The sequence below is a fragment of the Mesorhizobium sp. M1182 genome (assembly GCF_040318335.1).
In the GTDB taxonomy this organism is placed as follows: domain Bacteria; phylum Pseudomonadota; class Alphaproteobacteria; order Rhizobiales; family Rhizobiaceae; genus Mesorhizobium.
In genome coordinates, this window is the sequence record NZ_JAMYMD010000029.1 from 1 (window position 1) to 57,362 (window position 57,362).

Annotated in this window: 51 protein-coding genes and 4 pseudogenes (1 of these 55 running past the window's edge); 32 read left to right on the forward strand and 23 right to left on the reverse strand. The window is 59.7% G+C overall.

The window, feature by feature from the left end; all coding sequences use genetic code 11:
- The 13 genes from NKH33_RS25560 to NKH33_RS25620 form a co-directional block, all read left to right on the forward strand.
- The coding region (locus NKH33_RS25560) for an AGE family epimerase/isomerase (protein ID WP_352922054.1) at window positions 1-458 on the forward strand (458 nt) is incomplete at its 5' end.
- An 86-nt stretch (window positions 459-544) separates the two neighbouring features.
- Window positions 545-1,045 carry a hypothetical protein gene (locus NKH33_RS25565; RefSeq protein ID WP_352502845.1) on the forward strand — a complete coding sequence of 167 codons (501 nt, stop codon included), beginning with the start codon at window positions 545-547 and terminating at the stop codon, window positions 1,043-1,045.
- 313 nt (window positions 1,046-1,358) lie between these two features.
- A complete protein-coding gene (locus tag NKH33_RS25570; RefSeq protein ID WP_352502844.1) occupies window positions 1,359-1,835 on the forward strand; it encodes a hypothetical protein in 477 nt (158 codons plus the stop codon).
- Between the two features lie 536 nt (window positions 1,836-2,371).
- The gene (locus NKH33_RS25575) at window positions 2,372-3,181 is read left to right on the forward strand and encodes a tyrosine-protein phosphatase (RefSeq protein WP_352502843.1); all 810 of its coding nucleotides are present in this window, start codon (window positions 2,372-2,374) and stop codon (window positions 3,179-3,181) included.
- Window positions 3,181-3,963: a polysaccharide biosynthesis/export family protein gene (locus NKH33_RS25580; RefSeq protein WP_352922056.1), complete on the forward strand. Its 783-nt coding sequence runs from the start codon at window positions 3,181-3,183 to the stop codon at window positions 3,961-3,963. Before NKH33_RS25575 ends, NKH33_RS25580 begins: the two co-directional genes overlap by 1 nt.
- A gap of 46 nt (window positions 3,964-4,009) precedes the next feature.
- Window positions 4,010-6,394 carry a GumC family protein gene (locus tag NKH33_RS25585; RefSeq protein ID WP_352922058.1) on the forward strand — a complete coding sequence of 795 codons (2,385 nt, stop codon included), beginning with the start codon at window positions 4,010-4,012 and terminating at the stop codon, window positions 6,392-6,394.
- Between the two features lie 28 nt (window positions 6,395-6,422).
- Complete coding sequence (locus NKH33_RS25590; RefSeq protein ID WP_352922060.1) at window positions 6,423-7,541, forward strand: tetratricopeptide repeat protein; 1,119 nt, start codon at window positions 6,423-6,425, stop codon at window positions 7,539-7,541.
- Window positions 7,538-8,854 (forward strand): O-antigen ligase family protein, encoded by a 1,317-nt coding sequence (locus NKH33_RS25595; protein ID WP_352922062.1) that lies wholly within the window; start codon window positions 7,538-7,540, stop codon window positions 8,852-8,854. The genes NKH33_RS25590 and NKH33_RS25595 overlap by 4 nt, the downstream gene beginning before the upstream one ends.
- Window positions 8,855-9,192: 338 nt before the next feature.
- Window positions 9,193-10,098, forward strand: a complete 906-nt coding sequence (gene cysD, locus NKH33_RS25600; RefSeq protein WP_352922064.1) for a sulfate adenylyltransferase subunit CysD — start codon at window positions 9,193-9,195, stop codon at window positions 10,096-10,098.
- A 2-nt stretch (window positions 10,099-10,100) separates the two neighbouring features.
- A complete protein-coding gene (gene cysN, locus NKH33_RS25605; RefSeq protein WP_352922066.1) occupies window positions 10,101-12,038 on the forward strand; it encodes a sulfate adenylyltransferase subunit CysN in 1,938 nt (645 codons plus the stop codon).
- A gap of 10 nt (window positions 12,039-12,048) precedes the next feature.
- Entirely contained in the window at window positions 12,049-12,837 is a 789-nt protein-coding gene (gene cysQ / locus NKH33_RS25610) for a 3'(2'),5'-bisphosphate nucleotidase CysQ (RefSeq protein ID WP_352922116.1), read from the forward strand.
- 234 nt (window positions 12,838-13,071) lie between these two features.
- Window positions 13,072-13,317, forward strand: a complete 246-nt coding sequence (locus NKH33_RS25615) for a type II toxin-antitoxin system VapB family antitoxin (protein WP_352922068.1) — start codon at window positions 13,072-13,074, stop codon at window positions 13,315-13,317.
- Window positions 13,317-13,466 carry a hypothetical protein gene (locus NKH33_RS25620; RefSeq protein ID WP_352821751.1) on the forward strand — a complete coding sequence of 50 codons (150 nt, stop codon included), beginning with the start codon at window positions 13,317-13,319 and terminating at the stop codon, window positions 13,464-13,466. Before NKH33_RS25615 ends, NKH33_RS25620 begins: the two co-directional genes overlap by 1 nt.
- Here NKH33_RS25620 and NKH33_RS25625 read toward each other — a convergent pair.
- Complete coding sequence (locus NKH33_RS25625; protein ID WP_352749070.1) at window positions 13,463-15,049, reverse strand: adenylate/guanylate cyclase domain-containing protein; 1,587 nt, start codon at window positions 15,047-15,049, stop codon at window positions 13,463-13,465. The genes NKH33_RS25620 and NKH33_RS25625 overlap by 4 nt on opposite strands.
- Window positions 15,050-15,716: 667 nt before the next feature.
- On the opposite strand from NKH33_RS25625, the gene NKH33_RS25630 reads away from it, so the two are divergent.
- Entirely contained in the window at window positions 15,717-15,950 is a 234-nt protein-coding gene (locus tag NKH33_RS25630) for a DUF6429 family protein (RefSeq protein ID WP_352542802.1), read from the forward strand.
- Window positions 15,951-16,103: 153 nt separating this feature from the next.
- Here the strand turns inward: NKH33_RS25630 and NKH33_RS25635 are convergent, their stop codons facing one another.
- Complete coding sequence (locus tag NKH33_RS25635) at window positions 16,104-16,454, reverse strand: hypothetical protein (protein WP_352922070.1); 351 nt, start codon at window positions 16,452-16,454, stop codon at window positions 16,104-16,106.
- 124 nt (window positions 16,455-16,578) lie between these two features.
- Here NKH33_RS25635 and NKH33_RS25640 point away from each other — a divergent pair, with 124 nt between their 5' ends.
- Window positions 16,579-16,959 (forward strand): helix-turn-helix domain-containing protein, encoded by a 381-nt coding sequence (locus NKH33_RS25640; protein ID WP_352922072.1) that lies wholly within the window; start codon window positions 16,579-16,581, stop codon window positions 16,957-16,959.
- Between the two features lie 650 nt (window positions 16,960-17,609).
- On the opposite strand, the gene NKH33_RS25645 is transcribed toward NKH33_RS25640, so the two are convergent.
- From NKH33_RS25645 to NKH33_RS25660, 4 genes are read right to left on the reverse strand one after another with little or no spacing between them, the layout of a single operon-like run.
- Window positions 17,610-18,437: an ABC transporter permease gene (locus NKH33_RS25645; RefSeq protein ID WP_352922074.1), complete on the reverse strand. Its 828-nt coding sequence runs from the start codon at window positions 18,435-18,437 to the stop codon at window positions 17,610-17,612.
- Window positions 18,438-18,439: 2 nt separating this feature from the next.
- Window positions 18,440-19,720 carry an ABC transporter permease gene (locus tag NKH33_RS25650; protein WP_352922076.1) on the reverse strand — a complete coding sequence of 427 codons (1,281 nt, stop codon included), beginning with the start codon at window positions 19,718-19,720 and terminating at the stop codon, window positions 18,440-18,442.
- A gap of 5 nt (window positions 19,721-19,725) precedes the next feature.
- A complete protein-coding gene (locus NKH33_RS25655) occupies window positions 19,726-20,775 on the reverse strand; it encodes an ABC transporter substrate-binding protein (protein WP_352922078.1) in 1,050 nt (349 codons plus the stop codon).
- Between the two features lie 5 nt (window positions 20,776-20,780).
- Window positions 20,781-21,947 carry an ABC transporter ATP-binding protein gene (locus NKH33_RS25660; RefSeq protein ID WP_502904362.1) on the reverse strand — a complete coding sequence of 389 codons (1,167 nt, stop codon included), beginning with the start codon at window positions 21,945-21,947 and terminating at the stop codon, window positions 20,781-20,783.
- Window positions 21,948-22,261: 314 nt separating this feature from the next.
- Between NKH33_RS25660 and NKH33_RS25665 the strand changes: the two genes are divergently transcribed.
- The 4 genes from NKH33_RS25665 to NKH33_RS25680 all read left to right on the forward strand — a co-directional run bounded on the left by NKH33_RS25665 (window position 22,262) and on the right by NKH33_RS25680 (window position 26,700).
- Entirely contained in the window at window positions 22,262-23,650 is a 1,389-nt protein-coding gene (locus tag NKH33_RS25665) for an aminotransferase-like domain-containing protein (protein WP_352542796.1), read from the forward strand.
- Window positions 23,651-23,660: 10 nt separating this feature from the next.
- Window positions 23,661-24,911, forward strand: a complete 1,251-nt coding sequence (locus NKH33_RS25670; protein ID WP_352922081.1) for an NAD(P)/FAD-dependent oxidoreductase — start codon at window positions 23,661-23,663, stop codon at window positions 24,909-24,911.
- Between the two features lie 1,190 nt (window positions 24,912-26,101).
- Entirely contained in the window at window positions 26,102-26,518 is a 417-nt protein-coding gene (locus NKH33_RS25675) for a sulfotransferase family protein (RefSeq protein WP_352922083.1), read from the forward strand.
- Window positions 26,515-26,700, forward strand: a complete 186-nt coding sequence (locus tag NKH33_RS25680; protein ID WP_352922118.1) for a sulfotransferase — start codon at window positions 26,515-26,517, stop codon at window positions 26,698-26,700. The genes NKH33_RS25675 and NKH33_RS25680 overlap by 4 nt, the downstream gene beginning before the upstream one ends.
- A 310-nt stretch (window positions 26,701-27,010) precedes the next feature.
- Here NKH33_RS25680 and NKH33_RS25685 read toward each other — a convergent pair.
- Window positions 27,011-27,263: pseudogene (locus tag NKH33_RS25685) on the reverse strand (alpha/beta fold hydrolase); the annotation flags it as partial.
- Between the two features lie 323 nt (window positions 27,264-27,586).
- Here NKH33_RS25685 and NKH33_RS25690 point away from each other — a divergent pair.
- From NKH33_RS25690 to NKH33_RS25720, 7 genes are all read left to right on the forward strand, one after another.
- A complete protein-coding gene (locus NKH33_RS25690; RefSeq protein WP_352542809.1) occupies window positions 27,587-28,501 on the forward strand; it encodes an alpha/beta fold hydrolase in 915 nt (304 codons plus the stop codon).
- A 735-nt stretch (window positions 28,502-29,236) separates the two neighbouring features.
- Window positions 29,237-29,449 (forward strand): DUF982 domain-containing protein, encoded by a 213-nt coding sequence (locus tag NKH33_RS25695; protein WP_352922033.1) that lies wholly within the window; start codon window positions 29,237-29,239, stop codon window positions 29,447-29,449.
- A gap of 1,010 nt (window positions 29,450-30,459) precedes the next feature.
- A complete protein-coding gene (locus NKH33_RS25700) occupies window positions 30,460-30,657 on the forward strand; it encodes a hypothetical protein (RefSeq protein ID WP_352922085.1) in 198 nt (65 codons plus the stop codon).
- 310 nt (window positions 30,658-30,967) lie between these two features.
- Window positions 30,968-31,162 carry a hypothetical protein gene (locus NKH33_RS25705; RefSeq protein WP_352922087.1) on the forward strand — a complete coding sequence of 65 codons (195 nt, stop codon included), beginning with the start codon at window positions 30,968-30,970 and terminating at the stop codon, window positions 31,160-31,162.
- A 159-nt stretch (window positions 31,163-31,321) separates the two neighbouring features.
- Window positions 31,322-31,549 carry a hypothetical protein gene (locus tag NKH33_RS25710; protein ID WP_352473844.1) on the forward strand — a complete coding sequence of 76 codons (228 nt, stop codon included), beginning with the start codon at window positions 31,322-31,324 and terminating at the stop codon, window positions 31,547-31,549.
- A gap of 161 nt (window positions 31,550-31,710) precedes the next feature.
- Window positions 31,711-31,968, forward strand: a complete 258-nt coding sequence (locus NKH33_RS25715; RefSeq protein WP_352542948.1) for a hypothetical protein — start codon at window positions 31,711-31,713, stop codon at window positions 31,966-31,968.
- Between the two features lie 327 nt (window positions 31,969-32,295).
- Entirely contained in the window at window positions 32,296-32,412 is a 117-nt protein-coding gene (locus tag NKH33_RS25720) for a DUF982 domain-containing protein (RefSeq protein ID WP_352922120.1), read from the forward strand.
- Window positions 32,413-33,321: 909 nt separating this feature from the next.
- On the opposite strand, the gene NKH33_RS25725 is transcribed toward NKH33_RS25720, so the two are convergent.
- The 15 genes and pseudogenes from NKH33_RS25725 to NKH33_RS25800 form a co-directional block, all read right to left on the reverse strand.
- Entirely contained in the window at window positions 33,322-33,810 is a 489-nt protein-coding gene (locus NKH33_RS25725; protein ID WP_352637760.1) for a hypothetical protein, read from the reverse strand.
- A gap of 68 nt (window positions 33,811-33,878) precedes the next feature.
- A pseudogene (locus NKH33_RS25730) lies at window positions 33,879-34,096 on the reverse strand (cupin domain-containing protein); the annotation flags it as partial.
- A 129-nt stretch (window positions 34,097-34,225) separates the two neighbouring features.
- Window positions 34,226-34,774, reverse strand: a complete 549-nt coding sequence (locus tag NKH33_RS25735) for a class I SAM-dependent methyltransferase (RefSeq protein WP_352819735.1) — start codon at window positions 34,772-34,774, stop codon at window positions 34,226-34,228.
- A gap of 124 nt (window positions 34,775-34,898) precedes the next feature.
- Window positions 34,899-35,720 carry a PA3715 family protein gene (locus tag NKH33_RS25740; protein WP_352922089.1) on the reverse strand — a complete coding sequence of 274 codons (822 nt, stop codon included), beginning with the start codon at window positions 35,718-35,720 and terminating at the stop codon, window positions 34,899-34,901.
- 506 nt (window positions 35,721-36,226) lie between these two features.
- Window positions 36,227-36,583: a GYD domain-containing protein gene (locus NKH33_RS25745; protein WP_352473837.1), complete on the reverse strand. Its 357-nt coding sequence runs from the start codon at window positions 36,581-36,583 to the stop codon at window positions 36,227-36,229.
- 75 nt (window positions 36,584-36,658) lie between these two features.
- Complete coding sequence (locus NKH33_RS25750; RefSeq protein WP_352922091.1) at window positions 36,659-38,959, reverse strand: AGE family epimerase/isomerase; 2,301 nt, start codon at window positions 38,957-38,959, stop codon at window positions 36,659-36,661.
- Between the two features lie 1,100 nt (window positions 38,960-40,059).
- Complete coding sequence (gene gmd / locus NKH33_RS25760; protein WP_352502827.1) at window positions 40,060-41,130, reverse strand: GDP-mannose 4,6-dehydratase; 1,071 nt, start codon at window positions 41,128-41,130, stop codon at window positions 40,060-40,062.
- 460 nt (window positions 41,131-41,590) lie between these two features.
- A complete protein-coding gene (locus tag NKH33_RS25765) occupies window positions 41,591-42,289 on the reverse strand; it encodes an FkbM family methyltransferase (RefSeq protein ID WP_352922093.1) in 699 nt (232 codons plus the stop codon).
- Window positions 42,290-43,009: 720 nt separating this feature from the next.
- Window positions 43,010-43,786 carry a phosphatase PAP2 family protein gene (locus NKH33_RS25770; protein ID WP_352542512.1) on the reverse strand — a complete coding sequence of 259 codons (777 nt, stop codon included), beginning with the start codon at window positions 43,784-43,786 and terminating at the stop codon, window positions 43,010-43,012.
- 45 nt (window positions 43,787-43,831) lie between these two features.
- Window positions 43,832-45,169, reverse strand: coding sequence for an NAD(P)H-dependent oxidoreductase (locus NKH33_RS25775; RefSeq protein WP_352542511.1), 1,338 nt, complete (start codon window positions 45,167-45,169; stop codon window positions 43,832-43,834).
- Between the two features lie 46 nt (window positions 45,170-45,215).
- Complete coding sequence (rfbC, locus tag NKH33_RS25780) at window positions 45,216-45,749, reverse strand: dTDP-4-dehydrorhamnose 3,5-epimerase (RefSeq protein WP_352542510.1); 534 nt, start codon at window positions 45,747-45,749, stop codon at window positions 45,216-45,218.
- 106 nt (window positions 45,750-45,855) lie between these two features.
- A complete protein-coding gene (locus NKH33_RS25785; RefSeq protein ID WP_352685469.1) occupies window positions 45,856-46,938 on the reverse strand; it encodes a GHMP family kinase ATP-binding protein in 1,083 nt (360 codons plus the stop codon).
- Between the two features lie 34 nt (window positions 46,939-46,972).
- Window positions 46,973-48,028, reverse strand: coding sequence for an NAD-dependent epimerase/dehydratase family protein (locus NKH33_RS25790; RefSeq protein WP_352922096.1), 1,056 nt, complete (start codon window positions 48,026-48,028; stop codon window positions 46,973-46,975).
- Window positions 48,021-49,289 carry an HAD-IIIA family hydrolase gene (locus NKH33_RS25795; protein ID WP_352922097.1) on the reverse strand — a complete coding sequence of 423 codons (1,269 nt, stop codon included), beginning with the start codon at window positions 49,287-49,289 and terminating at the stop codon, window positions 48,021-48,023. The genes NKH33_RS25790 and NKH33_RS25795 overlap by 8 nt, the downstream gene beginning before the upstream one ends.
- Window positions 49,286-49,939: an SIS domain-containing protein gene (locus tag NKH33_RS25800; protein ID WP_352542506.1), complete on the reverse strand. Its 654-nt coding sequence runs from the start codon at window positions 49,937-49,939 to the stop codon at window positions 49,286-49,288. The genes NKH33_RS25795 and NKH33_RS25800 overlap by 4 nt, the downstream gene beginning before the upstream one ends.
- 138 nt (window positions 49,940-50,077) lie before the next feature.
- Here NKH33_RS25800 and NKH33_RS25805 point away from each other — a divergent pair.
- Window positions 50,078-50,197, forward strand: a pseudogene (locus NKH33_RS25805) (bifunctional Delta(1)-pyrroline-2-carboxylate/Delta(1)-piperideine-2-carboxylate reductase); the annotation flags it as partial.
- A gap of 201 nt (window positions 50,198-50,398) precedes the next feature.
- Here NKH33_RS25805 and NKH33_RS25810 read toward each other — a convergent pair.
- Window positions 50,399-50,524: pseudogene (locus tag NKH33_RS25810) on the reverse strand (helix-turn-helix domain-containing protein); the annotation flags it as partial.
- Between the two features lie 271 nt (window positions 50,525-50,795).
- On the opposite strand from NKH33_RS25810, the gene NKH33_RS25815 reads away from it, so the two are divergent.
- The 5 genes from NKH33_RS25815 to NKH33_RS25835 form a co-directional block, all read left to right on the forward strand.
- Window positions 50,796-51,584, forward strand: a complete 789-nt coding sequence (locus NKH33_RS25815; protein WP_352473821.1) for a WecB/TagA/CpsF family glycosyltransferase — start codon at window positions 50,796-50,798, stop codon at window positions 51,582-51,584.
- A gap of 162 nt (window positions 51,585-51,746) precedes the next feature.
- Window positions 51,747-53,066: an oligosaccharide flippase family protein gene (locus NKH33_RS25820; protein WP_352922099.1), complete on the forward strand. Its 1,320-nt coding sequence runs from the start codon at window positions 51,747-51,749 to the stop codon at window positions 53,064-53,066.
- Window positions 53,067-53,076: 10 nt separating this feature from the next.
- The gene (locus tag NKH33_RS25825; RefSeq protein ID WP_352922101.1) at window positions 53,077-54,801 is read left to right on the forward strand and encodes a Wzz/FepE/Etk N-terminal domain-containing protein; all 1,725 of its coding nucleotides are present in this window, start codon (window positions 53,077-53,079) and stop codon (window positions 54,799-54,801) included.
- The gene (locus NKH33_RS25830) at window positions 54,798-56,138 is read left to right on the forward strand and encodes a hypothetical protein (RefSeq protein ID WP_352922103.1); all 1,341 of its coding nucleotides are present in this window, start codon (window positions 54,798-54,800) and stop codon (window positions 56,136-56,138) included. The genes NKH33_RS25825 and NKH33_RS25830 overlap by 4 nt, the downstream gene beginning before the upstream one ends.
- Window positions 56,139-56,414: 276 nt before the next feature.
- On the forward strand, window positions 56,415-57,362 hold the 5' portion of the coding sequence (locus NKH33_RS25835; RefSeq protein WP_352922105.1) for a polysaccharide biosynthesis/export family protein. The gene runs 351 nt beyond the window's last position; the window shows 948 of its 1,299 coding nt (coding positions 1-948); it begins with the start codon at window positions 56,415-56,417; its stop codon lies off the right edge, out of view.

A 57,362-nucleotide genomic window follows, 5' to 3' on the forward strand; every position in this document is an offset into this window, starting at 1 on the left:
CCGAACCCGGCCATCATTTCGAATGGGCCTCGCTGCTGGTCGACTTCGCCGGCCGCAGCGGCCAGAGCGGCTTGACCGGCCTTGCGCGGAAGCTCTACGCGTCGGCGATCGCCAATGGCCTGAACCGCGCCACGGGCCTCGCCTACGGCGCCGTCTCGCGGCAAGGCCTGCCGCTCGACCGCGTCTCGCGCAGCTGGCCGCAGGCCGAAGCGATCAAGGCGGCGATCGCGCTGGACGGTTCGGGCGGTCCCGACCTGAAGCCGGAGATCGAGGCGCGTGTCGGCCGGCTGTTCCGCTGGCACATCAATCCGGCACCGCTCGGCCTGTGGATCGACCGCATCGACGAGCGTGGCCGCTCCTTGGCGAGCGAGGTGCCGGCCAGCATCTTCTATCATCTCGTCTGCGCGCTGACGCAGTATCTGGACGGCACGGTCGGTAACGCACGGCAGAATGGTTGACGGAACAGTGAATCTCTTCGATTGGATAGTCTTAGTGTCATGCGACGATGGAGTCGCGCCGACGTCCCGCCGGAGCTGACGGGCGCGTGATCAGCCACAGCGGAGTGAAGATATTGTCGCTCAAGAAAGTAGGTTTGGTTGCGCTTGCCGCCTTGGCGTTCGCAGTTGGCTTCTTTGTCCTCATCGTGGAAAAAGGGACGAATATTCGTTCGCAACCGCCAAAACCGCAGGCGGTACTTGAGCCGTTTGATGGCAAGCTTGTGGTACAGGCAATCGACGATCTCAGGGTCGGCAACCACAAGATTCTGCTGTGCGGCGGGGCATTTACGAAACCCCAGTCGATGCGCGCCACGGTAACCGAGGTCGCGCGCCGGGAGTATCAAGGGCTCGCCTTGACTTGCAAGCCCGTCGGCACAGGAACGCCTTGCGACGGCAATATCGCGGCAAGATACGGCAACGCCATCGTCGTGCAGTGCATCACCTCCGACGGCTCGGACCTGGCTGCGAAGCTCGTCGAGGCCGGCATCCTGTGCGGACAGCCCGCACAGGCGGGCTCGACCTACAAGTCTTGCGTGCCAGGCTCGTAGTGCTTGTCTCGAACGCAAGAAGGCTGGGCGGGCGATGTCAGGTCATTGTCGATTGCAAGTTTTGTGTAACGCGTCGGAGCGACTATAGCGTCAGCGGAATGGCAGATCGGCCCGCCGGTAGCCTGCTATTGGCCGCTGTAAAGATGACTCATTACGATATTCTAATGGTGTGTTCTATCAACCACACCGAAACCAAAAATTATCTCGCATGTGCGAAATGGGTTGGAATTAGCGCAGAAAGCTGTTACGCGCTTTTGAGTACCTTAGCGGTTGGGTGGGCCTCAGGTAACGTGGGACAGAAGGATTGATGCGGATGAACCTAGTGTTGAAAAGTGCGTTGGCCGGAGTTGTTGTGTTGGCCGGCTTCGCCCCGGTGTCGTCTTTCGCGCAGGATGGGTCGTGCACCTGTGCAACCGCCTATAACGGAGTAAATCCGATTGGATCGATCGGGAACGTCAATGGCAACGTAATGGTCTCCCAGGTGGCTGGCTATGGCCCGGCGCAGGCGGGCGGTGCGCTCGATTTCGGCAGCCGCGTCGTGGTTGGTGCCAAGGGATCGGCTTCGGTTAATGTCGGTGGCTGCAATTTGAGCGTGCCGGCCAATTCGACCCTCGATATCTCCCGTGTTGAGAACAAGATTTGCCTTAATGTTCTGGGTTCTGAGCACACCGCCCAAACGGGCAATGCCAATACCAATAACAATACGCCGCTCTTCATCTTTGGCGGCATGGCTCTTGGGGCCGGTATTCTGGCAGCGACGGCGGACAAGGACCACGGGGTCAGCGACTGAGTTTGGCCACAAGCAGGGCTACGGCGGCAGAGGCGCGTGGCGGCTTCTGCTACGTACCTGTTGTCAGAACAGAATTGTCTTGAGCGCATATTGCTGTATTGGTCAGATCGCTGAAGCCGACGTGACATGCGGATGTCTGAGGCCGGCGGATATCTTGGGGCGAAGGCTGGAGCGCTGGTCCGTCCCAGTGACCGAATCGCAATCTTTCGCTTTGCTGCGTGTCGGTGTGAATAGCGATCTCGACATTCCGACGACCATGAAAGTCGATCGCTTGGAAGGCGGCCATGGAAGGCGGTATGCGGGTAGCGCTGGACACTCCGGGTCTCGCACCAATTCGGTTGGGTAGCGTCGCTGTCGGTGGTGCGGCGCTGGTCATCGGTCTGCATGATGACGATTCTGTCAGTCACTAGCCGCGACCTAGCATTCATCGTATTGCATGAAGCTGACAAACGCGTCACCCGCTACCCTGCGGGTGACGCGTTTGTGGTTTTTTGCGATGACGTCGCCATGTTGCTTCGTTGCGGTCACAAACGTCGATGATCGATCTGCATTCCCATATCTTGCCTGGCCTCGACGATGGCTCACCCAGTCTTGCCGAATCGTTGGAAATGGCTCGACTGGCGGCAGCCGACGGAACGACCCACATGGCATGCACGCCGCACGTGACGCCGGGCGTATACGACAACGGAACATCCAACATCGTCCGGGCGGTTCAAGAGTTGCACCAGGCACTGCGCCGCGCCGCTATACCACTTGCTCTTTACGTCGGCGCCGATGTTCATATAGCGCCTGATCTTCCCGACCGATTGGCGGCCGGCACTATACCGACTTTAAACAGGTCCCGCTATTTTCTGTTCGAGCCGCCGCATCATGTTTTACCTCCACGAATGGAAGATCTTGCTACACGCCTCATAAACGCCGGTTTCATTCCGATTCTTACGCATCCTGAGCGTTTGACCTGGATCAAAACGAATTACGACGTTATCGAGAGGCTGAATGCCGTGGGCTGCCTCATCCAGCTTACCGCAGACTCGATTGTTGGTGCTTTTGGGCGCACGGCGCTTTATTATTCGGAAAAGCTGATTGACGAGGGCAGGGTGGACATTATTGCATCGGACACGCACAGCGCTACGCGCCGGCGTCCTGGACTTTCGCAGGCGGTTGCTGCTGCTGCCAAGCGATGTGGGGAAGACGAGGCCCGCAATATGGTGTTGAAACGTCCGAGCGAAATATTGGCGAACCGGCCCATCGAGCCAGTCGGAAAAGCACGCCCGAAAAAAACAAACGGCGGTCCCGCCGGCCGCTTTGGAGGATTTGGCCGGTTGTTCAAAGGCGGGACAGCGTGATGGGCATTTTTCATTTTGCACGAAACCATGTGGGTGCGATATTCGTCTTGCTCGCTTCACTCGCAACGTCGGCATGCACGAGCACTTCGGCGACGACGCCATCCTCGTCGGTTGATGCGCTTCAATTGACATCGTCGTCCACGCCACTTTCAGGCGGCGGCGCTCTGCGGGTGGTGAAGGAACTGCCTTCGCCGCAAAACACACAGAACGGCAACGAGCAGCCTCTGTCTCCGAACGATGTGCTCGAGGTCAATGTGTTTCAGGTCGATAACTTAAACAGAACGGTTCAAGTCGACTCCGGTGGCCAGATTTCGCTTCCGCTTATCGGCACCATTACCGCGGCAGGGAAGACCGTCCGTCAGTTGGAGCAGGAGATCGAGACCACCTATGGTGCCAAATACCTGCAGTCACCTGACGTGACGATTTTCGTAAAGGAATCGATTGGACAGCGCATAACCGTCGACGGCGAAGTCAACAAGGCCGGTATTTATCCGGTGTCGAGCAATTCTTCTCTCATTGATGCGATCGCCCTTGCTGGAGGGTTCAATACCGTTGGGGATGCAAAAAAGGTCTTTGTGTATCGCACTGTCGGCCCCACCACATTGGTCGCCAATTACAACGTCGAGGACATTCGTGGTGGCAAGAGAGGCAATCCACGGATCTATGGTGGCGACAAGATTGTTGTCTTCGCCTCGAAATCAAAAATTGCGATGAACAATCTCAAGGACGCCCTCGGTGTCGCGTCAAGTGCAGCCCGGCTTGCCGTGGTTCCCGGCTTGTGATTCACGGCCGGTCAGAATGTAGACGAATTTAGGATAATTTCCGACCATGCTCGATCGCAACAGGCAGCATCAAATAGCAGGTCCAGGACACGGCCAGGCCCTGTCCGCCGACCTGTATTATGACGGTGCGCAAAATTATAGCCCTTACGGCCGCGACTATTCGGAGCAGGAACAGGGCTTCAATCCGCTAAAGCTGTTTTTTTACGTTGTCCAATACCGCTGGCTTATCGTCATGATGGTGGCAGCTGGCCTTGTCGGCGGCGTCATCGTTACGATGATGCAGACGCCAAAATATCAGGCAACGACGCAACTCGAAGTGCTTGTTCCTTCGGCCAAGGTCTTCCAGGACATCGAAGTGGTTTCCGAAAACAGTGACTTGCGGGCCTTTCAAACGGCTCGGGAAAAGCTAAAAAGCCGCGCGTTGGCGCAGCGCGTTGTGTTCCAGCTTGGACTTAGTGAAAAGCCGGATTTCCTGTTTCCAACGCCGAGCTTTTCGCTCGGCAACATTTTCTATCGTGCTTTCGGCATTTCCAAATCGCCGTCCACCGAGGAGAAGACGCCAGAGCAGCGTGAGGCAATTGCTATCGGGCGCATTCTAAATGATCTCACCGTCAATCTGGTCCCCAATACGAGCCTATTATCCATCACCTTTGTCGATCAGAAGCCGAAGTATGCGAGTGATGTAGCCAATCAAGTTGCACAAAGCTTTATTGATCAACGCCTTGATCAAACCAGCGAAACCTCGGACTTGGCAAGGCAATTCATCCAGGAACAGGTTTTGCAGGTAAAGCAAAAGCTTCAGAAATCCGAAGAGGAGCTGGTCGCCTACGCCAAGGATGCCGGCATCACGATAACCGGCGACGACAAATCGCTGATAGGGTCGAATATCGAGGCGTTGAATACCGCCCTTGCAACAGCGATCCAGGATCGTCTCGATGCCGGACGTGTCGTGGACCAGATCGACAAAGGCCGCGGCTCGAGCCTCGCGCCGGTTCTGGAAAGCGAAGGCCTGCAGAAGCTGAGCGATAAGCTCGCGGACTTGACGAGCCAGTACCAGCAGAAGCTGGGCATCCTCAAGCCCGGCTTTCCGGAAATGCAGCAGCTTCAATCGCAGATTAAGGAGCTGCAGCGACTCTATAGTAATGGCGTCCTGGCCATTACGGATTCTCTACGGTTGAAATATCAGGAGGCGCAGAACAAGGAGGCCGATCTCAAGTCCAAACTTGCTGAGATGGAAAAGCAGCAGGTTATCTTCAACGACAAGAACATCAAATACACGATCCTCAAGCGTGAAGTAGATTCAAACCGGTCGCAATACGACAACCTTATAGCCAAGCTGAATGAGGTCGGTGTCAGCTCCGAACTTAAGACGCAAAGCGCCGCAATCGTAGATTTTGCCACCCAGCCGGATCGCCCACATTCGCCGCGCTTAGACATCAACATCGGGATCGCGCTGGTTCTTTTCCTGGCTATGAGCGCGTCAGTCATTTATGTCATCGAGCTGTTGAACAACACCTTTACCAACCCTGAACAGGTTGAAAAGGAACTGGGACTGGCAATGCTGGGAATCTTGCCGCTCATCGATGACCGGGAACTCGTAAGCGCTATCGCCGATCAGAAGTCCGGCTTGTCGGAGGCCTATCGCTCGCTGCGAACGTCCTTGCAATTCTCCGGTGCGGAAGGCGCGCCGAGATCGTTGGTTATCACGAGTTCGGAGCCCTCGGAAGGGAAGTCGACCACCTCGTTCAAACTCGGGCAGGACTTCGCCGCACTTGGTGCGAGAGTTCTCATCGTCGATGGGGATCTGCGGAAACCGAATCTTCACCGCCTGTTTGGTCTGGACAATACAATCGGACTGAGCAATCTGCTGACAAACACGGTCCGCAGGGAGGATCTAGCGAGCATCTTCAGGTCGACGAAATATCCCAACGTCACCGTTCTGACCTCTGGTACGATCCCGCCAAACCCCGCGGATCTGCTTTCATCGCCGAAAATGGCTCTGATCGTGACCAATCTCGGCAAGCGATTCGACCTTGTTATCATCGACGCGCCGCCGATCGTGGGTCTTTCGGATGCTCCTATTCTCAGCCGGCTCGCTGAGGGCACGTTGATGGTGATCTCTACAAATCAGGTGACGCGCAAATCTGCCAAGGCGGCGTTGAAGCGCATGCGAGCCGCCGGTGCCAATGTGGTTGGAGCCGCGATGTCAAAGTTTGCTGTGAACAAGTTCGACTACAACTACGCCTATAAATATATGAACTACCAGTACTACAACTACGGCACGGACACGGGTACTCCGAAGATTGAGGGCAAAGTCGATGATGGAGCAGGCCAGCCCGCTTATGCTAAATCTCCGGCGTTCAGTCGTTTGGTTCGTCGCGTCCGCTCTAGTGTTGGTGGCTTCCTCGATCGGGCTAAGTCGGCTTCTTGAAACTGAGACACCAGCCGTATCTCTTGCGTTGGATCCGCTCAACGTTGAGGCATTGATAGCTGAAATCACCAGCGACCTGAACGATACGAGTAAGGCTCCCGATCTTGATGCTTTGCTGGCTAGGGGCAAACGGGCGCTTGCCTTCGATCTGGCTGATGCGCGTCTCTATAGCCTGATCGGCGAGATTAAATACCGGCAAGGCGAAAAAGGCGAAGCGTATAAGCTCTTCGATCAGGCCCGAAACCTGTCCAAGACAGAGATCCATGCGCTGCAGAGATCCATTGGCCGCAACATCGAAGCAGGTGATTTGGCGAAGGCCGTCGGCGAGATCGACATATTACTCCGGCGATGGCCGGACCAATTTTCAGCAATCTCCGAGGGCCTGCCGACAATCCTCTCAAATCCCGATGGGTACCAGGCTGTGTTGGCGGCGATCAGAGCGGAGGCGCCCTGGAGAGCTATTCTGATCTACGCTCTTAGCAAAACTCCCCGGGGGATTGATTACGCAAATCGGCTGCTGCTCGACCTGACCGGATCAAGCGCACCGCCGAATTCGAGCGAACTGAGTGCCGTGATCAGCGGCTACTTTCGTCAGAAGGAATATGGACCGGCCTATCGGCTGTTTCTGTTCAGCTTGTCCGATCAAGAGCGGAAATTAGGCGGATACATTTTCAACAGCAAGTTCGAGCCAGTCTCCCGCGGCAAACCTTTCGATTGGCAGATTCCCGGGCAATCCGGCTTGGAAGTCACGTTTATAACATCTCAGGATGCAGTAGAGGGTGAGGGTGGGGCGACGGTCCGGTTCTTGAATACCCCGGTCAAGAGTGCAGCTCTTCAGCAGTTAGTTTCGCTGCCTTCAGGCTCATACAAGATTTCGTTGATTGCCTCGGCACGGAACCTGAAGCTTCCCAAGGGATTGTTCTGGTCCATCAAATGTGTTGACTCGGCGGGAGAAATTGCGCGATTCAACATTCCGGAAGGCACTTACAATCGTCAGACTCTCAGCCAGGATTTTTCAGTAGGACCGGCTGCCTGCCCTATACAATTGCTGACGCTTCAAACCGCCGCCATTGCCGAGAGCTGGCGCTTTCGATATGTCGGCACTTTGGTAATGCACAACTTGAGCATTGAGAGAGTTCCGTCTTGAGCGACCGGCCGTCGGAATGGGATAAATATCTCCTCGGCACGGTCTTGTTTGTATCGCTGCTGATCGGCGGTGGTACTGCGAGTGGACTTTACACAGACACTCTGATCGAGGTTGCGGCAATTATCTCCGCCGCGGCCGTCTTTTCGCAAACTCCTGGCCAGACAATCCCCCGGCTTGTTCTGTGGCTGCTGGTCTTCGCCGTGGCGTTGGCAGTTTTGCAAATCGTCCCACTGCCGGCGGCCATATTCAACGGGTTACGGCCGGAACTGCTTCTCGGAGATCCTTGGGTCGGAGAAAGCCGATTTCGCTTCATCAGCGTTGGGGTCGGCCGCACGGTCGAAAGCCTGCTTTATCTTTTGGGCGCCGCAGCATTTTTTTTGGCCGCATTGCGTTTGCGTGCCGAACAGGCCAGCGCGCTTCTTCCATTTTTCTTCATGGGAGTGATCTGCAACGGTTTTGCGGGAGCGATTCAATATTCACTCTCTGACGATGTCGCTATTGTCGGGCTGTTGCCTTTTACGATCAATGCCGGGCTTTTCGCCAACGTGAATCATTTTTCGGCGCTGCTTTTCGTGTCTATCCCCTTCGTCGTCTATTACGGTCTGTTCCGCGGACATCTCTTGTCCGGATCGTTCGGCTTGATCGCGCTTTTGCTGCTTCTTTTGGCCGCCGGTTCCCGCGCCGGTGTTCTGATTGGGTTGGCGATCACCGTATTGTCCGTGATCTTTCTCTCAGCCCGCTCGAGGGTGAGCGGGTTCAGCGTTCTTCTGATTTTTATTGGGCTTTCGATCTACACGATGAGCGCCTGGACCAAGCTGGATGCACAGGCGCTCGACCCGGCTTTCGGGCGAGGGGAATTTGCGCGAACCACAATCGACGGTATCAAGGACAATTGGGCAACAGGTATTGGGTACGGGAATTTCCAGAAAGCCTATCAGATATACGAAAGAGAGAGCATGATTTTCAGGGAGTATGTGAATCATGCCCACAATGAATACCTTGAAATTGCTTTCGAAGGCGGAATTCCTGCTATCCTACTTATGGTAGGCTATTTCCTATTGCTTTTTGCTGCACTGGCCAGGGTTCGCCGTGACCCGCTTCAGAAGGCGGCATTTCTCTCGGTATCTTTTCTTCTCATTCATTCGCTGGTTGACTATCCGCTGCGAACCGAGGCGCTGGCGATCACCTTTGCCTATATGAACGCCATCATCTTTCACAGAGGATTTGCAGAACGCTTGAGCCGCAAGAGCGAGATGATCGAGATCGACCACAACGGTGACAAGCTCCTTGTTCCCATCGGAAATTCGTCGTAAGGCCTCGTCGCTCCGTTGGCCGTCATCTGAACGAGGCGGACGGCTTTCAGGCGAGCGCTCCTGGCGCTCGGGTCCCGAGGCTCAGGCACCATTTTCCTGCCCCTACCAAGTGCAATCGCTCGCTGAGCAGAAATTTCTCGATTTTGCTGGCCGTACGGAAAATTCATTCCCGAACCATTCGGCCGCAAGCCTGTCTTGCATTGTTCTGGACCGGAACGATCTGCTAGAACGCCCGCACGAGAATAGATTGTCCGGAAGTGCAGTTTGAATCGGGCGGCTGAAGGTCGCCTCCGATGCAGGCCCTTCCGTGGATCGGTACGAAAGAACGCTCGCAGTCCATGAACATCGCACTTACGCACCTTCAGCGGCTTGAGGCTGAATCCATCCATATTTTTCGCGAGGTGGCCGCGGCTTTCGCCAGGCCGGTGATGCTCTATTCAGTCGGCAAGGATTCGTCGGTGCTCATGCACCTGGCAATGAAGGCGTTCTATCCGGCCAAGCCGCCCTTTCCCTTTCTCCATGTCGACACGACCTGGAAATTCCGCGAGATGATCGCCTTTCGCGACCAGATGCAGCAAAAGCTCGGCTTCGACCTCCTGGTCCATGTCAATGAAGACGGCGTGCGCGACAACATCAATCCGTTCGACCACGGCTCCAACACCCACACCCATGTAATGAAGACGGTTGCCCTGCGGCAGGCGCTCGACAAATACGGGTTTGACGCTGCCTTCGGCGGCGCGCGGCGCGACGAGGAGAAGTCGCGCGCCAAGGAGCGCATCTTCTCGTTCCGCAACGCCCAGCACGTCTGGGATCCGAAGAACCAGCGGCCGGAGATGTGGAAGATTTTCAACACCCGCGTCGCTGCCGGTGAATCGATCAGGGTGTTCCCGTTGTCGAACTGGACCGAGCTCGACATCTGGCAGTACATTCTTCAGGAAGACATCCCGATCGTGCCCCTGTATCTGGCCAAGGAGCGGCCGGTCGTCGAGCGCGATGGCATGCTCATCCTGAGGGATGACGAGCGCATGCAGCTGCGGCCCGGCGAAACAGTGGAGAACCGGATGGTGCGCTTCCGCACGCTCGGCTGCTATCCGCTGACCGGCGCGATCGACTCGCAGGCCGACACTCTGGAGGCGATAGTCGGCGAAATGCTCACGGCGCGCACTTCCGAGCGGCAAGGTCGCCTGATCGACCGCGACGAAGCCGGCTCGATGGAAAAGAAAAAGCGCGAGGGGTATTTCTGAGCATGCGCCATATCATGGCCAAGAGCCTCGCCCCGACCGACGGCGTCCGCGACTATCTGGCGGCGCAGGAACGAAAGTCGCTGCTGCGCTTCCTGACCTGCGGCTCGGTCGACGACGGCAAGTCGACGCTGATCGGGCGCCTGCTTTCCGATACCAAGCAGATTTTCGAGGACCAGCTGGCCACGCTCGAGCGCGATTCGCGCAAGCACGGCACCACCGGCGACGACGTCGACTTCGCGCTGCTGGTCGACGGCCTCGAGGCCGAGCGCGAGCAAGGCATCACCATCGACGTCGCCTATCGCTTCTTCGCCACGCCAAAGCGCAAGTTCATCGTCGCCGACACGCCCGGCCACGAACAATACACGCGTAACATGGCGACGGGTGCATCGACCGCGGATCTCGCCATCGTGCTGATCGATGCCCGCCAGGGGGTGCTGCGTCAGACCAGGCGGCATTCGATCATCGCCTCGCTGCTTGGCATCCGCCACATCGTGCTCGCCGTCAACAAGATCGATCTTGTCGGCTTCGACGAGGCGGTTTTTAAACGGATCGTCGCGGATTACGGGCGGTTCTCACGTGAGCTCGGCTTCCAGACGATCGTGCCCATTCCTATGTCGGCCCGTTATGGCGACAACATTACCGGCCGTTCCGATAGGACAGACTGGTTTTCCGGCCCGACGCTGATCGAACATCTCGAAACCGTCTCGGTCGACGAGGCCGCGGTCGAATTGCCGTTCCGGTTTCCTGTCCAATATGTGAACCGCCCCAATCTCGATTTCCGCGGTTTCGCCGGCACCATAGCCTCCGGGTCGGTTGCGCCAGGCGACGAGGTGGTCGTCGCCAAATCCGGCAAATCCTCCCGTGTCAGGCGCATCGTTTCGCATGGCGGCGACCTTCAGCAGGCCATTGCCGGCCAGGCCATCACCCTTGTCCTCGACGACGAGGTCGAAGTCTCGCGCGGCAATATGCTGGTGTCGCCGGCGGCGCGGCCGCAGGTCGCCGACCAGTTCGCCGCCAACATCGTCTGGTTCGACGAACACGCGCTGCTGCCCGGCCGCTCCTACATCCTGCGCACCGAGACCGACCAGACCAGCGCCACCGTCACCGACCTGAAATACCGCGTCAACGTCAACGACTTTGCCCATGAGGCGGCCAAGTCGCTTGAAATGAACGAAGTCGGCATCTGCAATATCTCGACGCGGTCGCCGATCGCCTTCGATCCGTTTGCCGAAAACCGCACCACCGGCGCCTTCATCCTGATCGACCGCATCACCAACGCCACGGTCGGCGCCGGCATGATCCTGCATTCGCTGCGCCGCGCCGAAAACATCCATTGGCAGTCGCTCGATGTCGGCAAGCGCGCCCGCGCCGATATGAAGAACCAGCGGCCGGCCGTGTTCTGGTTCACCGGGCTTTCGGGCTCGGGCAAGTCGACCATCGCCAATTTGTTCGAAAAGAAGCTGTTCGCCACCGGGCGCCATACCTACATTCTGGATGGCGACAACGTCCGTCACGGCCTCAACCGCGATCTCGGTTTCACCGACGCCGATCGTGTCGAAAACATTCGCCGCGTGGCCGAAGTGGCACGCCTGATGGCCGACGCCGGGCTGGTCGTCATCGTGTCGTTCATCTCGCCGTTCAGCGCCGAGCGGCGCATGGCGCGCGAATTGATGGCCGACGGCGAATTCGTCGAGGTGTTTGTCGATACCCCCTTCGAGGAATGCGCCAGGCGCGATCCGAAGGGGCTTTATGCGAGGGCGTTGAACGGCGAGATCAAGAACTTCACCGGCGTCGATTCACCGTATGAGGTGCCGGAAAAGCCCGAAATTCATCTCAAGACACTCGGCAGATCGGCCGAGGAGATGGTGGACGCCCTGGAACACTGGCTGAACGAGCGGGACATTGCCGAAGACCAATATGACAGCGGCGGCGGTATCTGACGACGAAGCGATGCTCGCCGTCTTCGAGCACCTTGCCTTGGCGGCAGGGCGCGAGGTGATGCGCGTCTTTCGTGCCGGCTGTGCGGTCGACAGCAAGTCGGACAGTTCGCCGGTGACGGAGGCGGACCGCGAGAGCGAAAAGATCATCCTTGCCGGGCTGCGCGCCGCATTTCCAGAGATTCCATGCGTGGCAGAGGAGGAAGCCTCCACCGGAATCATGGCGCCGGATCTCGGCGACGCCTTTTTCCTGATCGATCCGCTCGACGGCACCAAGGAGTTCGTCAACCGGCGGACCGATTTCACTGTCAACATCGCGCTGGTTCGCCATGGCGTGCCTGAGATCGGCGTTGTCTTCGCGCCTTGCACCGGCCGCTTCTTTTCCGGCCGGCCGGGCAAAGCGGAAACGATCGAGATCAATGACGACTACGAGATCGTCGATCGCCAGCCGATTTCGGCAAGGGCCGGTATGGTGCCGCTGACCGTCGTTGCCAGCCGCTCCCACAACACGCCGGAAACCGACGCCTATATCCGCGCGCTGGGCGCTGCCGAGATCGTCTCGGTCGGCTCGTCGCTGAAATTCTGCCTTGTCGCCGGCGCCGAGGCGGACGTCTATCCGCGCTTCGGCCGCACCATGGAGTGGGATACGGCCGCGGGTGACGCGGTGCTACGCGCCGCCGGCGGCATGACGCGCACGCTGGATGGTGAGCCGCTCGCCTACGGCAAGCGCAACCAGAGTGACGACGAGGATTTCGCCAACCCGCATTTTATCGCCAGCGGCAAGGCTGCTGGATTTGGCTAGACGGTGATTGCGCCGTTCCAGACCCGTACGAAAGTGCGGGTGTTGCACGTGACTTATGCAAGCGACCTCAGATACTGCTCGAGATCTGTAAAAACAGCGGTACGATCCCATCCAGCCGACAGTTGGGTCGGCGTGGCCGATTCGCTTCGTGTCCGGTCGATGCTGCGGGGCTTTCACACGGGTGTATCCAAATTGCTGTATACCGATAGACTTGAACGGCTATACGAGGCAGTGATGGCGTTCCACATCAAAAATCCCGAGACCGACGCACTGGCCCGCCGGCTCGCCGCACTTAAGAGGACTGCTCTGACAGAGACCGTGCATGCCGCGCTCAAGCATGAGCTTGAGCGCGAACAGGCTAGACCGTCCCTCGTAGAGATCGGCGTCAGGTTCTGCCGTGATCTGCGAGCCCGGGGCAAGCCTGATCACGGCAGGCCCGCCGACAAGGCGTTTCGCGACAGCCTGTACGAGAATGACTGATGTTCACCGACGCCTCGGCCCTGACGGCGCTGATGACCAACGAGGATGATGCGCGAACTCCTGGCCGGGACCCGGCGCGCCTGAACGGTGTTGAACCGGACTTTACTTGGCTGGCCACGGTCCAGATTGGATCACGTTCAAGAACCTAAAGTGCGGCGGGCTTGCTTCGGATGGTTAAGGCCAGGAGCGCCTCCGAAAGTCGTTTCTTCGCCCGCTCCACCCCGTTCTCGTCGATTGCCTCAACATCGAGGAACAAGTCGAGACCAGTCGCATGCTCGCTGATGACCTGAGGGCGTTGGGCGAGTTCACCCAGGAGGCCCTCGACTTCGTAGGGGACAACCTCCCGGCTGATCCCTTTCATGGCAATGGGTGCTAATGGACGCGCCCGGACAAGGTCGCGCACGAGCGCGTAAGTCTCATAGCTGAGGCAGATGCCGCCGGGCTCGGCAATCGACTGCAGCCGGGCCGCCAAGTTCGCCTCGGCTCCAATGATCGTGTAGTCCATCCGATCATCGGAACCGAAGTTCCCAACATTGCAATAGCCCGTGTTGATGCCCATGCGAGCTCGGAAGGGCCGTTCAACTCCGCGGTCATGCCACACCCTGTTCAACTGCTCCAGCCGACGCTGCATGTCGACAGCCATGCGCAAGCAGGCTCTCGCGTCTTCCTCGACGCCTTGCGTCTCGGGGTCTCCGAAGAACACAAGAAGCGCGTCGCCGATGAACTTGTCGACGGTGCCGCCGTGTTTGAGCGCGATCGTCGACATCTCGGTGAAGTACTCGTTGAGGAGAAGCGTCAAGTCCTCGGGCTGGAGCCGTTCCACAATCGCGGTGAAATCCTTGACGTCGGAGAAAAAGATTGTGAGCTTCTTGCGCTCGGTTGCGATGGTGACGTCCTTCTGGCCGCTGAAGATGCTTTTGTAGATTTGAGGCGAAAGGTATTTGGCGATCTTCAATGAAATCGCGGCCAGGAAGTCGTTTGCCTCCGAAAGCTCCTTGTTGATGCCCTGAATCAACGCGGACTGCCGACGCTGCAGGAGAATGAACGTCAGGCCCGCCGCGGCCGCGAAACCGAAATATAGGAGCAGATACTTGAAGGTCAGCACGTTCGCAGCGATGGGCTGATTGACTGATATCTCCTGGATCCCTCGGACATCCCCTACCTTCCAGTCCGTCTTGGGGCTGTCCGGGTGTGAGTTATGGCAGGTCACGCACACTTGTCCCATTATGACAGGGGCCGCGGCACGGACCTGCCGGTCAAACAGTGAGCCCGAGACTTCGATGATCGGCTCCTTCGGGTTGGCGCGCAAAGCCAAGATTGCATTCCGCTCGAACGCATCGAGCTGGTGGGGCGCGCGACCTTTGAAAGGCAGATCCGAGACGAACCGATATTTGACCGAGCCGTCGTGAGCGCTGATGCGCTTGCCCAGTTCGATCGAGAGGGTTGCTGGAATGGGGATCGCGCCTGGCACGTCCCGGTAGTTGTGCGTCGCAGTTACGGCGCCGTTAGCTTGCAGCACGCGTCCCACGACGTCGCTGCCGTAAAATCCGCGCATTTCGTCGATGATGCGGCTGATTTCGCTGGCTTGCCTGCGCAGCATCCGTTCCGACAGGTCTCGGAGGTCGAGCCAGGCTGCGACGGGCAGACCGATAAGGCCGATGACCACTGCCGCCACCAGGAGCGGTCCCATAGTGCGCTGCTGACGCGCAATCTGTTCACCCAGTCCAGCCATTGTGCAGGCGCCCGCCGTCTTAGTATGTGAACTATAGCTTATTCCCGGCACGGCACCAGAGTCAGTCTTGGCTCGATGAAAACAGGTCAGCCCTGCAACGTCGGACCGACCTTGAGCGGTTGTTGCGAAGCCCCGACCGCTCACAGCGGATTTCGCATTCTGGCGCTGGACGGGCAATGAATCAGTGAAGGGGATGTCGCAAACTCGCTTGTGGCCCGGAATGCGCTCCGCGATAACCGCTCAGGAGTCAAAAATCACCTCTGACAAGGTTGAGACTTGCAGTCGGAGAGCGGGTCGGAAAAGAAAGCGTCCCGCAAAACGTATCCGCGCGTCGGTCGACTATGGAATGGGCCACCGCGGCGGGGCGGCGCGCGTTGCCGGCAGCATGACGCGGACCTGGATAGTGCGCCGCTCGCCTGCGGTAAGCGCAACCTGAGGGAAGACGAGGATTTCGCCAATTTGCATTTCATTGCCAGCGGCAACGCTGCCACGGCCGCTTAGGCATCATGATGAACTCCAATCCCGTCCCGGCTCGTCGCGCCCCAATGACCCCGTCGCGGATGCGACGCCTGAGTGAGGCGCCTGTTTTCAGGCGAACGCTCGCGGCAGGGAATAACCATCCGGTGTGGATCGTGGCAGCGGCCTTTTCGCGTGTTAGACTGCTTGCATGGAGATCGACGCCGACAAGATCGACGAAGCCGTTCTGGGCCTGCTTTGGCTGACGCTGCATGAAGAGAGGCGCGCCTGGAAGGGGTTGGATTGGAATGCTCTGGATCGCTTGCACGAGAAGGGGCTGATCGCGAATCCGGCAAACAAGGCGAAGTCAGTGGTTCTGACAGATGAAGGACTGCGGCGTGCTGAGGAGCTATTCCGAACCCTGTTCACCCGCCCGGCGCCCTGAGCCAGATTGCGGGACGGGTGCCTGCGAGCTGATAGCGCACATGGCTGAATTTCGACACCGGCGCCGCGCTGACCGCAGGCGGGACGGCCAGTGCTCTCGCCGTGGCGGACAAATTGGTATTCGTCACCTACGCCACCGGGTGCATCCAGTCTGTTAAAGGCAGTGGCAGAGAACAGCGCAGCCGCGGCCGTCAATCAACGGCATTGTCGCGAGGTCCACCATCCGCAAGATGCTTCTGCCGGCGAAGCGGCCTGCGACCCGGAGAACCGGCTTATTGCGGTCCAGCTCGAGAGGAGTTGGGAAGCCACGCTCAGGCGCGTGGGGACCTGCGAGGCCCGGCTGAGCGAAGTCCAGCGTGTGGAGCCTGTCGACGCGGTTCCGGACTTCACGGGCCTTGCCCAGGATCTCAAGGCCACCTGGAATGCGCCGGGTGTCGACATGCGCTGTCGTCAGCAACTGCTGCGCGCGCTCATCAAGGACATCGTGGCGGATGTCGATGACCATTCGCGCGACGTGATCTTGACGATCCACTGGCATGGAGGCCAGCACTCGCAGGTACGGGTTAGCAAGCCCAAATCCGGAGAGCATGGCCAGCGTACGCCTGAGGAGGCTCTGGCGATCATGCTCCATGGCAACCCGGTGGTCGGATGCCGAAATCGCTGCCACACTCAACCGCATGGGCATGCAGACCGGTCAGGGAAAGACCTGGACCGCGCGACGCGTCCAATCGCTGCGCACGGTGCACAAGATCAGCGGCTATCGCTCGTCCGACAAGAATGGCGAGTGGCTCACTATGTCGGATGCGGCCGCGAAGCTTGGCGCGTGGCACGTCAAAATCCGCCGGTTCATCAGGGATGGCCTCTTACCCGCCGAGCAGGTCATGCGCGGCGCGCGCTACCAGATCCGCGCCAGCGACCTCGAAGACGAACGGATCAAGGCCGAACTGGCGCGCAATACTCCGCGTCGCATCCACGACGATACCCAGGAATCGCTATTTTCCGCCATTTGAAAAGGAGGTTCAAAATGAATCTGGAGGGTTCTGTCTAGTCGCGGGCGCGATTGGGCACGCACGGGTCGCGACTACATTAAAGCCTGATTGAACTGAACCGCGGGATGGCGGGCGGGGCTATGGGGATTTAGGGCTCGACAGTGTGTCCGAGGCGCCGGAGCGGGCTCGCCGATCGCTCTTGGGCGGTCGCCCGTCGTCGCGATACAGGACCATCTGCGACGCGAGAGACGCCGCAATTTGGGTCGTTGACGCTGAGGTGCAGCGTACCGCGCACCAGCGACCGGACCGGGCTCAATCCGTTCGCTGTCCTGCCGCCGACGGCGCCATCACCCAACGTGTCAGCCGCCGTCGTGTTGTCGCACCTTGCGTTCCCGACTGCATCTTCTGCGACTTGGCGAGAACGTCGGCACGTGCTATCCGCGGCCAAGATGGTCCGGCAATTCAGCGGCTATCGTGGGGGCCGGGAGCGGACTTGCAGCTTCTGGCATCCTAAAGCGATGGCAGACATTCAAGCAGGGGGGATTGAAGTCTCCCGAACGGACCTTTCGATGACCGCGCCGTGCCCATCCCGTCTCTTCCGACGATCGCCGACCAGGGACCGGGGAACACTTCCATAAACTGCGGGAACATTGGAGCGGCAAGGCCACGAGTTACTCGCTCGCGCTTGGCCGACGCTGGCTACGCCGTACCAGAAGGTTGGCGACGACCAGGAGCACTATAGACAGCGCCATCATCAGGGTCGCGGCGGCGGTGATTGCCGGGGAGAGCTTCTCGCGCAAGCCGATGAACATTTCGAGCGGCATGGTGCGTTGGTTGGCGCTGGCCAGGAACTGTACCACGACGACCTCGTCGAACGAGGTAACGAAGGCGAAAGCGGCGCCTGACAGTACGCCGGGCAGGATCAGCGGCAGCATCACCCTGAAGAACGACGTGATGGGCTTTGCTCCGGAGATGGCGGCAGCGCGCATCAGATTGCGGTCGAAGCCGGTGAGGCTCGCTCCCACCGTGACGACGACGAAGGGACTGGCGAGCGCGGTGTGCGCCAGGATGATGCCGGCATAGGTGCTGGCCAGGCCGACGCGGGCATAGAACAGATAAGAGCCGACGGCGGTGATCACCACCGGCACGATCAGCGGCGACAGCAGCAGCGGCATGACGATGCGGCGGCCGGGAAACTTTTCGTCGGAAAGCGCAATCGCTGTCAACGTGCCGAGTACCGTCGCGATCAGCGTCGTCCCGAACGCAACGATCAGGCTGTTGCCGATCGCCGATTGCCAGCGTTGGGTGCCAAGCACGACCGCGTACCAGCGCGTCGAAAATCCCTCCAGCGGAAAGATGAAGAAGGCGCCGCTGTTGAACGACAAGGGGACGGGCACGAGGATCGGCACGAGCAGGAACAGGATCACCATGCCGCACCATAGCCACAGCAGGGTGATGCGGATTCTTTCGCCTGTCGTCGGATAGGGAGACAGCAGCATGGCTACACCAGCTTGAGACGGTCGAGGCCGAGGATGCGGGCGAAGATGCCAAACAGCGCCAGGGTGAAGACGAGCAGGATGAAGCTCAGTGCTGCCGCCATCTCCCAGTTCAGCTCGACATTGACGTAGTTGGCGATGAAATTGCTGATCAGCTGGTCGCTTGCACCGCCGATGAGCGCCGGCGTGATGTAGTAGCCGAGGCACAGAATGAAGGTGAGCAGGCAACCGGCCATGACGCCCGGAAAAACCTGTGGAAGATAAACGCGGCGGAACGCGGTGAAGGGTTTTGCGCCGAGCGAATAGGCGGCTTTCATCTGCGAGGCCGGGATCGTGCGCATAACGCTATAGATCGGCAGCAGCGTGAACGGCAGCTGGATATGGGTCATGGCGATGATCAGTCCGATGCGGCTGTACATCAGCTCAAGCCGGTCGTCGGCAATGCCGAGCCACAAAAGCAGGTCGTTGACCAGGCCGAATTTCTGCAGGAGCACGGTCCAGGCCGCGGTTCGCACCAGGATCGACGTCCAGAATGGCAGCAGCACCGCGACGATGAGGATGGCGGCGAGGCCCTTGGGTACCGAGGCGATGAGATAGGCGAGGGGGAAGCCCAGTATCAGCGTGGCCAGCGTCACCGCCGCGGCCACGAAGAATGTGCGCATGAACACCTGCAGGAAGATCGCCTGTTGCGGCGGCACTCTTTCAATGCCTCCATCGGCGTTCCAGCGCAGATCGAGCGCGCTCAGCAGGTAGAACGACGTCACGCTATGGGTGCCGCTCTCGATGACCGGCCACGTGCCGGGCGCCGACCAGAACGGCACGGCTTTCATCACCTCCAGCGGCGGCCTGTCGGCAGCCTCAAGTTGGCGTACCGTCTTGAGCACCTGGCTGCGCGCACCGGGCAGGCGGGCGTTCAGGCTTTTGGCGAGCTCATATGCCGTGCCCATGGCCTGATTGTCCCTGAGGTCGGCGGCAAGGGCCAGGAAGGCGGCATCTCCTGGCAGTCCCGCGCTGTTCCAGCCGCGCAGCGCCTGGCTGGTCTGCGGCAAAGCGTCGGCAATCGTCGGGTCATAGACGGCGCGCGATAGCAGCAGGACGATCGGGATGCCGAAGCTCAGCGCCAGGAGCACAAGCAAAGGCGCCGCCAGCGCCAGTGACCGCAGCCGATCGCCGAACTCGGCGCGCCGAAGTTTTGCCGTGACCGATTTCGCCGCCTTGATATCGGCGGCCGACCGGTCGCGCGCGAGGCGCGGCCGTTCCAGCTTCGTGGGCTCAAGCGCAGTCATTTTTCCTACTGCGCGAGCCAGGCGTTGAAGCGCTTGACCAAATCCTCGCCGTAATCGCCCCAGAATTCGGTGTCGGCGACCAGGTAAGCGCTCATATGGTCGGGCGCATTCGGCAATTTGGGTAAGGCGTCCGGCGCGACAAAGGACGCTGCATCGGTGCGCACCGGCCCGTAGGTGATGTAGCTGGCCAGCTTGGCGTTGATTTCCGGCTGGCTGATATAGGCAAGGTACTCGTAGGCCAGGTCCGGGCTCTTGGCCCCCTTCGGAATGGCGATCATGTCGTATTCGAGGATTTGGTTGTTCCAGACGATCTTGAACGGCGCCCCGTCCTTGTCGATGGCGTTCTGGATACGGCCGTTCCAGGCGGTGGTCATCACCACTTCCTTGGATGCAAGGAGCTGCGGCGGCTGTGCGCCGGCATCCCACCAGACGATGTCTTTCTTGATGGTGTCGAGTTTCTTGAAGGCGCGGTCGACGCCTTCCGGCGTGGCCAGCACCTTGTAGACATCGGCCGGCGCGACGCCATCGGCCATCAGCGCCCATTCCAAATTCTGCGCCGGGAACTTGCGCATCGCGCGCTTACCGGGAAACTTGGTCGTGTCGAAGATGTCGAGCACCGAGGTCGGCGCCTCTTTCAGCACGTTGGGATCATAGGCGAGCACGTCGCCATAGGCGTCGAGGCCGACGCCGCAGTCGAGCGCGGAGCCTTCGAGGAATTTTTCGCGCGGCGCGATCTTGGAATAGTCGAGGCGCTCGAGAATGCCGGCGTCGCAACCTTGCAGCACGGTCGCGGTCTCGACCGTCACCAGGTCGATCGGCACGTTGCCGGTGTCGACCATGGCTTTGACCTTGCCGAGATCGCCGAGATATTCCTGCTCGACGATCTTGGCACCGGTCTCCTTGCTGAACGGCTCGAACCATGCCTTGCGCTGGGCATCCTGCCAGGCGCCGCCGCTGGCCATGATCGAAAGCTCGTCGGCGAAGGCGACATGTCCTGAGGTGATGAATGCTGTGGCTGCCGCAAAGGCGAACAGCCGGGCTCTTGTAATTTTCATTGTTGTTATTCCCCTGTTTTCGAGATGGAACCGTCCGTTGCGGCATCTGCCGGAAAGGCACGGCAGTCGTTGGGCGCGCAGGAAACCGTGACCGGTCCCCCGTTGCCCATGGTCATTTCGGGGCCGACCTTGACGGTCAGCACCTGTCCGTTTTCCAGCCGGGCCAAAAGACGCTGGTGGTCGCCGAGATAGATGCGGCCTTCAACCGTGGCGGCCAGCCCATTTGCTCCGTTCGAGGCGGGCGCAAGCTTCAGCCGCTCCGGGCGGATAGCGACATGGCAGGCATCGCCCTCCGCAACACCGATGGCGAGCGCTGTTACCGAACCGCCGCCGTCCAGCGCGACGCGGCACTCCTTGCCAGAGACGCGCTCGACCTTGCCGAGCAGGGTGTTGTTCTCGCCGATGAAGCTCGCGACGAACGAAGTTTGCGGCGCGTTGTAGAGATCATCCGGCGAACCGAGCTGGGCAATCCCGCCATTGTTAAAAACGGCGACGCGGTCCGACATGGTCAGCGCCTCGCTCTGGTCGTGCGTCACATAGACTATGGTGACACCGAGCATCGTGTGAAGTTGCTTGATCTCGAGCTGCATGTGCTCGCGCAGCTTCTTGTCGAGCGCACCGAGCGGCTCGTCCATCAGCACCAGGCTCGGCTCGAACACCAGCGAGCGGGCAAGCGCGACGCGCTGCTGCTGGCCGCCGGAAAGCTGTGCCGGCCGCCGGTCGCCGAACTGCCGCAGCCGCACCATGTCGAGCGCGCGGCCGACGCGGGCTGCGACTTCCGTCCTGGTAATCTTGCGGACGGAGAGCGGGAAGGCGACGTTCTCCTCGACGCTCATGTGCGGAAACAGCGCGTAGTTCTGGAACACCATGCCGATGTTGCGCTCGTAGGGCGGCAGCCTGTCGACCGACCGGCCTTCAAGCGCAATGACGCCGCTGGTCGGCCGTTCGAAGCCTGCAAGCATGTTGAGCGTCGTCGTCTTGCCCGAACCGGAGGGTCCAAGAAGGGTGAGGAACTCGCCGCGCGCAACGCCGAGGTTCAGCCGCGATACCGCGAACGTGCGGCCGTCATAGGATTTCTCGACATCGATGAATTCGACAAATCCTTGGCTGCCGGCATCGGCTGCCCGTGCAGGACCGGCGCTGTCACGCGACAGGGCTGTCGCTTCGGCCATCACGGACGCAAGTCCGTCGATCTGCGGCAGAAGCTGCATGTCGAAACGAGGTGGCGTTTGCCGTGCATGTATGGGTCTCGCATGACGCTGCCGCACAATGGCGGCAAACCAAACTTGTATGCTCACACAATCGATCGCAAAAGAACCATAGATGCAGACAAGTTTGGCCGTCAAGCGGCTTTCTTCGGGATTGTGTGAGATTGTTCGGGCCGGATTTAAAAATACCTGCCGGACAAGTGCTATTGTCTGGAGCATTGTCTTATGCTAGATGCGCCGATAGCCAGAGCGTCAACACACCGAAACCGCCAATCCGCATGCTTCAGGACCTGCAACTCGCCTCGGATGAAGGCCCGGTCTATCGGCGTCTTGCGGACGCTATTGCGGAACGGATCACGGCCGGCACACTTGCAGTTGGAGACCGGCTGCCGCCGCAGCGCGAGATTGCCCGCGCGCTGGGCATCAATGTCACCACGGTGACGCGCGCACTGTCGACGCTGCAGCAGCGCGGCCTGCTCGAAGCACGGCCCGGACGCGGCACAACGGTCGCGGCCCGCAATGGCGGCGAAAGGCCAGGTTTCGTGTCAGCGCCGAGCGACGACACCGGCGTCATCGATCTTTCCGTCAACAGACCTGCGACCTCGGCCTATCTCGATGCGCTTGGGCTGCTGCTGCCGCGCCTGTCGAAGGACCGGCACTATGCCACGCTTCAGGACTATCATCCGCCCGAGGGGCCGCTTTGGGCGAGGATGGCAATCGCCGAGTGGATGCGACCGGTGGCGGGGGAAGGCGATCCCGGCCGCGTGGTGCTGGCGGCGGGCGCCCAGCATGGGCTGGATTGCGTGCTTGGCGCGGTGACCAGGCAGGGCGAGGTCGTGCTCGCCGACGAAGTGACCTATCAGGGCATCAACGCACTGTGCCGGGTGCATGGGCTCGACCTCAGAGGCGTCGCGATGGACCGTGGCGGCATGCGGGCCGACGCGTTCGATGCGGGCTGCGCGCAGCTCCGCCCACGCGCGGTCTTCCTGGTGCCGACCCTGCACAACCCGACGACCATCACGTTATCCGAAGAGCGCCGGCACGAGCTGATAGCTGTCGCCCGCCGCCACAACGTCCTCATCATCGAAGATGACGTCTACCGCCCCCTGGCAGACAATCCGCTGCCGTCGCTTGCCAGCCTCGAGCCCGAACTGACGATCCATATCGGCGCCATGTCGAAATGTCTTGCCCCAGGGCTGCGCCTCGGTTTTGTAATCGCGCCACGCGCCATAGCCGGCCAGGTCGCAGCGGCGTTGCGGATCAACTGCTGGAGCATCAGTCCCTTGACGGCGCTGATCGGCGCGCGGCTGATAGAAGAGGGCCTGGCGGCGCGCATCATAGAAACGCAGAAGCAGGAGTTGCGCCAGCGCCAGGCCATCCTCACTGAAATCCTCGGCCGCTACGATGTCCAGAACCACCCAACCTCGACCCACGCCTGGCTGCGCCTTCCGGAGCCGTGGCGGGGCGCGGGTTTCGCTCGCACCTGCCTGGAACGTGGCGTTGCCGTGCTCCCGGGTGATGCCTTCGCCGTTGGGCGCGAGCCGGTACAGCACGGCGTGCGTATCAATGTAGGCGCTGCGCGCTCGCTCGACGATCTGCGCACGGCCCTGAACTCGATGGCCGAACTGTTATCTGCCGGCCATCTTCAATTGCCTGGTTTCGTCTAGGAATTTAAAGATGGCAGCGTCGGAATCGGTCGAAATCGCCATCGTCGGTGCCGGCGTTGTCGGACTGGCAACTGCACTCCGGCTCGCAGCTGAGGGTTGCGAAGTCCTGCTCATCGACCCCAATGAGCCGGGCTCCGGCGCCTCGTTTGGCAATGCCGGAACGATCGCCGAATATGCCTGCATGCCGGTCGGCAATCCGGCTCTGCTGCGCGCGCTGCCAAAGCTGCTTCTCGATCCCGACAGCCCTTTTTCCTTGCGCTGGCCGGCGCTGTTGCAGCTTGCGCCATGGCTGGTTCAATTCGTGCGGCAATCGCTTCCCGCCGCCACCCGCGCCAATGCGCTGGCGCTCGCCGGTTTACTGGCCGAGGCCCTGCCGGCCTGGGAAGAGATGGTGGAGGAGGCTGACCTGACAGACCTGCTGCGCCGCAACGGCTGTCTCTACCTGTATCGCCGCGAGAGCGATTTCGCCAAGGCCGCTGGGGGCAGGGCGCTGCGCGCCGGGTTTGGCGTCCATCAAGAGGTTCTGACGCCGGAAGCGGTGGCCGCGCTGGAGCCTGGCCTGCCCGCGACCGGGGCCAGCGGTCTGTACTTCCCCGACTCGATGAATGTCAGCGATCCCGAGACAGTGATGCGGCGGCTGCTCGATGCCGCGGCCGACCGCGGCGTTTCGGTGGCGCAGGCTGAGATAACCGGACTGCGGGTTGAGGCGGACGGTGTCAGGCTCAGCGGTTCCGGCTTTAACATCAAGGCGAACACGGTGGTTATCGCCGCGGGCGCGCAATCGCGGGCGTTGGCCATACAGGCCGGCGACAGGATTCCGCTCGAGACCGAACGCGGTTATCATCTCGAATTTCCGACCGAAGCGCCTCTGCTCAATCGTCCGGTCTGTCCGGTCGATCTCGGCTTCTACATGACGCCGATGGCCGGCCGGCTGCGTGTCGCCGGAACCGTCGAGCTCGGCGGACTTGCAGCGCCGCCAAATGCGCGCCGGCTGGCGCTGCTCGATCGCGGTGTCAGGCAGTTCTTTCCACAACTCGGCCAGCCTTCATCCGAATGGCTCGGGTTCCGGCCATCGCTGCCCGATTCCCGCCCGGTCATCGGCCCGTCGCGCGGCAGCTCGAGGGTGATCCACGCTTTCGGCCACGGCCATCTCGGCCTGACGCTGGCGCCGATCACGGCGCGCCTGATTGCCGAGCTGATCATTGGTCGCGGCGATCCAGCGCGCATAGCACCCTTTGCGGTGGACAGGTTCGGCGCCTGAAGTCCACGCGGTCTGCGAAAAGACAACGTCGCCTGGGTTCGGAGGTGGGAGAGTGAATTTTCTACCTTGGCAATGGTCAGCTCGCACGCGGAAAGCAGACCATCTGCCAGGGTGGCGCAACCGCGACCTCAGCAGCGGCACCAGGGTTGTCAGGTTTTGGCTGCCTAAGCGAGTGGGACACCAGAGCCATTCTGGGTCGATGGTCACGCTTTGTGCTTGGAAGTCGCATAGAAAGGCAATGTGGAATGCACAAAGCAGCACGAGGAGTGGACCCCGATCATAACGCGTAGGCCCCGCTAACATCGGCTGGGTCCGCAATTCAGCTAATCCGGCCGTGCTTCCGACGCGACAGCGTCCAGGAGCAGGGTAACCTCGACATTGACGCTGGTGATGGCTTGCAAGTGAAGGGGCTGATCTGGCCCAACGGGCGATGGAGACTACCAACGGGTAGTCCTCAACCGGCACCTCATGGATCTTGATCGACGTCCCCGTACGATCCAACAGCAAAAGCAAAGGAGTCGTCCCCTCGTCAGATTTGCTCGCGATGGCGGCAACTCGCTGAACATCCACATGGCTGTCAACGCGAACGTTGAAGAGTATTCGGCCTCCAGATTTGTCGGCGCAGTCGCCCGCTACGGTATCGAAGCTGGCCGCCGGAAAATCTGCCGCTTGGACAATCATCTCGATCAAAACCGTCTCAAGTTGTGGCGTGCTACCTCGGCTGATCGGCATCGTCTATCCCGGAGAGTCTGGCAGGGCGACGGGCATGACCCATGACGCGTTTGGCCGGCGCACGGCCACCACCAACACGCCGGCCGGCGGCGGCTCTGCCGTTACCACCTTGTATACCCGGTGTGGCAGCGTGATCTGCCAGGCGCGCGATGCAGGCGACATTCGCCAATCTGTTCAGAGGCGTATTCCGTATCCACAGCTATGATCAAATGCTCTTCCGATAAAGGTGTAGGACGCGATGCCCGTGACTTGCCGTGTCGCCAATTTTAGAAGTTTTAGAATAGTCGCATGGGGCCCGCGAAGGCCAGACTCCGCCAGTGCCTGAAGGTCAGCTAGTGAGGCGCGCAACGAAGGACCGGCAGTGGCCGCAAGACGGACTTTCGCAAAAACAGCTGTTATAGTGCTCGGCTGGCGGAGATAAATGATCCGGTTCGGCGCAGGCACGGTGGAGGGCTATCATGCCGCTCAAGGTCATCGGAACGGGTTTCGGGCGCACCGGAACTGACTCCATGCGAGAGGCGCTCAACCTGTTGGGCTTCGGACCCTGCCATCACATGTTCGAAGTCGATGGGAGCGCCATTCAGAAGCAGCGCTGGAGGGCCTTAGCCAAAGGTGCGTCGGCAGACTGGGAGAGTCTGTTTGAGGGCTACTCATCCTGCGTGGACTGGCCCTCCTCTTATTATTGGCGCGAATTGATCGAAGCGTATCCGGAAGCACGGATCGTTCACACGGACCGCTCGTCCGAAAGCTGGTGGACAAGTATCGAAAGCGCGTTTCAGGTGACGCGCCGCGGTCAGGTCGACCCGGACTCTCTGGGGGAGACCCTCGTTTTCGGCAAGGTCTTTGGAGGGGCGTCGATCGCGCTCACGCGATAGCCGTCTACGAATCACATCGGCACGACATACTCACCACTGTGCCGCCTGGCCGACTGCTCGTGCATGCACTCGGGCAAGGATGGGAGCCGCTATGCCGCCATCTTGGCGTCCCGATCCCGGAGCAGCCGTATCCTATGCGGAACAGCGCCGAGGAATTCCGGCGGCGGGCCGAGACACGCTAAACGGGTCTGCTTGAAGCAAGGCGAAGCCGCCCTCCACGGCCGAAATGCGGCGCGATGCGATTGTTCACTGTGCCGTGCGGGTTCGAACCCGGCACGACGGCGAAAGTGACACGGCCGGATCCGGTTGTGCCCGCCACTCAATCCACGACTTCTCTACCTCGGGGCAAAGCGACGCCAACGCCACAGCTAAAGCAGATGGCCGGAAAGGCAGTTCAGTCAGTGGTCGTCGCCTGCGGCCGGCAAAGATGGACGTGGCGGGCCAAATTCCGCCACGTCATTTTGCGAACGCGAACGCGTCCCCAAGATACGTTCAGCCCTCGATGGAGGCCAGCAAGTCGTGGTTGATGACGTCCGCGTGCGTCGTCAGCATGCCGTGCGGGTAACCCATATAGACCTTCAGAGTGTCGTTCTTAAGAAGTTTGACCGACAGCCTGCCCGAATCCTCGATCAGCACGACCTGTCATCGTCGTCATGCATGACCAGCGTGGGCACGGTGATCTTCTTCAGATCCTCAGTGAGAAGGCCTTGATGGCTTCGTAGTGAGGCTTGGCGCTACTCATCATGGTAAGACCATATGTCCGCCTCTGCGATGAGGTGGCTCGCCCTACAGTGCGCGTCCGAGCGTTGCTCGGGGCGGGCCGAGCCGACCCACACCACAGGAGGACGAGCCACCTCATCGGCAGAGGCGACATACAGTCTTACCCAACATGCCCTGATGCTACCAATTCTGAATCACGCAACACAACAAAAGGCCTTCTTCGTTCAATCGACGGCGATTCGAGCTATTAGGGCCGTCTGCGAGTCCTTATGCTCCTCATCGAAGCGGATCGGCAGCGACACGCCGACGTCGGCATGGCTCAGTGCAACAACGTTCACGGAGGACGACATGTGTAGGATGATCATGGCAGTGCTAGGTCTGCTGCTCGCTAGCTTGCCGGCCACGGCGCGGGTCGTCCCATTCCCGCCAGGCTTCAAGACGCAATCGATCGAAACCAACGGCACGAGCCTTAATGTCCGCATCGGGGGACAGGGCCCCGCCGTCGTGCTGCTGCACGGCTTCGGCGACAGTGGCGACATGTGGGCGCCTGTTGCGGCAAAGTTGATGCAAGATCACACCGTAGTCGTGCCAGACCTGCGCGGCATGGGACTGTCCGCCCATCCCGACACCGGTTACACAAAGAAAAACCAGGCCGTCGACATTGCCGGTATCCTCGACCATCTGAAGATCGAGAAAGCCGACCTCGTCACCCACGATATCGGCAACATGGTGGGTTACGCTTTCGTCGCCCAGTATCGCGACCGAGTCACCCGCTGGGTTGTGATCGATGCGCCGCTGCCGGGCATCGGCGATTGGGACAACATCATCCGCTTGCCGTTGCTGTGGCATTTCAACTTTCGTGGTCCCGACATGGAGCGGCTGGTAGCAGGGCGCGAGCGTATCTATCTCGACCGTTTCTGGAACGAGTTGTCAGCCAATCCGAAGGCCATCGACGAAGCAACGCGCAAGCACTACTCCGTACTTTACGCGCGACCTCACGCCATGCACGACGCCTTCGAGCAATTCGCCGCCTTTAACCAGGATGCGGCGGACAACAAGGAGTTGTTGGCGAAGGGCGGCAAAGTCTCGATGCCGGTGCTAGCCGTTGGCGCTGAAAAGTCTTTCGGCACGGCCCAGGCAGACGATCTACGCTATGTCGCGACCCATGTGACTGTTGGGATCGTACCGGGCTCCGGTCACTGGATCATGGAGGAAAACCCGGACGCCACGGTCAAGCTCATTACGGACTTCCTCGCCAAGTAGCCTATCCGCTGCCCGCTAAGGCCGGCGCGCAAACCCGACGGAGAGCTACAATGACCAGCCAGCCCATGCTGGCCAGGACATCTTCTGACGCCGAGCAATTGTGTCGTCGTGAGCATCGACCATTAGCCGATCCAAGATGGCGTCCGTTGCCTTGATGGATCGGCGGACCCTGGTGTCCAATATCGTCGCTGTGGCGAAAATCGCGAAACTCTACAGCGCGCCCGCTGGTGGAGAGCATCTTTTGGCCGTGCAAGGAAGCCGTCGAGGCTCATCCAGTGGAGGGATTTGTGCCGGCGCCTGGCCGATGAACTCCAAATAGAGATGCAGCTCTTCAGGCAAGAAGACGGCCCGCCACGTTCCGTGGGGGGTCGCTGGCGATGCTATGGGCAAGAACGGTCATGACGATCACTCCTCTCGCCCGGCTTCGCCGATCTGCACGCGAGATTTCCATCCCCAGAAATGAGTATTGACTTCCGTCTGCGGATGCCTGGGCCGGCAAGTGGCCCGTAGCGATAAGGACGGTTCTCGCTGTTTGAGGACCGCAACGCGTTGGCGAGTCCAGTCTGAGCGATCAAGCCCGCGCTCTGGACGAGCGCCCGTCCTCACAGAATGTTCGCCCACCGGGACAAACGTGACGCAACGGAACGGATGGTTCACCCGTAAAGTCTTGGGGAGGTTGCGAAAGGAGACCAGCATATGACCTGCGAACGAGACGTCGGCACGTTCGAAGAGCCCGTGACCGTTTTGCTGTCCTCGGGCAAAGTCAGTGTTTCGAGCACCCGCGAAGCCGCCGAAATGCTGCTTTACCGCTGGCCCATTGGAGAAACCGCGCGCCGCATCCAGGCTCGTATGGCATGCATGAAGGTTCTCGGCGGCGGCAGCGCACCGGATGTAGCGCGCGTGGCATTTCTCAGCGCCGCCAAGGAAGCGAAAATCCTGAACGCCTGACATCGTCAATGCGTGCCCCACCACTGTCCATCATGCATCACTCTTGCAGCAAACATCCTGCGTCGATCATGCGGAGACGCCGAATGCTTGCGCGAGAAGGCTGGAGCCGCGGATCTGCACTCTACGTGGACGTATCACAGCTCCGGGCAAAGCGGCCTATGGATCAAAACTTACGTGGAAACCTGCCCCACCAAACTTTGTCTGGCAAACGCATGTCGGCCCTGCCGATTTCGTTGCGAGGGCGAAGCTGGATCGCGCGCACTCGGTCTTCATCGCGTGTTTTCGAAAGAGTTCGCGAGAAGGCAACGGGTCAAGTAGTTCAGTGTTCGATCTGGAGGAATTGAAGCTGCTCGGCCTCGATCCGACAGGCAATCGATTACGGCCAGGGGTGACTACGATAAACCTCATTCCGGTTAATCTCCGGCCTCTGTTTCGAGGCAAGAGAATCGCACGCGCGGCCTCGTCGAGGAATTCCGCACGTATGGGCATGTATGGGGCCCTGTCGAGCCGCGACATCTACTTAATGTCTACTTTAGACAGTCGCCGCGAGCATAATTTTTGATAACAGGTCAGGGTCGCGGGATGCCGAGCCGCTTGAAATACCGAGTTGTGCGGGTGCTCGCGATCGTCCCGCCTCAACCGCGCAAGTGCGCCATCATCGCCGGCGAGCGCCATAGCCAAACCGGGAGCGCTTATTCTCGACGGAGCACCGGGCATTGTCTGATTGTGAAGACGGGGCTTGATCACCAGCCGCCTGAGTGTGTCGTCGCTTGCGTTGTAGTCGTGCCTGAACAGATCAATGACCCTCTGGACCGTGATCGCCTCTGCCCGTGGCAGGTAGAGCGGCCGAAGCCGTTCGCCTGTTTCTGGCGCTGTTTTGACAGGGAGTGCATTGGTCATTCGGCCCATAGCGCTATTCTGCGGCCCGCCGTTTCGCCCGACATCAGGGAACGATATCGCCCCCCATGTATTAGAAACCCATGGACACTATGGAACCCCACGGCCACGGGATGGCGGCCGATATTTTGACATCGGAAGTTGCCAATGCCAGGCAGCGCATCCACCGGACCGAGCTCGCGCTTCAACGTACTGAAGAGATGCTGGCCGAAAATCTCGCGCTGTGCAGCAGGATACGAACTGCGGTCGAGGCCGCAGACCGCTTGATGGAGATCGATCCCCCCAGCTTTGAACGACGTCGCGCGGGTTGAACTGGGCCGGCGTTCATTCGTCGCGGCCTTGCGGCACGCTGCCGCAAGAGCCTGCCCTATTGGCATCACAGCGTGAGCAAACATTGGACAGAAGCATTCCAACGTTCACGATGTGCAACGCGGACGCCAAACCGACACGAATCTTCAGTTCAAAGAGCGAGGATAATGCTGCGGCAAACGAAGATGGCACGGGGGTCTTCGCGCGAGCCGGTTATGCGATCTCCCGCTCAGAAATTTATACTTAATATTCCGACGTCCTGATGGAACCCATTCGTTGCGGGCGAGTTGCGGCTCATTGGGAGGGACTTCCATGGCAACCAGCAACAAAGCAGACCATCAGTCTGTCTCCGAAGCGTTTCGGAAACTGATCCGTTCCGAGGACTATCGTCATAACGTACAAACGTTCTTAAATCTGGGGGTCGAACCAGAACTGCCGCCAAACCTTCAGTCATTACTTGCGGCTATTGATCGGGCCAAAGAGGGGCCGACCGAAGAAGTCCCTTAGCGGGCTGGCTGAGCTCAAAGCGGAAGAGTACAGAGGCTCGCTCCGTACTTGTTTCTCTGGTTCCCGCTAAGAAATTTCCATCAAACATTCTTCTTGATTTTTCCCGACAGAGGATCATGAATGTTCCGCGTGGGTTCTCGCTGAGGTGGGAGGCCTAGTATGAACGTTTGGACGAACTGCCGACCGAGCAAAGTGACTGCCCATAAGCTTGTTAAAGAGCTGATCTTACAAGCCGGTCGCGGCCAAATCATCTCCGTGAAAGAGACCATCGCAGCGGTGCGCCGAGCCGGGCCGCATCTGGTGGAAAGTGACTGCGCGCTGGTCGAGCTTATTGTCGAGATTGGCCCAGCCTTTGGCCTGTTCGTCGCGTTCGACCTTCGCGAATAGCCACATGGCAACCCATTGGTTCAACCCTCGAGAGCGGCACGGGGAACTTCGCGCGAGCTGGTCGTCCAATCCCGGCTCAGAGATTCTCACCAAATTATTCGCTTCCCCTTCGGAACCCTTTCACAACGAAAGTGTTTCAGACCGAATGTGGGAACGACCTTATGCCGGCACGACCAACAGCAGGGACAGCCTTTCAACGGCTGATCAGCTCAGAAGATAATCGTCAGATGCTCCGCAACAGGCTTGGTCTCGAAGTCGACGAGAAACTGCCGGCGTCCCTTGCTGCATTGTTGCAGGAGCTTGAGCGGCGAGAGCAGGTCGAGGTTGATTGGAGCGCCACCACTTTGGCAGCGCGGGCTTCTATGGCCTTCGACGAACCAGAAGGAAGCTTCAGTGACCCTCATGGCCATGCTGCGTAGGGGACGTGCCTTCCGAGGGATGATCAGTTCGGAAGACTACTGCCGGAAGCTGCGCAGGCTCCTAAGGTTTGTAGGCGAACCAACTCTGACACCGACGCTTGCCACACTGGCGCGGGAGCTTTCAGAGCAGTCTGAGCTGCGGAAGCTGGAATCGGCCGACAAAATTCCATAGTTGCCCGACATTTCCCCACATGACAACCCACTGGTTCAACCCTCCGATCCCTGTCAAGACTGAGCGTCTCGGGATCATCCGCAATGTCAACAACGCCGAGGCAGCCGGCGAGGAACTGATGAACTGGACCAAGCGTGGCCTTGTGGGACGTCGCGGTGCGTGTTTGCATGGCCGTGATTTTCGACGAGATGGAACCTGAGAAGGCTCGCAAGGCGTTCCTGGCTGCTGCAAAAGAGGAGGGGACGTTACTCCCCCCAATGGCAACTAGCTAACTTGGATGGCGGTAAAGATTCTCTGACCAACACCGCCTTCGCGAAAGGAGCCCGCCGCCGGTGAGGAAGAGAGGCGACGGACCCCCCTACAGCGGCTGCACATCACGAAGAATCCGCTGCCGCCTCTAAACCCGCGAGGGCCTACATCGTTCCGTTAGCTGCGGCTAAACGGGGTTGGTCGGCGGGCTCTTGCGGCTTTAAGTTCCTCTTATGGGTCCTCTCTGGTTCTCTCTGACTTCGGATAGGAGGCGCGGGGGTCGCTTTCGCCGCTTCGGCGGTCCCGTCCGGCTGTGCTTTTCGGACAAACGCAAGGTATGAGTCCGAAGTATGCTACAATTTTCGGACACGCGTTGGCGGCCTCCATCGTCCTTCGGACGTGGCGCTCGGCCACCAGGCCGCGCGGCTGGTTGTCATCGTCCTCGGCTTCAATTCACATAGTGGCTACGCAGGTATTATTTGAGAAGTTGCACAGCGCATGGAATTTCAAAGGATACACGGCCTTCGCGCTAATACGATAGCATCCCACCTTCCAGCTTCTCAAATTAAGCGCCTATCCTGACGCCAGTGTCCGTAAGGACCACCTGTCCTGGCATTGCCTATTAGTGCAACGACTTCGAGCGGGCCGCCGAGCCGCTGAGCAACTGTTGCACAGGACCAAGCAGCGTGGCCCAAATGGCTCAGCGCAGTGCAGCTCTGCCATGCATGCCTTGATCGATCAGGTGAAACGCGAAGTGGTCCGCGGGGCGTTTCTCGAAACGGCCAAGGAACAAGGAAACCTACTGCCTCGTTAGCATCTGCGACTGAAAGCCCTACTCTCGGCCGGGCTCGAATCTAACAAAGAGCATCGTCGGCTCTGCAGCAAGGCGGCGGTCATGGAACTGGCAAGCGAGGACCCATTGGCTTGTCCGACTATCGTTGCGCCTTCAGCAGACGCTCTAGCGTTGAAAAGTCACTCATGTCGCGGTAGGGCGTCAGGTCAAGATCCTTGGGAATCTTCTTGAGCTTCTCTTCGGAGATCGGTTTTTCGTTCTTTTTGTTGACGGCCTGGTAAGCGGACCAGCCAACACCCGCCGCCTTCACGGCATCGCGTTCGGCTCGAAGGGCGATCTGATGCGCGTGCAGGTAATGAAGCCCGAGTTTGTCCAGGAGCGCCTTTTCAACGATCTCGTGCGTTAGCAGAAATGGGGCAAGCCGGACCTTGGCCGATTTCCAATCCATAGTGCGAGGCATATGGCGATCGATATAAATCGTCCTGCCATCTTTGCTGTAGCCAGCAATGTATGGGATATCGAAATCATGAACGATCTTAACCCGACGATGCAGCGCCCGCACAGCGTCACTCAGTACATCATCGTCCAAGTCTTCGGAAACGTGGCGGACTTCATCTTCAAGCTTCATTTTTCCCACACTGAGACCAGCGGCGCTTCCTCCCATAGACCGGGAGCCTTCCCGTGACGGCCAACTGGGTGACCGGTGCCGGCCGGAAGAACTGCCACGTCGCCGGCCTTCAAGGACAATGTACGGCCCCTGTTGCCCCGAACCGAACCTTGCCGGTTCCGCGCGCAACCCCAAGCACTTCATTTTTGCGGGAATGGTAATGAACGTAGTGGTAGATGCCGTCCCGCCAGCCGCTACTCCAGCCATTGGCCTTGAAAAGCTCTTCCAGCACGGCTGCGGAGTCAACCTCAATGTCAAAGGCATAGGCCCGACGTCCATCCGCAAGGTGCTTTCTGCCGGCGAATCGGGCTCTCCCGGGACTGCGTTGCAGGCAGGCAGCGGGTCTGCGCCCGCTGCTGCCACATGGATGTCATCTCTATGGCTGCGGATTTCGTAAGGCGGGTTTCTCAAGCACGAGCACATGACTACCAAGAGGCGATGTGTGAGTGCTCTTGACCTGGAACCCCTCGTCAGAAAGCGTTTCGATGAATTCGCCATCCGTTCCAGGCGGAACGCGGGCAACGACGTTTGAGGTGCGCCTCACAATATTGGAAAGCACCCTTCGCGCCTTGCCTGGGCCGATGTTGCGCTGCATGTGCTGATAGACGGCCAGCAGCAGGACGATATCGTATTTCGGTAGAAGGATATTGCCGAGGCGCCGGCTGCCAAGGTTTAGGCGATCGAACCTGGCATGTACCGGGGAGCCACTCAACAACATCTTTGCGGTCTCGATGTGCGGCTTGGCAATGTCGATCCCGTGGATCGAGCTGGGTTTCAGCTTGGATATCTCATAGGCGACAACACCCATATTGCAGCCAACATCGAGAATGGATTTTCCGGCGTAGTCGACCTTTGCGGAGAATAGCCCGTCAAGTCTGTCGTCCCACGTTCCGGCAAAACCCCTTTTGAATCTTGACCACCACAAATCATCAGCTCCTTTGAGAAGAGCCCCCTTGAGCGCCTCCTACCACGAGAGAATTAACGGTCGATACCCGTTCAACTGGAATTGATGACATTGACGAACCAAGGCAGGGACGTGTGCGGCCGCCTCACAACCCCATCACCTTGAGTGCCGCGGGAACCGCATAGCGGCTGCCATCATAGCGCATCCAGTAGGTCCGCTTCGCAGGCTTGCCAGGATGGGACTGGCATTCGCCATTGTGGTCGGGGGAGGGATTATCGGTATTCGACCGCTCAATCGCGGTGATATCGTGATAGCCATGATGGCGCGCCGGGCTTATCGCCAGGCTGACCTGGCTGGAATGAAAGTATCCGGCGCAACTACCATCGCTATCGCCGCCAGAGCCGGCCACCACGAGGCCGTCGAGCACCACGCGTAGCGTATCGCCGGTGAGAGCGTATAGCCGCAGGTCGGTTTCAGTGAAGGGAGCGGTCAGCGAATGGTGCGCCATTTCGATGCGCAGGCCGAATGCGCTGACATTGGGGGCCAGTGCATAGCGGCCCGTGTCGAATTCCACCTTCTCGATGACAATCGCGTCATCGGTCATCAGACCGGGCTGGAGCAGGCGCTGGCGCACGCGCCGCGTATTCCTGTCGACGACCAGAAGCTCGATATCGCCGACATGCAGGTGGTCGCCGTTAGCGCTGTCAATCAGCGGCACTGCGACCAACAGCAGGTCGACATGGGCGGGCCAAATCTTGCAGACCAGGCCAAATGGCGCTTCGCTCTCCGTGAACGTTGAGGTGATGCTAGTATGAGGTTCAAGCGTGAACGAGGTGCCGTCGGCGCTCTTTCGGGCGTTGGGATAGGCCTGCTGCACCAGCGCGGCGGCATCCCCGCAATCGCCCGCCGCGGCCTTGGCGGGCGACAGGCTGGCAAGGGCGGCGCCGAGCAACAGGACAGGCAACACTATTCGCATGGAGTTCTCGCGTCGCAGGGCCGGGTTCGGCCAGGGCCCTTCTACGCGAGATTGGTGGCGGCGCACAGGGCAGGGAAGTGACGGATAGCTCCACCCGCTGCGTCAGGACCATAGGTATCCTGGAAAGTCGTAAAGTCCGAGCACCCTTAGGGACGGTGATCATGAGAACGCCGCCCGAGCGGCCAATTTTTGCTGATGCTGTTCGAGCTACCTGAAACAGATACTGACAATGTGATCTCGATTGACTTGTCGCGCTCCGATTAGAAGCGCTCCGAGAAGAAACCTCTACAAAACCGGACCTCGCCGGTCCGTCAAGCGCACCTTCTAGGGTGTACATTCGTACATTCCAAAATTAACTCGGCATGACCTCCGTTTCTGACCCCTGAGCCGGGCGCGTTCGCTGTCGGCGCGGTATCAAAGCAGAACCAATGCCGCGCCTGCTTCGGCTTTCCGAAACCGCAGCGTGTCTTTCCTTGAGACTTGGCAGCACGGCGCGTTCAACGGAACCGTGCTGCCTTCAATGTACAGCCAGTTATCCAATCAGCCGGCGGGCTTGTAAACGCGGCAGCCTTTTTGGCGGCTGCGAGCGCCGCCTTCATGTCGAGTTCTTCCAGGACAACTAGCTCGTTTATCCAGCCGCTTGCCTGGACCGCCAGTGCTAGGTCCATCCCATCGGCCTGGTCCGGAACCTCAGCATTGATGACAATATCATAGGCGCCGCGAGTAAACATCATACCGGATACCTTGCCACCAACGCTTTCCAAAACCGCCTTGATTGCAGCTTCTCGGTCTGAGCCTTGCATCAATCCCTTGTAGGCATGGGGCGGACAGTTTCCCAGGATTGTCACTTTCATGGGTATTCCTCCCGATCTTGTACCAGTTTCGTTATTGGTCGTTTGACCAACACGGAGCTATGGCGGACGGTTGGGTCAGCCGTAACCCTGCATCGCAACGTTTTTGCTCACATCCAAAGCTGGCAGCGGGAAAGGTTCGACTTGCCCTGCGGTCTTGTCCAGATACTGCATCAACGCCGTCACGAGGTGGTAGAAAATGCTCGCGGGCACCTCCGTCGCCAGTGACCTTCCGCGCTCGTCAATTCTGTCGATCCACAAGCCTAGCGGTGCGGGATCGATATGCCATTTGAAGAGGCGGGCGACACGAGCTTCGATCTCAGGTTTCAGATCAGGCCCGCCGATGCCGTCCAGGGCGACGGCCGCCTTGACGGCTTCGCATTGCGGCCAGCTGCGGGAGAGCCGGTCGAAGGGAATTCCCTGCCGCGACACGGCTGCATAAGCCAGGCCCGTGGACCGGTTCAATCCGCTTGCGATCGCCGACGAATAGAGCTTCCTTGCATAGGCTGCCAAGTCTTTCTGCCCGCTTGCCCGCGCGAAATCGATGAGGAGCGAGGCCCATTCGAAATGGTGCCCTGGTTCGGTCCACTGTCCCTCCTCTCCCGACAACGGTAGCCAATCGACATCGAAATGTTCCCCAAGCGTCCAGCTCTCCTGATCGAAGAAATGGCACCGGAAGAGATCGACGACACGTGCCGCCCGACGGAGATATGCACGCTCGCCGGTGACGCGATGCCAGGCAAGGAAGGATTCCAGCATGTGCATGTGCGGGTTCGAGAACCGCACCCCCTTCCAGCCGGGGGTCTCGAGGAAGCCGTTCAGGCTGACGTCCTCGAGATGGGTGTCGATGAAATGGAACGTCTCTTGTGCCAGCTGCAGGGCATCCTGATGGCCGCATCGGTGAGCATGGGCAAGCGCCAGGAGCACGCAGGAATGGTCGTAGGCGTCCTCCGTCGGGTCAGCCACGCTGCCATTGGAATTAAGGATGCGCACCCAGCCACCGCGTTCGGTGCGGCCGTGTTTGGCGATAAACTCGATGCCGTGGTCGATGAGCTTGTCGGCCGGTCCAACCCAGCCGCGTTCTTTGGCCACCGCGAACGCGTAAATCTGGCGAGCCATCGTCCGCATGCGCTTGGGTTTGCCCAACGGCCTTGCATCGAAACCGAGCGCCTCGTGGAAGCCGCCATACGCATCGTCGACACCTGCAGTGGACCACAGCGGCAGGGTTTCGCTGAAGAGCCAGTGCTCGACCCGCTTGCGCCATGACCCGCTGATGATGACCCGGTCGTCCGACCCCGTGAACTTCGTTTCAAGGCGTCCGCTCTTCTCGAGTTGTTCGACGACTTTCTTCGCGTTCTGGCTGTGGCTGACAGGAGCGACGAATACCGCGTCCGGTGTCGTCACCACCGCCACATGCTTCATTCCAATGACTGTCAGCAGTCTGCCCTGGCTTCTGAGATAGGAGTTGCCGCAATCCATGGCGACAACGTCGCCCATTACGACATTGCCGTCGCGGTCCGTCGGGCTGGCTTCCAGCAGCGATTGCCACGATCCAAGGTCGTTCCAGCGGAAGGAAGCCGTAACCATCGCAATACCGCGTGCATGCTCCATGACTGCGTAGTCGATCGACGTCGACGGGACAGCCGAATAGAAGCCCTGGGGCAGGTAGATGCCCAAGACGTCGGTCCGTGCAGCCTTATGGGCCCGTTCCGCGGTGTCCCAGATGTCTGGCCGGAACTCGAGAAACGCCTTCCGCATCGTGTCGGCACGAAACAGGAAGATGCCGGCGTTCCAGTAGAATCTTCCCGAAGCCACATATTTGCGGGCCGTCTCGGCATTGGGCTTTTCGACAAAATGTGAAACGGCGGCCCCGCCGTCACCATTTGCCGTAACCTCGATGTAGCCGTACCCGGTTTCGGGATGGGTCGGCCTGATGCCGAATACGACAATGCTTCCTGAATCGGCGGCAGGCATGCCAGCCTCGACGGTTTGCCAGAATTGCATTTCGGTCGATATCTGATGGTCGGAGGGCACCACGAGCACAAGCGCGTCACCGCCATATTCGGAGATCGTCTGCAACGTGGCTATGGCCACTGCAGCGGCGGTATTGCGGCCGACGGGCTCGAAAATCGGTCTGCCGCCGTTCAGGCCGAGCGGACCGATGTCCGAGATAACGCGGTCGGCATGCCGTTCGGATGCTATCAGATAGATCGGCGTCTCGCCGTCCGAGCGCGCCTTGAGGCGCCGGACAGTCTTCGCAAGCATCGAGCCGTCGCCCGAAAGGTCGTGGAATTGCTTGGGATTGTCTTCGCGCGACAGCGGCCACAGCCGCGAGCCGACGCCCCCGCTCATCACAAAACTGACGATCCGCTCCGGCATGATCCAGTCCCCTCAAAATTTCTGGTTGTAGGCTCCGACCTCTGGATTGCGGCGCAGCACGGCATCGACAGCCCCGAACATCTCGCGACGAAGCCGAATGCGTTCGGCCTGGCTTGTCCGACTGTGTCCTGGGTCACGCATTTTGCTCGGCTCTTGCGCGGACAGACGTAGCACGCTGCCGGGCGGGAGGCTCCTTCATGAATTGGGGTAGCCCTAACGCCCCGATTGGCACCCCCTAGTCCAATAGGAGCATGCCTGTCGGCGACCGAAAGGATGTCTCGTGCGTGCTGCTCGGGCTGACGACAAGGGTGGGCTGGGCTGCAACATGCCGGTGACCGCGTTCAAGTTCCGGTTCCGCGAGAATGGCGCCGAAAGGCATTTCGGAGGCTGGCTCGCCTCTCAAGGCTTTCAAGGAGTCAGCGAAACGTCGTCTGTTCAGAGAAGGAATGACGGATTAGGCCGCGCTCTCATTGGACCGACGCAAACGGCGAGTACCCGAACGCACGCCCGCGAGATCGATACCTCACGCGGAACTGGCGTTCAACCGCCGATGGCAGATCTCGCCGGAATGAGAGATGTCATTCGTGGACAGGACGAGAGCGGCTGCCGCCCAGGCTGCCAAAGGCGCAGGCCCATAGGTCTAGAATTGGCGGCGTCTATCTTTCGTGAAGTTGCAGGCACGCCTAGGCCGAAATACTCCCAAAGCGAGGTGAACCAAGCGCTTTTCTGGAGTCGGAGAACGTCAACAAGGGACGCTGACCGGCAACTCCCGGCGTGCCAAGTCGATTTTCCGGAACGGCCGCGAAGGCGGCAAGCGGATCGTCTGCGGCTCCGCGCGCAGCGGCGTGTTGAGGTCGGCCGAACGGAGATCGTTTTGCTGACGCTCCTCGTCGGCGTCATGGTCGGGTCGAAATCGAACAGAAGGTCGCCAGCCTTCACGCTCTGTCCATCGCGCACGTGGGTAGCGCGGACAACGCCCCTCTCTAAAGGCTGGTGCGCCCGCTTGGCACGATCTTGCCGGTCGCGTTTGCGACGATATTGATGCTGCCAAGACGCACATCACGGAGCCGGTAAGTGTTGTTCATGACCGGTGGCGCTTTCTAGACGCTACTGTCCCTATGCCAGCGCTCTCGCTCCAGACGTTTCAGATCGGCCGCCACCATTTCCGCCACGAGGTCGCTGAACGTCGTCTTAGGCGACCAGCCGAGCTTTGAGCGGGCTTTCGCCGGATTTCCCATCAGGAGATCGACCTCCGTTGGACGGAAATGGCGTGGGTCGATTCGGACGAGGATTTCTCCTGTCTTGCCATCCCGGCCGATCTCGTTCACCCCCTTACCTTCCCAGACGATGACGCGGCCGACTGCCCGAAAGGCACGCTCTACGAACTCTCGAACCGAGTGGGTTTCGCCCGTGGCGAGGACGAAGTCGTCTGGCTCGGCGTGCTGAAGAATCCGCCACATGCCCTCCACATAGTCGCGAGCATGCCCCCAGTCGCGTTTCGCATCCAGATTTCCAAGATAGAGGGCGGACTGAAAGCCTCGCTCGATACCTGCAACCGCACGTGTGATCTTGCGGGTCACAAACGTCTCGCCGCGCGTGGGGCCTTCATGATTAAACAGTATGCCATTGGAAGCGAACATTCCGTACGCTTCACGGTAGTTGATCGTGATCCAATAGGCATAGAGTTTGGCCGCCGCATAGGGAGAGCGCGGGTAGAACGGCGTCTTCTCCGTCTGGGGCACCTCTTGGACTTTGCCGAACAGCTCGGAGGTTGATGCCTGATAAAAGCGCACCCGCTCTCCCATCTTCAGGATGCGGATGGCTTCAAGCAGCCTGAGTGTGCCAAGGGCATCGGCGTTGCCGGTATATTCAGGCGTCTCGAAGCTTACCTGGACATGGCTTTGGGCCGCCAGATTGTAGATTTCGGTAGGGCGCGTCTCCTGAACGATGCGAATGAGATTGGTCGCATCGGTCAGGTCGGCGTAGTGGAGAAAAAAGCGTGCGTCCGGTTCGTGCGGATCGACGTAGATGTCGTCGATGCGTTCGGTATTGAAGGAGGAGGATCTGCGTTTCAGTCCGTGGACAGTATAGCCGTTCTCCAGCAGCAGTCTGGCAAGGTAGGCACCGTCCTGACCGGTCACACCAGTTATGAGCGCAATGCGATCTGTCATCGGGTCCCATCCAATCCTTGAGGGCTGTGGTGGCCTCGTCGACCGACGGTCTGCCCCACACTCCTCTAACGAAAGGCGAAAGTGCCTTGTTCTGCCAGAGTGTCTTTGTGGCAGGCACGCCAGCAAAAGAGGTAATCCCCACCGCTCAATGCCCGTCACAGCTACTTCCCGTGCGTCCCTTTCTGCTTGGCTAGCCTCTTCAGCCTATGCTCCTATGGCATGGACGTAGCCGCCCTGCCGCGAGCCGTCACTTCACAAGCGCTTGCGCCACCGCTTCTCCGGGAGCTGCATGCCGGCCATGCTGCCGTCGGCAATGCCGAACATGTGGGTCGGCTGATCAGTGCGGCGCGGGCGATGCCGCCGAGAAACGGTTCTCGGGTCACCTGGCAAGCGTGGCGTCAGGTTGTTGCCGACGATCCCGCCACCGACGGCGGCTTGTCGAAAGTTCTCGTAAGGCTTGCTATCGCGTCAGCAAAAATGACAACTCGTGGCCCGCAGGAGAAACATGGAACAGGATGTAACCCTGGCCCTTTATCGCTTCCACTGTTCGGTAGGTTTGCTCCACGGGAGTGCGGTGCCACCAGTGGTGAAACTCGACGAGAATCTGTCTCGGTAAGACATCAGATCCAAGCACCTCTGGAAGGACGTCGTGCTCTGCCCCCTCGACGTCGAGTTTCAGCACATCGACAGTTGCCAGTCCGAGCATATCCAGGATAGTAGAATAACGCCTCACGTTGCAGACAATGCTCTTGCCTGTAACCAACTTCGTGGAAAAATTGCTGCGTGTGTCATCTTCGGACACAGCAAACGTTTGCTCCCCGTCGAAATTAGATATTCCCAAGGGGTAGATCCGCACAGTGGGGGGTAATTCCTGAGCGGCAATCCAGTCAAGACTGGCCGGAGTCGGATCAAACCCAAAGACCTTTGCACCGAATACTTTGCTGACTTCCAGATCAAATGAAATATCGTCCCCTAAGCCAAAGGAAAGAACAATAGGGGAGGGAGCAGCTAGAAGAGGCTCGACCGCAACGACCCAACCTCCATATGCGGAGCCGAGTTTTTGTGTAGGAATAGAGCATTCGGGCCGGAGAAGATGATCGAATCCTAAGGCCGCTCTTACAACTCGCTTACAATACCGGAGCCCATCTGGATTGTACATCAATGGTTGCCTTTGGCTTATTCTTAGTAGCTGTTCCGCTTGACTGCGCCGTCCTCACTGTGTCCGCCGTCCTCACTGTGTCCAAAATAGACAACAGCGCCAGATGGGGTTCAGTCTGGCCTAACGCGGAGCGGCTATCGACCTGTGAATTTTATATCGATTCCCTCCCGCGACCAGAGTGTCATTGTGGCAGGCGCTCCAACAAAAGGAGGTAATCCCGTCGCTCGGCGTTCGTAACAGATGCTGCGGAGCATCGCCTTGGGCTCGGCCAACGTCGTCGCCCTACCGCGTAGGAAGTAGGAGCCGCCCGCTGCGAGCGCCGGCTCACGAGTCGCCTCGTCCCCGGGGCCGTGCCGGCTACTGCGGAGCCAAAGAAGTGGCAATCCTGTTCGTTGCGGAGCTGAACGCAGGAAGGGCCGGCAGTTCGAATCGGTCTTGGCGGGTTGCAACGAAATTGACCTTGGGTTCGCCGAGCGAAGAGATCGGGCTTGTCGAACAGCGCGGCGCGCGCAGTGTGCTGGCTACCTCAAAATGGCAGAGGTAGTAGGGCCAGTGGAAGCCGTAGAGCGGCCTTATCCAGCTTGCCGGATGCCTAATCCGCTTCATTGAGGTAATCCGCCGCTGTTGCGAACACCTTTCAGCATGATTGTTGTTGTCCGGCCAAGATGACGCTTCAGCGCGGCGATGCACGTCATGTCGTTGGCGGCTTCACACCAGTTCCTATTGCAGAAGCCCTTTGGCAAGTTCTCGCAACGCCTGGAACGCAACAACAAGGTATGAGGCCAGAAAGCTGCACAGATAGAAGCTTGATGGGGCGCCGCGCTCCCACCGGAGAACCAGGGCGCCGAGTTCAAGGCTCGGGTGCGTTTGTGCTATCCATACCAGGGCGGCGGCCAAGGCGAGGCTACCCAGAGCATTGGTCGGGTAATGCAGCCCCAAGTAGACTCGCGCAAGCTCTACCACCAAGGTGCAGGCCAGGGCGAGGAGTCCGAGTTCGAAGCGAACGAGAAGAATGGCGATCGCTAGACCCGCGAACAGAACCGCTCGCTCGCTGGGGAACCCGGGGGTGCCGGCGAACGGCGCTGAGCGCAGAACGGCAGCGTCGCCCAAAACGTCCGGGATATGAAGTCGAAGTGCGGAGTCAAAAATCGGCTTTGGCGTCGTCGGCAGAGCGCCCTGCAGGAAATGCGCGACGAGCGCCGCGAGGACAGCTGCGCAGACGCCGCTCACCAGCCTTGCCCTCGACTCCGGACCGTCATGGGCGAACCAGCAATACCAAAGCAAGGACACAACTATAGCGCCCTCGGTTGTTGGGTAGACGGCACCGAAAGCGAGCCGGTTGGCGAAGGGCTGAGTGCTCGCTACGGTGTTGACGGCCGTTGCGAGGGGCCTGTCGATCCAATCCGGGTTAAGGGCCAGGAAAGTCGTACCCACAAAGAGGAGGCAAAGCGCGGCGGCATGCGTCAGGCAATGGAAATCGGACATCAGTTCGGCCATCTCAACTCTAAGGTTCGGGCGGCGGAACATCTGAAGTCCCGCTAACTAGGCGGTTGCAGAAACCTCGCGGCGCAGGGAGGCTGCAGAGCGGCCGAAGAAGGCAAGATCCTGCTCCCGGCGCAGTGTGTCGCAAAGCCGCCCGATCGGAAGCTCGATGTCGTCATAGCCGAGCACCTCGTCCCGCTTCACGTCGCGCAGCAGCCGGCAGCCCTCGGCGAGCCCGATCGGCACAAGCCGCTCGGCGTGCACCGTTCGCGCGTTCTCGCAGAGCCCGTAGGTCATGTAATGTCCAAGGCCATCGAGGATCTCTCCGGCACCAAGGTCCCGCTTGGCGGCGGCCACCACATCAACGGTCGGCGCGCCCAGGGGCGCAATCGCAGCATCGCGGAATATTGCGGCCCTCGCCACCGTGGCGGGGACCTCGAAATGACACAGATGATAGGGCCAATAGAAACAGTAGAGCGGTCCGGGGCCCATCTTGTAGAGTGAGAGATAGTGCTTCTCGACGGCATCCTCTGTGGTGCCAAGAACGAAGATGCCGGGGTTGGGCATGGCGCCGACACAATAATCAACTATCCCCGGCCCCTCGAGGAGCTGATTGAGGGGATACCACCCGACCGCCCCCTGGATCGGGGTTCCAGGCTCGACCACAGGCCCGTACATGCCGCGCTTCGCCACCCGCATGCCTGTGGCGTTGGCGACGATGGCGTTCTCGAACGAGATCTTCGTGCCGTCCGCGAAGGAGGTGACCATTGGGGCCTTCATCCCCCACTTCTTGGCAAAACCCTCCTGAGTCGTCGGATTTCGGTAGGGATCGTGCAGGCCCTTGATGTTCCCGCAAAGCACCGGACGTATGCCCAGGCCCCTGACCCAACGGTAGAGGTTCATGATAACGCCGGGCTGATCCCCCTCCACATTGGTGAGGACCACTCCTGCCCGGTCGGCATACACTTTCAGGATCGGTCCGATCGTGCCGTCGAGTTCGGCATTCATCAGGGCGACATGCTTGCCGTGCCGGATCGCCCGCATTGTGACGTGGGCAGCGAACTCGATCGCGCCTGTCGCCTCGATGATGACGTCGATGCCGTCGGCCTCGCAAATGTGCATCGGGTCCGCCGTTAAAGCGCGGCGACCGCGCGCCACAAGATCCTCAAGCGCTTTGGTGCTGGTCGCCTCCATCACATCGTCTTCGCCTGCAGCGGCATAGGCATCTCGCGCCTTTTCCACGTGCCTGTTGGAAATCGCCACGAGTTCCATGCCTGGGACATATCGCAGCATCTGCAGCGCGATGCCTTGGGCCATGAAGCCGGCCCCCACCATACCCACGCGAATTGGCCGCCCCTGAGCCTCGAGCCTCTCCAACTCCCTGTCGACAATGAACATTGACGTCTCCCCTGTGCTGCTCCCCGAAAGGTCGGGTGGCGAAAGGTTAGCGGTCATAATCGGGCCAGCTTCGGTCCTTTTCAGAAATCAGTGCCGGCACATCCACCGGCCACTTCACGGCGAAGGTAGGATCGTTCCAGCGAACACCGCGCTCGGCCGCCGGTGTGTAGAATTCGGAGACGAGATATGTCGCCTCGGAGTGGTCCTCCATGGTGAGAAAGGCGTTCGCGCAGCCCTTCGGTATGACCAGCATCCGCTGGTTCGCCGCTGACAGGTCCACCGTGAGGTGCTGCTTATAGGTGGGCGATTGGGGACGCAGGTCGATCAGCACGTCGTACAGGCTGCCCCGGATGCAGCGAAGCATCTTGTCCTCGCACTGGGGAGCCAGCTGGTAATGGAAGCCGCGCAGTGTATGCTTGTGCCTGTTGTATGAAATATTCACCTGCACGACACGATCCGGAAGCCCCTGCTCGGCAAACTCGCGCGAACACCAGCCGCGTGCGAAAAAGCCCCGCTCGTCTTCGAATTTCTGCAGTTCCACCAGGGTGGCGCCGGGAATATCGGTCTTTGTGAAAAGCATCGTAGATCCATTGGTCAAATGAGTGTCACGTCGGGTTGCATCTCCGACGACCTCTGCTCAGGGTGGCTCGCGCCGGCGGTCCTCTTGTGCGATCGAAGGACGGCCATCAGACTTGCGCCGGATGCAAGAGGCGCGAGCCGTGGACTTCATAGCCGATAGGCACATAGGCTAGGTGTGAGAGTGCGCGTCTTACACTTTCCCGGCGTTCCGGCTTGACCGCGAACATAAGGAATCCGCCGCCGCCGGCGCCGCACAGCTTGCCGCCTTCCGCACCTGCGTCCCTGGCGAGGTCGTAGTGGCCATTGATCGTCGCGTTGCTCACGCGGGACGCCAAACTCCGCTTCATCTCCCACCCTGCGTGAAGGACGGCACCGAAGCGCTCTACGTCGATGACGGGCTCCGCAAAGATCTCCTGAAGCATGAAGGCGTCGTCCCGCATCCGCCTGAGCGTATCGAGATTGCTTGACGTTTTCGCCTTCTGCTCTGCCAGCACGGAACTGGCCGGCCGCTGATGCGACGTCCAGAACATCATCAGGTTGCTGAAGAGATGTTCGATGGCGCCATTGCGCACCCGCTGCGGCTCGACCGTTACCGCGCCGCCCGGCTGGAAGCGGAACAGGTTCATGCCCCCGAACGCGGCGGCATACTGGTCCTGCTTGCCAATCGGCTCCTTGAGGATGTCCATCTCGATGTGACATGCCTCTTCGGCCAGTTGGCCAGGGGTGACACGTTCTCCCCGGAATGCATGCAGGGCGTTGAGCAGTCCCACCGTGAACGAGCTCGACCCCCCCATGCCCGTCGAGGCAGGCATGTCTCCGACCGTCGAGATGTAAATCGGCGGTTCGATCTCCAGGAAACGCAGGCATTCGCGAGCGATGTTGTTCTTGATCTCCCCTATGGTGTTTACCTGCTCGGTCTGTGAATAGTTCAAGCGGATGGGTTCATTAAAGATCTCGCTGTGACGCTTGACGGTGACATAGATGTACTTGTCCACTGCCGCGCTGAAGACCGCGCCGCAATCGAGATTGTAGAAATCGGGCAGATCGGTACCGCCGCCAGCAAAACTGACGCGCAAAGGAGTGCGCGTCAGGACGAGAGACGGTAGACGCTGTGCAGCGCGATCGATGATGGTCGGAAGGTCCAGTCCTGAGCGGCGCTCCACCGCTTTGGTCCCGTCTAGCTGTTCCATAATTTTTCCCCCTTGAAAATCGACGGAATGAAAATTAGGCAACACGCGGCTGTGCGGTTCGCCAGCGCAGCTGACCATCGAGCGTCCCCGCCTTGAGCAAATGATCGAGCCAGCGCAGCCGCGTGAAGCGCTTGTCGGTAAAGTCTTCAAATCTAAGTGCGATCGAGCGGAACGCCTCGTAAAGGTCCTGTGCTCCCTTTCGCGCTGTCCACTGAAACTCGAAATCCGGGAAAGTCCGTGAGAACTTGCTGAAGTCCGCCTTGTAGGTCCTTTGATCCGCGCCCGGCTTCGGTGTCATTGTGAGCTGCGCGCCGGCGACGGCCTCAACGGCGATCTCCGCTATCTCGCGCACCTGAAGATTGAGGCTTTCAACACCCATGTTGAACGCCTCATTGTGGATGTCCTGTAGCGGCGCCTCCAGCATCAATTTGAAATAGCGCGCGACATCCTGGACATGAACCACGGGCCGCCATGGCGTGCCATCGCTGTGCACTTCGACACGTCCAGTGGTGAAGGCGCTGCCCACGAAATTGTTCAGCACGGTGTCGAAGCGCATTCGCGGCGACAGACCATAGACGGTGCCGTTGCGGCAATAGACGGGCGAGAACCCGTCGTCCGCCAGCGCGCGCAGCGCTTCTTCGGCAACAACCTTCGATCTTGCGTATTCTGTTTGCGGCGCCAGCGGGGCGGTTTCGTCGACGACGGCGGCTTCCGACATGCCATACATGATGCAAGAGGAGGAAAATAGGAACCGCCGGATGCCCGCCGCCTTGGCCATCGTGGCCAGACGAACTGTTCCTTCCGCATTGATCTGCCTCGTCCAATCCGCGTTGAGATTTCCGATCGGGTCGTTCGAGAGTGCCGCCAGATGGATCAGCGCGTCAAAGCCCTGCAGATCCGGGGGTTCGATGGCGCGTAGATCCTTTGTGATCTCGGGCACACTGGTATTGTCGGCTCCCAGGGTGCACGCACGAAAATATCCCATATCCAGCCCGACCACCTCATAGCCCGCCGCCTGCAACACGGGCACCATGACAGAACCGAGATATCCATTGTGTCCGGTGACGAGAACGCGTGTTGGTTCATTCATGTCTGCCCTCGCTCCGTTTCGAAAGGAGTTGACGGGTGAGGTCCAGAAGCGAGCATCGCTCGCTTACTTGCGCATATAGGCAGTCCGCGGCTTCGGCCGCTTGACGGTCACGATCGTCATCGCCGACAAAGAGTGTGCGTGTGAGGTCGAGATCAAAGTCGCGCTGTGCCTGATACAGCATACCGGGTTTGGGCTTGCGGCAGTCGCAGCCGTCGTCCCAGCCGTGTGGGCAGTGGTAGATCTCCGCGATCTTGCCGCTGACGGCCTCGCACTCGGCGCACATGCGCTGGTGAAGCGCCTCGAGATCAGCGGCGGTCATCGCTCCGCGCGCTATCCCTGCCTGGTTGGAGATGATGATTATGCGGTAGCCAGCCTCGTTCAGAAGGGCCAACGCCTGCTTTGCACCCGGAACCCACTCCCACTGGTCCCATGAACACACATATTGAGCCCGTGGCGGTCTGCAGTTGAGTACGCCGTCCCTGTCTACGAGCATGGTTTTTTCGCGGCTCATAAAGCGCTCCGTCGCGGGTAGACGCTCGATCGAGCCCACGCTGTAATAGCGGTGCTCGCTCACGAAGCCGGCGAGGCGATGCTGCGTCGCGAGCGGCGTGTAGATGGCCTCCTCGAAGAGGGTGTCCTCGTCGGGCAGGAGTTCGAGGGCGAGATCGGTTAGTATGGCATAGCTGATCTCGACTCCCTGCAGCCCGGGCGTGGTGCGGAGCCGGTCGAAGACGGTCACATTGTCATTCGCATCAAGGATCACGCTGCCGCGTGAATAGCCGTCCTTGTTGCTGTAGACCGTAATCATTCCAGGCTTGCCGGCCGCACAGAAGCGTTGCCACAGCCGCTCCATGCGCATCGGCCAGTAATTGTCGCAATACAGCAGCAGGAAGCACGGATCTATGAGGTGACGGGCATTGGATACCCGGCTGCTGGTGAGGTCGTCGGGACGGGTGACGGCATATTCGATACTGAGCCCGAACCTCCTGCCGTCGCCGAAATGGTCCATCACCACATGGGGCAAATACCCGAGTAGAAGAAGAACCCTTTCGAACCCCTCCTGCCGCAGCTGTTCGATCTGGTATTCCAAAAAAGGGCGGCCGAGCACCGGCACCATTGGTTTCGGGCGATCGAGTGTGATCGGCCGCATGCGCGTGCCACGCCCGCCGGCCAGGATGACCGCCTGACGCGGCCGGCTGTAGCCGCGGCCTTCGACATCTGCCTTTTGCAGGCAGGGCGAGCTCGGCAGGACAATATTCATTGACCGCGCTCCGGTCGGTCGGCGATGAGGTATCGCGTGATGGCATGACAGATCGCGGCGTGGACGTCCTCGACGAGTTCGTAGGTGCCTTTTTCGGACCGCACCCATACTGGCTGATCGACGAGCTCTTTAAGCGTGCCGCCGTCAAAACCGACAATGCCGATGGTGGCTACCTTCCTTTCGCGAGCGAGTTCGACTGCCCGCACGAGATTAAGCGAGTTCCCGCTGGCTGAAATCACTATGAGCACGTCACCCGGCTTGGCGAAGTTCTCCATCTGGCCGGCAAAGATACGCTCGTAGCCTTCGTCATTGCCGAGTGCCGTCATCCAGGAGACGTTGTCTGTCAGGCCTATGACCCGGATTGGCTGCCTTCCCGAGCGTTTCGTGGCCTTACCGAGGTCATTGACCCAGTGGGAGGCGGTCGCTGCGCTGCCGCCGTTGCCGGCGACGAAGACTGTGCCGCCCGCATCGCGTACGGCGCGCAGCAACTGTATCGCCTCCTGCACGGCGTCCGTATCGATCTGCGCCAATGCGATGCAAAGCGATGCCAGATAATCCTGCGTGAATTCTTTAGGCTGCAACCAGAGGGCATCATCCCGCGAAGATTTGCGACATGCCGTCACTCCCTGATCGATCGCGAGCTCTGTCATGCCACCCTCGATTGCTGCAATGGTGAGCGATCATCACAGCGTGCGAGCACTTCGAGTTCAATTGCTATTCCGAACGGGAAGCTGGCGGGCGGCGCTCATCGGAGGTACTTAAAAGGAATATCCCTTGTTCTCCGTACAGCCGACACGTCGGCACATGGCCATATCGGCGTCAAGATCGTCACGGTGTCGCCCGACAACAATGGCGTAGGCAAACCCGCGGTGATGGGGCTTTACCTCCTGCTCGACGGCGCGACGGGCCGCTCCTTCCATGCGCTCTTTCGGCAGCACGGAGAGAACAAGTTGATAGATGGGTAACGCTTTGAACCGGATACCCGACGAGACGCTCCAGTTGCCCATCCGAGCCAATGCCTTCGAAAGCTCGTCAAGCGCTTCCGACGGCAATGCCGGCGCTGCACCGCCCGGGTCGTCCGCCTCACCTAGCCGGCGTACCGCTCGCGGCGGACCCACGCGACCGCGCAGAGCTGCTGGCCCGCCTGCACGAAACTGCTTCTGCCAGCGATAGAGACCCTTGCCAGAGATGCCGAGCTCCCGCGCCAACTTGCTCATATTGGCGCCCGCAGCCATGCGTTACACCGCCGCTCTCTTGAATTCGCCACTGAACCGCCGCCCCGGGTTCTTCTCTCCTCATCAGCTCTCCTTAACGAATGGAGAACTGTTACCCTTTTCGTGTCTCAGAATCGGGGTGCACCACACCGGTTCGGACAGGATATTCGGATATTCCTTTTAAGTACCTCCGATGAGCGCCGCCCGCCAGCTTCCCGTTCGGAATAGCATTTGCACTCGAAGTGCCCGCACGCTGTGATGATGGCTCACCATTGCAGCAATCGAGGGTGGCATGACAGAGCTCGCGATCGATCAGGGAGTGGTGCGCGAGCAAGTGCTTGGGGTACCCGTGCACGCGCTGGGCTTGGCGCAGGCAGTCAACTGCGTCTTCGACTGGGCCCTGCGGCGGGAGAGCCGAACGGTTTTCCTGTGCAATGCCCACAGTGTCGTCACCGCCCGCCGCAATCGCGCCCATGCCGAAGCGATGGATAGCGCCGATCTTGTCGCGCCCGATGGAGCGCCGGTGGCCTGGATGCTGAGACGGCAGGGACACGCGGATCAGCCGCGCATCGCCGGACCGGACCTGATGTGGATTTGTTGCCGGAGGGCATCGGAACTGGGCTCGGCAATGTTCCTGTACGGCGGCAGCCCGGGCACTCTCCAGCGTCTCGAACAGTGCATTCGAACCGAGTTTGCCGGCATAAACATCGTGGGCTCTTACTCACCTCCGCCCCGCCCTCTGTCGGCCGAGGAGGATGAGGCAGTGGTCGGAATGATCAATCAGTCCGGTGCGAGGATCATGTGGGTGGGGCTCGGATGTCCCAAGCAGGAAAGCTGGATGCAGGCGCATCGCGGCCGGATCAATGCGGTCATGTTAGGGGTAGGAGCAGCTTTCGATTTCCACGCCGGAGACGTCAAACGGGCGCCGCAATGGATGCAGAAGAGCGGGCTGGAATGGCTGCACCGGCTCTTCCAGGATCCCCGCCGGCTGGCGAGCAGGTATCTCGTGACGAACAGCCTGTTCATCCTGGCTTTGTTGCAGGCAACGCTGCTTCCCAGGCGCAGACTTCGTGACGGTTAGAGGGAGGCGGAACCAGTGAACACACTTGGACCGCCGTATTGCCGATCTGCGCCAACTTCTTCACGGCCGGCTGTTCTTTGGCGCTGCTTCTGGGAGGCGGCGCTGCCATATCTGGACTGGGTGGTTTGCATTGCCTCGACAGGCACCTGACTGGAGGCTACCATGACCCTGAGCAAACAGGCCGCCAGTCTGGCTGTCCTGCATGTCACCGACGTCCTGCAGCCGCTGATCATCTTGCCCTATGCCGGGCGTGTCCTCGGACCCATGAGTTTCGGGCGCTACGCGTATGCGCTCGCCATCGGACAACTCGCTGCCGTCGTTGTGGCCTATGGATTTCATTGGACGGCGCAGCGCAGGGTAGCTTCCCTCCGATACGAGCCGGCGGCGATCGCGTCCCTGGTTGCTCAGGTCATGGCCACCAAGGCAGTGCTGTTCATTGCCGTATGCCTGGTGGGCCTTGTGCTGGCCGGCGACGTGCTGGCGCTCAGTAGGCCGACATTCCTGTGCGCGATGCTCTCGGCCGCCGGCGGCATTATTTTTCCGGCATGGCTCTTCGTCGGCCTTGAACGCGCCTGGCAGGCGGCCGTCGCCGTGGTTGTTGCTCGCGTTCTGGCGCTCGTCTGTTTCGTCGCCATGGTCGCATCACCTGACCAGGTCGCACTCGCCGTTGCCATCCAGAGCGCAGTTCCCGTCGTCAGTGGCGTCATCTGCTTACCTTTCATCCTTCCCTTTGGGTTCGGCGGCTTCAGGTCCGTCACGCTTTCGACGATTGGAATGCAGCTGCGCAATGGCTGGAGGGGATGCCTTTTCATAGCCGTGGAGACTGCCCTCGTCACCCTCCCTGTTGCCCTTGTCCAGCATTTCGCAGGCTATGTCGCAGCCGGGCAATATTCTGTCGCCGAAAAGTTTCTGTTAGCCTCGAGAGTATTTTTCAAGTTGCTTATGGATACTTTCATACCGAGGGTTTCATACTACGCTCATGTCGATCCGGCTGCCGGGGTTCGATTGATAAGAAGATCACTATTCACCGTAGCGGGCGGGGCGGCGATGAGTATTGGAATGTTCTTTATTGCTCCATACATAATTTTGATTCTGTTTGGAGATAAATTTTCAGGAGCGACACCTATAGTGCGTGCGATGGCAATCATACCATTTCTTATGAATATAAATACATTCACATCAAATGTATTTATGTTTAGTTACGGATATGAAAACGAATGGGCGGCCCTTAATGCAGCCGGTCTGCTAGTATTCCTGGTGGCCGCATATTCTTTGTCTTTCGTCATGGCGGAGCAAGCCATTGTTTACGCGATGGTGGCGAAGGAAGTCGTCGTGCTGGTGGTTTCAGCCGGCTTCTTCCTCATTGGCGGAGCGGCAGTCCTTCGCACGGCGGCGGCTTGCGACGCAGGCCGGGTGCGAGCACATCCCCCGGCGTCCCAATCCGCGCCGTTGGAGCACGAGGCCGATCGTTTCCAGTCGTAGGAGAGTCTGTATGTTCGCCACCGATCACTTCGTCGTTCAGCCGTCCGGGTCGCCTCACCAGCAGATACCTCCCAAGGATCGCGACGAGCTGACCGTGAAAGACATCTTGAGATTTATTCGAAGCAGTTGGCGCCTTTGCCTCCTCTGGATGGTTGTAAGCCTTGGTGTCGGCGGCGCATATACAGTCCTTTCGCCTGGATATTACAGCGCCTATGCGACGATCCTCCTTTCATCTCCGCCCGCTCCGCAACCGGGCGAAGCTCAGGCGGATGAGCGGGTCTATGTAGAGAGCCAGATACAGGTCATTCAGTCGGACGAAGTCGTCGGACGCGTTGTTGACCACACTGGCTTAGGGGAAGACGAAGAGTTTGTGACGGATGACAGCTTGCGCACCCGGATAACCAGCTATGTGCAGGGCCAATTGGCGTCTCTCTTCGGCACCGAACTGCCGACGGCGGAGCCAAATATTCGGGATGAGGCGATGGTCCTTGTGAGGCGCGCGTTTTCCGTTCTTCAGATGGGTTCCTCCAGCGCCGTCGAGATCGGGGTCACCTCTTCCGATCCTCAGTTCTCCGCCATGCTCGCGAACGCGATCGCCGACGGTTACATCGGAAATCAGCGCGAGCGCCGGCAGGCGGCTGGCGCGGAAGAAGCATCTGATCTGCACAAGCGGCTGGCGGAACTTCGGGAAAAGGCTTTTGTGACCGAATCACTGAAGGAACTCCAACCGGACCCTGAATCTGCGGAGAGGGCAAGAGTCCTTTTCCGCGAGCAGCAGAGCGCGGCCGAGGTTTATCGCTCGCTTTACAATGCCCTTCTGCAGCGGACCCTCTCCGATTTTAGCGCCTCGTCGCTGATCCCGAGCGCAAGGGTCATCACGGCGGCCGAACCGCCTCGCCAACGCAGTTGGCCGCCAACGGTCCTGATGGTAGCCCTCTCCGTTATGGCCGGTGGGGTTGCCGGCGTTGGTCACGCATTGATCAGGCAAGCAATGAACCACCGCCTGATAACGCTCGAGGATGTGCACAGGTCGACCGGCCTTGATCGGATTGTAGGGATACGCAGAATTCCCCGCCGCAGGTGGAATGTTGTGGGGCCATGCGAGCAGTCTTTGCAGCCCGTCTACTCAAAGGACGCTCCCGAGCTTCACAGCTCGCTGAGCAAAATTGCCAGCCGTATGCGCGGAGTTCAGGGCCGCCAAGGCGGATTTGTAATCGGCGTTGCTTCACCCCTCGCCAAGTCCGGAAGCTCCACGGTGGCGGTTCATCTCGCAAGGCTCATTGCGGCGACCGGGCAAAAGACACTGCTCATTGATGCCAATTGGCAAAAGCCATCGATGGACCAGCCAATGCTGAACGCGGAGCCAGGTCGCAAGCTCGCCAGGGCGTTTGCCATCATTCCCGCGCATCAGGAAGGGCTGGAAGTTCTGGTTCTCAGGCCCACGGGGTCAATCTCCGAGTTGAATGCCTCGCTCTCCATCTCCGCTGCACTCCAGCATCTGCAGCAAGAATACAGTTGTATAGTAGTTGATTTTCACAGCATCGACCGCACCGCTGATCTGGAAGCTGCCATGGGCGTCATCAACGAGGTCCTTTTGGTGCTGCAAGCACGCCGCACTTTCGCCGATCACCTCGAGGGAATCCTGCGCATCATCCCTGCAGAGAAACTCTCGGCAGTAATTTTGACCAGGATGAACCGTGCGGCTTTCAGTCCTAACCGGGAATACAGGCCATGACCTCGCCAGCGACATTGTCACGCAGGAAGGGTTCAAAGCCGGTCGACCTCGTTTGCAGCCATTCCCCTGACGTGCTCGACTACACCCTCTTTCTCTCGGGCATTTGGCTGGCCTGCGCCCTCGCAATATCCCTGCGCCTGCTTGGCCTTTTCTTCATAGTGGTCCCGGTCGGTGTCTGTCTGGCCTATGCCTTGCTGCGGCAGACGGTGCCGCCTCGTCTGCTCGCGGTCTACACCGCCTTCTGCCTCTTCATTGCCCTGCTGTCCAGATACAGGCTGATGCCGGATTCCTGGCAGGTTCACTTCCTTCAAGAAGCAGTCACAAGGCAAATCGTCCCGATTGTTGGATTCTTCGCCGTCGCATGGGGGTCCAAGGCTTATTTCCGCCGCAGGCTGATGAGCGGCAATGCCTTTTTTGGTGCACCCGTTTTCCTGTTCCTGTCTCTCGTTGTCGCGCCGGCGGTGATGTTTCAGCAGGACGTGCAATATCCGCGCGCATCTGGGCAAGCCGCGATAGTGATTCTTTATGGTGCGCTGATCAACAACATGGTCATCGCCGTGTTTTTCATTGCAGGCGGTATTTTTCTGACGAACGACTGGCGCCGATACGGCGGCATTTTGCTCCTTTTGGGAATAGCCCTCGCCAGCCCCTTGGCTCAGTTCAAGGTGCTTGCGGTCACGACGATCGTCATTCTGATTGGCGTGCCCGGCCGGTTGATGGCCGCAGCTTTGGCGACCGCACTGACTTCGGCTTATGCCGTCGGGCTCAACTTCATACCTCAAACCTTTGCTCTGGACCCGAACTCCGGGATCCGACTCGCGTTCATTTCGGACGCACTCGTATCCGTTGCGGATACATACGGGTTTGGCATCGGATTTGGGACGGAATCTGTCCGATGGCGATACGAGTTTCCCGGATTCGAGGATATTACCTTTCTTCCCGACACTCATAATATTACGCATGCCAGAATGCTTGAGATACTCTCGACAGGAATTCACAATTCGTTCTTTCAAGCCATATTGCGGACGGGGGTCATTGGTTTCATTTTGATCGTGTCTGCCATTTCGGTGGCCTTCCCGCCAAATCGACTGCCACGCGGTGTTCGCAATCATGCGTCCACGGTCTTCATCACGATTTTCCTCGCCATGTTCGTCAATCCGGCCCTGGAGAGCCCTCTACAGATTGTGGGAATTGCTTTCTCATACGGCTATTTGATTGCGCTTCGCGCCAGCGTTCCGGCCTTGGCTGTGGAACTTCCTCCAGTTGAACCGGATCGAACACAGCATTGCGCTTGTTCATACATCGGAACGAACATGGATGCGGCCCTCCCGACATAGGGCAGGCTATCGGTCTCGGTAGAAGGGATCGCGTTGTACGATTTTGGCGCGGCAGGAGCAGGGGAGCCGTCCACTGATGTGCCCGCTCATGCGGCGGCGCCGTGCCGGTTCCATCAGGAGTGCCTCGAAAGAGCCAGCGAGCCAGCCATTTTGCCTCGGCCTCGGCTATGCCTCTTCTGGTAGCGTAGGGCCATCCACTTGCGCAGGTTCGCCCGCGCCGGAGAAACACGTAATAAGTCGCCCGTAGAGATACGGGGGCAACCCGTTGGGGGACCCATGAAGCTGTTGAGATCCTTGTTGTCGGCGCTGTCGATGACCATGGCTTCGACCCGCCTCGCTTCGTTTGCTGGCGCCATCGCTCTGATTCCGACAGCGGCACTTGCCGACTACAAGCTAAAGCCCGGAGATACCCTGGAAGTATCGGTCCCTGGTATTCCGGATTTCAGGCAGCGATTGCTGATCGGAGTGGACGGCGAGGTGAACTTGGCGCTGGTTGGAGCGGTTCAAATCAGCGGCCTTTCCGTTCAACAAGCGCAGGAAATAATCGCTGGCAGTCTCGCCAGCAAGCCGTATCGGCGGGGGACCGAGGACGGCCGTGAAATAACGCAGCTGATCCAGACGGACCAGGTCTTCGTTTCGCTTGCCGAATACCGGCCCATCTATGTTTATGGTGATGTGGCCAGGCCGGGAGAGTACATCTTCCGGCCGGGTATGACCGTCCGACAGTCTGTGGCGGTTGCGGGTGGCTACAGCGCTGCCCAGGTTCGCATCGCCAATCCGCTCATGGAAGCGGCCGATTTCCGTTCCGAGTACAAAGCCCTATGGGCGCAATTCGCAACGGAACAGGTTCGCATTTGGCGCCTTCGCACCGAACTCGGCGAAGAAGTCGAACATGTCGAGAACGCACCGGTGCCTGAGGCGCTCGCCGAACGATTGAAGCAAACGGCAACAGCGCATATCGAAGCTCGTCAGTCAGACAGTGAAAAGGACAAGGAGCTTCTGCGACGTTTTGTCGAGGAGGCTAACCTGCAACTGGGGCTCCTGTCTGAAAAGAAGAAGAAGGACGAAGAGGGAAGCCAGGCCGACACCGAAGACTACGAGAGAGTCAGGACGCTGTTTCAGAAGGGCCTGGCGGCGACCACGCGCCTATCTGAAGCCCGTCGAGCGGCGCTTATGTCATCAACCCAACTGCTCGATACGATCGTCCAGGCATCGAACATCGAG

Coding starts and splice junctions, on each gene's coding strand:
- NKH33_RS25750 (WP_352922091.1), bottom strand. CDS start 38,959: ATGCCGGAGCGGATCGTCAGTTTTGTGATGAGCGGGGGCGTCGGCTCG.
- NKH33_RS25645 (WP_352922074.1), bottom strand. CDS start 18,437: ATGCTGCTGTCTCCCTATCCGACGACAGGCGAAAGAATCCGCATCACC.
- NKH33_RS25570 (WP_352502844.1), top strand. CDS start 1,359: ATGAACCTAGTGTTGAAAAGTGCGTTGGCCGGAGTTGTTGTGTTGGCC.
- NKH33_RS25785 (WP_352685469.1), bottom strand. CDS start 46,938: ATGGAACAGCTAGACGGGACCAAAGCGGTGGAGCGCCGCTCAGGACTG.
- NKH33_RS25585 (WP_352922058.1), top strand. CDS start 4,010: ATGCTCGATCGCAACAGGCAGCATCAAATAGCAGGTCCAGGACACGGC.
- NKH33_RS25640 (WP_352922072.1), top strand. CDS start 16,579: ATGGCAACCCGGTGGTCGGATGCCGAAATCGCTGCCACACTCAACCGC.
- NKH33_RS25700 (WP_352922085.1), top strand. CDS start 30,460: ATGGCGGCCGATATTTTGACATCGGAAGTTGCCAATGCCAGGCAGCGC.
- NKH33_RS25670 (WP_352922081.1), top strand. CDS start 23,661: ATGGCAGCGTCGGAATCGGTCGAAATCGCCATCGTCGGTGCCGGCGTT.
- NKH33_RS25765 (WP_352922093.1), bottom strand. CDS start 42,289: ATGTACAATCCAGATGGGCTCCGGTATTGTAAGCGAGTTGTAAGAGCG.
- NKH33_RS25770 (WP_352542512.1), bottom strand. CDS start 43,786: ATGGCCGAACTGATGTCCGATTTCCATTGCCTGACGCATGCCGCCGCG.
- cysN (WP_352922066.1), top strand. CDS start 10,101: ATGCGCCATATCATGGCCAAGAGCCTCGCCCCGACCGACGGCGTCCGC.
- NKH33_RS25690 (WP_352542809.1), top strand. CDS start 27,587: ATGTGTAGGATGATCATGGCAGTGCTAGGTCTGCTGCTCGCTAGCTTG.
- NKH33_RS25575 (WP_352502843.1), top strand. CDS start 2,372: ATGATCGATCTGCATTCCCATATCTTGCCTGGCCTCGACGATGGCTCA.
- NKH33_RS25705 (WP_352922087.1), top strand. CDS start 30,968: ATGGCAACCAGCAACAAAGCAGACCATCAGTCTGTCTCCGAAGCGTTT.
- NKH33_RS25830 (WP_352922103.1), top strand. CDS start 54,798: ATGACCTCGCCAGCGACATTGTCACGCAGGAAGGGTTCAAAGCCGGTC.
- NKH33_RS25635 (WP_352922070.1), bottom strand. CDS start 16,454: ATGGTCATCGACATCCGCCACGATGTCCTTGATGAGCGCGCGCAGCAG.
- NKH33_RS25660 (WP_502904362.1), bottom strand. CDS start 21,947: ATGGCCGAAGCGACAGCCCTGTCGCGTGACAGCGCCGGTCCTGCACGG.
- cysD (WP_352922064.1), top strand. CDS start 9,193: ATGAACATCGCACTTACGCACCTTCAGCGGCTTGAGGCTGAATCCATC.
- cysQ (WP_352922116.1), top strand. CDS start 12,049: ATGCTCGCCGTCTTCGAGCACCTTGCCTTGGCGGCAGGGCGCGAGGTG.
- NKH33_RS25625 (WP_352749070.1), bottom strand. CDS start 15,049: ATGGCTGGACTGGGTGAACAGATTGCGCGTCAGCAGCGCACTATGGGA.
- NKH33_RS25725 (WP_352637760.1), bottom strand. CDS start 33,810: ATGAAGCTTGAAGATGAAGTCCGCCACGTTTCCGAAGACTTGGACGAT.
- NKH33_RS25710 (WP_352473844.1), top strand. CDS start 31,322: ATGAACGTTTGGACGAACTGCCGACCGAGCAAAGTGACTGCCCATAAG.
- NKH33_RS25715 (WP_352542948.1), top strand. CDS start 31,711: ATGCCGGCACGACCAACAGCAGGGACAGCCTTTCAACGGCTGATCAGC.
- NKH33_RS25650 (WP_352922076.1), bottom strand. CDS start 19,720: ATGACTGCGCTTGAGCCCACGAAGCTGGAACGGCCGCGCCTCGCGCGC.
- NKH33_RS25800 (WP_352542506.1), bottom strand. CDS start 49,939: ATGACAGAGCTCGCGATCGATCAGGGAGTGACGGCATGTCGCAAATCT.
- rfbC (WP_352542510.1), bottom strand. CDS start 45,749: ATGCTTTTCACAAAGACCGATATTCCCGGCGCCACCCTGGTGGAACTG.
- NKH33_RS25790 (WP_352922096.1), bottom strand. CDS start 48,028: ATGAATGAACCAACACGCGTTCTCGTCACCGGACACAATGGATATCTC.
- NKH33_RS25620 (WP_352821751.1), top strand. CDS start 13,317: ATGTTCACCGACGCCTCGGCCCTGACGGCGCTGATGACCAACGAGGAT.
- NKH33_RS25795 (WP_352922097.1), bottom strand. CDS start 49,289: ATGAATATTGTCCTGCCGAGCTCGCCCTGCCTGCAAAAGGCAGATGTC.
- gmd (WP_352502827.1), bottom strand. CDS start 41,130: ATGACAGATCGCATTGCGCTCATAACTGGTGTGACCGGTCAGGACGGT.
- NKH33_RS25580 (WP_352922056.1), top strand. CDS start 3,181: ATGGGCATTTTTCATTTTGCACGAAACCATGTGGGTGCGATATTCGTC.
- NKH33_RS25745 (WP_352473837.1), bottom strand. CDS start 36,583: ATGAAAGTGACAATCCTGGGAAACTGTCCGCCCCATGCCTACAAGGGA.
- NKH33_RS25630 (WP_352542802.1), top strand. CDS start 15,717: ATGGAGATCGACGCCGACAAGATCGACGAAGCCGTTCTGGGCCTGCTT.
- NKH33_RS25655 (WP_352922078.1), bottom strand. CDS start 20,775: ATGAAAATTACAAGAGCCCGGCTGTTCGCCTTTGCGGCAGCCACAGCA.
- NKH33_RS25665 (WP_352542796.1), top strand. CDS start 22,262: ATGCTTCAGGACCTGCAACTCGCCTCGGATGAAGGCCCGGTCTATCGG.
- NKH33_RS25675 (WP_352922083.1), top strand. CDS start 26,102: ATGCCGCTCAAGGTCATCGGAACGGGTTTCGGGCGCACCGGAACTGAC.
- NKH33_RS25825 (WP_352922101.1), top strand. CDS start 53,077: ATGTTCGCCACCGATCACTTCGTCGTTCAGCCGTCCGGGTCGCCTCAC.
- NKH33_RS25820 (WP_352922099.1), top strand. CDS start 51,747: ATGACCCTGAGCAAACAGGCCGCCAGTCTGGCTGTCCTGCATGTCACC.
- NKH33_RS25775 (WP_352542511.1), bottom strand. CDS start 45,169: ATGTTCATTGTCGACAGGGAGTTGGAGAGGCTCGAGGCTCAGGGGCGG.
- NKH33_RS25815 (WP_352473821.1), top strand. CDS start 50,796: ATGACAGAGCTCGCGATCGATCAGGGAGTGGTGCGCGAGCAAGTGCTT.
- NKH33_RS25615 (WP_352922068.1), top strand. CDS start 13,072: ATGGCGTTCCACATCAAAAATCCCGAGACCGACGCACTGGCCCGCCGG.